Source organism: Paeniglutamicibacter sulfureus (assembly GCF_039535115.1).
GTDB classification, from domain to species: Bacteria; Actinomycetota; Actinomycetes; order Actinomycetales; family Micrococcaceae; genus Paeniglutamicibacter; species Paeniglutamicibacter sulfureus.
Genome location: NZ_BAAAWO010000001.1, coordinates 344754 through 402075, shown reverse-complemented (window position 1 = coordinate 402075; position 57322 = coordinate 344754). Strand labels below are relative to the sequence as shown.

General features: G+C 65.8%; 53 protein-coding genes and 3 tRNA genes (2 of these 56 only partly in view). 26 read left to right on the top strand and 30 right to left on the bottom strand.

What is annotated here, in order from left to right; translation table 11 throughout:
- The 4 genes from ABD687_RS01805 to ABD687_RS01790 form a co-directional block, all read right to left on the bottom strand.
- Positions 1-322, bottom strand: partial view of a nitrite/sulfite reductase gene (locus tag ABD687_RS01805; protein WP_302266320.1) — the 5' portion only. 1403 nt of this gene lie to the left of the window's left edge; the window shows 322 of its 1725 coding nt (coding positions 1-322); its start codon is at positions 320-322; its stop codon lies off the left edge, out of view.
- A gap of 77 nt (positions 323-399) precedes the next feature.
- Positions 400-1140, bottom strand: coding sequence for a sirohydrochlorin chelatase (locus ABD687_RS01800; RefSeq protein ID WP_302266318.1), 741 nt, complete (start codon positions 1138-1140; stop codon positions 400-402).
- Positions 1137-1907 carry an SDR family oxidoreductase gene (locus ABD687_RS01795; protein ID WP_310287806.1) on the bottom strand — a complete coding sequence of 257 codons (771 nt, stop codon included), beginning with the start codon at positions 1905-1907 and terminating at the stop codon, positions 1137-1139. Before ABD687_RS01795 ends, ABD687_RS01800 begins: the two co-directional genes overlap by 4 nt.
- Positions 1908-1988: 81 nt before the next feature.
- The gene (locus ABD687_RS01790) at positions 1989-2378 is read right to left on the bottom strand and encodes a DUF488 domain-containing protein (protein WP_310287808.1); all 390 of its coding nucleotides are present in this window, start codon (positions 2376-2378) and stop codon (positions 1989-1991) included.
- Positions 2379-2543: 165 nt separating this feature from the next.
- On the opposite strand from ABD687_RS01790, the gene ABD687_RS01785 reads away from it, so the two are divergent.
- Positions 2544-4232: a glycoside hydrolase family 13 protein gene (locus tag ABD687_RS01785; protein WP_310287810.1), complete on the top strand. Its 1689-nt coding sequence runs from the start codon at positions 2544-2546 to the stop codon at positions 4230-4232.
- Positions 4233-4367: 135 nt separating this feature from the next.
- On the top strand, positions 4368-6995 hold the full coding sequence (gene valS, locus ABD687_RS01780; RefSeq protein WP_302266314.1) for a valine--tRNA ligase: 2628 nt from the start codon (positions 4368-4370) through the stop codon (positions 6993-6995).
- A 445-nt stretch (positions 6996-7440) separates the two neighbouring features.
- Here the strand turns inward: valS and ABD687_RS01775 are convergent, their stop codons facing one another.
- The 6 genes from ABD687_RS01775 to ABD687_RS01750 form a co-directional block, all read right to left on the bottom strand.
- On the bottom strand, positions 7441-8064 hold the full coding sequence (locus ABD687_RS01775) for a mycothiol-dependent nitroreductase Rv2466c family protein (RefSeq protein ID WP_302266312.1): 624 nt from the start codon (positions 8062-8064) through the stop codon (positions 7441-7443).
- Positions 8065-8148: 84 nt separating this feature from the next.
- A complete protein-coding gene (gene clpX, locus ABD687_RS01770; protein WP_302266310.1) occupies positions 8149-9441 on the bottom strand; it encodes an ATP-dependent Clp protease ATP-binding subunit ClpX in 1293 nt (430 codons plus the stop codon).
- A 164-nt stretch (positions 9442-9605) separates the two neighbouring features.
- Entirely contained in the window at positions 9606-10268 is a 663-nt protein-coding gene (locus tag ABD687_RS01765) for an ATP-dependent Clp protease proteolytic subunit (protein ID WP_264269092.1), read from the bottom strand.
- Positions 10269-10312: 44 nt separating this feature from the next.
- The gene (locus ABD687_RS01760) at positions 10313-10906 is read right to left on the bottom strand and encodes an ATP-dependent Clp protease proteolytic subunit (RefSeq protein WP_264269204.1); all 594 of its coding nucleotides are present in this window, start codon (positions 10904-10906) and stop codon (positions 10313-10315) included.
- A 276-nt stretch (positions 10907-11182) separates the two neighbouring features.
- On the bottom strand, positions 11183-12556 hold the full coding sequence (gene tig / locus ABD687_RS01755) for a trigger factor (RefSeq protein ID WP_264269093.1): 1374 nt from the start codon (positions 12554-12556) through the stop codon (positions 11183-11185).
- 86 nt (positions 12557-12642) lie between these two features.
- A tRNA-Pro gene (locus tag ABD687_RS01750) sits at positions 12643-12717 on the bottom strand.
- 490 nt (positions 12718-13207) lie between these two features.
- On the opposite strand from ABD687_RS01750, the gene ABD687_RS01745 reads away from it, so the two are divergent.
- Positions 13208-14422 carry an IS481 family transposase gene (locus ABD687_RS01745; RefSeq protein WP_302266470.1) on the top strand — a complete coding sequence of 405 codons (1215 nt, stop codon included), beginning with the start codon at positions 13208-13210 and terminating at the stop codon, positions 14420-14422.
- 117 nt (positions 14423-14539) lie between these two features.
- Here the strand turns inward: ABD687_RS01745 and ABD687_RS01740 are convergent.
- From ABD687_RS01740 to ABD687_RS01725, 4 genes are all read right to left on the bottom strand, one after another.
- A tRNA-Gly gene (locus tag ABD687_RS01740) sits at positions 14540-14613 on the bottom strand.
- A gap of 141 nt (positions 14614-14754) precedes the next feature.
- Positions 14755-15717, bottom strand: coding sequence for an Fpg/Nei family DNA glycosylase (locus ABD687_RS01735; RefSeq protein WP_302266306.1), 963 nt, complete (start codon positions 15715-15717; stop codon positions 14755-14757).
- Positions 15718-15737: 20 nt separating this feature from the next.
- Positions 15738-16211: a ribose-5-phosphate isomerase gene (locus tag ABD687_RS01730; RefSeq protein WP_264269095.1), complete on the bottom strand. Its 474-nt coding sequence runs from the start codon at positions 16209-16211 to the stop codon at positions 15738-15740.
- A 155-nt stretch (positions 16212-16366) separates the two neighbouring features.
- Positions 16367-17191, bottom strand: a complete 825-nt coding sequence (locus ABD687_RS01725) for an aspartate dehydrogenase domain-containing protein (protein ID WP_302266305.1) — start codon at positions 17189-17191, stop codon at positions 16367-16369.
- Between the two features lie 195 nt (positions 17192-17386).
- Between ABD687_RS01725 and pepN the strand changes: the two genes are divergently transcribed.
- The 4 genes from pepN to ABD687_RS01705 all read left to right on the top strand — a co-directional run bounded on the left by pepN (position 17387) and on the right by ABD687_RS01705 (position 21900).
- Positions 17387-19930 (top strand): aminopeptidase N, encoded by a 2544-nt coding sequence (gene pepN, locus ABD687_RS01720; protein ID WP_302266304.1) that lies wholly within the window; start codon positions 17387-17389, stop codon positions 19928-19930.
- 82 nt (positions 19931-20012) lie between these two features.
- A complete protein-coding gene (locus ABD687_RS01715) occupies positions 20013-20522 on the top strand; it encodes an OsmC family protein (protein ID WP_310287820.1) in 510 nt (169 codons plus the stop codon).
- Positions 20491-21189, top strand: a complete 699-nt coding sequence (locus tag ABD687_RS01710) for a DNA alkylation repair protein (RefSeq protein WP_310287823.1) — start codon at positions 20491-20493, stop codon at positions 21187-21189. The genes ABD687_RS01715 and ABD687_RS01710 overlap by 32 nt, the downstream gene beginning before the upstream one ends.
- Before the next feature lie 129 nt (positions 21190-21318).
- Positions 21319-21900, top strand: a complete 582-nt coding sequence (locus ABD687_RS01705; RefSeq protein ID WP_310287826.1) for a globin — start codon at positions 21319-21321, stop codon at positions 21898-21900.
- Here ABD687_RS01705 and ABD687_RS01700 read toward each other — a convergent pair.
- The gene (locus ABD687_RS01700) at positions 21897-22556 is read right to left on the bottom strand and encodes a DUF8185 domain-containing protein (RefSeq protein ID WP_310287828.1); all 660 of its coding nucleotides are present in this window, start codon (positions 22554-22556) and stop codon (positions 21897-21899) included. The genes ABD687_RS01705 and ABD687_RS01700 overlap by 4 nt on opposite strands.
- 163 nt (positions 22557-22719) lie before the next feature.
- On the opposite strand from ABD687_RS01700, the gene ABD687_RS01695 reads away from it, so the two are divergent.
- The gene (locus ABD687_RS01695) at positions 22720-23604 is read left to right on the top strand and encodes an acyl-CoA thioesterase (RefSeq protein ID WP_310287830.1); all 885 of its coding nucleotides are present in this window, start codon (positions 22720-22722) and stop codon (positions 23602-23604) included.
- Positions 23605-23718: 114 nt separating this feature from the next.
- On the opposite strand, the gene ettA is transcribed toward ABD687_RS01695, so the two are convergent.
- Together ettA and ABD687_RS01685 are read right to left on the bottom strand one after the other, a co-directional pair.
- A complete protein-coding gene (gene ettA / locus ABD687_RS01690; RefSeq protein ID WP_264269102.1) occupies positions 23719-25401 on the bottom strand; it encodes an energy-dependent translational throttle protein EttA in 1683 nt (560 codons plus the stop codon).
- Positions 25402-25550: 149 nt separating this feature from the next.
- Positions 25551-26045 carry a single-stranded DNA-binding protein gene (locus tag ABD687_RS01685; protein WP_264269103.1) on the bottom strand — a complete coding sequence of 165 codons (495 nt, stop codon included), beginning with the start codon at positions 26043-26045 and terminating at the stop codon, positions 25551-25553.
- Positions 26046-26432: 387 nt separating this feature from the next.
- Between ABD687_RS01685 and ABD687_RS01680 the strand changes: the two genes are divergently transcribed.
- A complete protein-coding gene (locus ABD687_RS01680) occupies positions 26433-27278 on the top strand; it encodes an aldo/keto reductase (protein ID WP_310287832.1) in 846 nt (281 codons plus the stop codon).
- Here the strand turns inward: ABD687_RS01680 and ABD687_RS01675 are convergent.
- The gene (locus ABD687_RS01675) at positions 27275-28495 is read right to left on the bottom strand and encodes an MFS transporter (RefSeq protein WP_310287835.1); all 1221 of its coding nucleotides are present in this window, start codon (positions 28493-28495) and stop codon (positions 27275-27277) included. The genes ABD687_RS01680 and ABD687_RS01675 overlap by 4 nt on opposite strands.
- Positions 28496-28714: 219 nt before the next feature.
- Here ABD687_RS01675 and ABD687_RS01670 point away from each other — a divergent pair.
- A tRNA-Arg gene (locus tag ABD687_RS01670) sits at positions 28715-28787 on the top strand.
- A gap of 596 nt (positions 28788-29383) precedes the next feature.
- On the opposite strand, the gene ABD687_RS01665 is transcribed toward ABD687_RS01670, so the two are convergent.
- Positions 29384-29830, bottom strand: coding sequence for an Lrp/AsnC family transcriptional regulator (locus tag ABD687_RS01665; protein WP_264269106.1), 447 nt, complete (start codon positions 29828-29830; stop codon positions 29384-29386).
- A gap of 185 nt (positions 29831-30015) precedes the next feature.
- On the opposite strand from ABD687_RS01665, the gene ABD687_RS01660 reads away from it, so the two are divergent.
- Positions 30016-30792, top strand: a complete 777-nt coding sequence (locus ABD687_RS01660; protein WP_264269107.1) for a LysE family translocator — start codon at positions 30016-30018, stop codon at positions 30790-30792.
- 91 nt (positions 30793-30883) lie between these two features.
- Positions 30884-32332 (top strand): DUF5129 domain-containing protein, encoded by a 1449-nt coding sequence (locus tag ABD687_RS01655; protein ID WP_264269108.1) that lies wholly within the window; start codon positions 30884-30886, stop codon positions 32330-32332.
- Between the two features lie 102 nt (positions 32333-32434).
- Here ABD687_RS01655 and ABD687_RS01650 read toward each other — a convergent pair whose 3' ends face one another.
- The 3 genes from ABD687_RS01650 to soxR all read right to left on the bottom strand — a co-directional run bounded on the left by ABD687_RS01650 (position 32435) and on the right by soxR (position 34204).
- Positions 32435-33064 carry a superoxide dismutase gene (locus ABD687_RS01650; RefSeq protein WP_264269137.1) on the bottom strand — a complete coding sequence of 210 codons (630 nt, stop codon included), beginning with the start codon at positions 33062-33064 and terminating at the stop codon, positions 32435-32437.
- A gap of 58 nt (positions 33065-33122) precedes the next feature.
- Complete coding sequence (locus tag ABD687_RS01645; protein ID WP_264269110.1) at positions 33123-33641, bottom strand: flavin reductase family protein; 519 nt, start codon at positions 33639-33641, stop codon at positions 33123-33125.
- Positions 33642-33724: 83 nt separating this feature from the next.
- Positions 33725-34204 (bottom strand): redox-sensitive transcriptional activator SoxR, encoded by a 480-nt coding sequence (gene soxR / locus ABD687_RS01640; protein ID WP_264269111.1) that lies wholly within the window; start codon positions 34202-34204, stop codon positions 33725-33727.
- Positions 34205-34494: 290 nt separating this feature from the next.
- Here soxR and ABD687_RS01635 point away from each other — a divergent pair, with 290 nt between their 5' ends.
- The 3 genes from ABD687_RS01635 to ABD687_RS01625 all read left to right on the top strand — a co-directional run bounded on the left by ABD687_RS01635 (position 34495) and on the right by ABD687_RS01625 (position 36504).
- On the top strand, positions 34495-35106 hold the full coding sequence (locus ABD687_RS01635; RefSeq protein ID WP_264269112.1) for a biotin transporter BioY: 612 nt from the start codon (positions 34495-34497) through the stop codon (positions 35104-35106).
- 61 nt (positions 35107-35167) lie between these two features.
- Complete coding sequence (locus ABD687_RS01630; RefSeq protein ID WP_310287843.1) at positions 35168-35881, top strand: energy-coupling factor ABC transporter ATP-binding protein; 714 nt, start codon at positions 35168-35170, stop codon at positions 35879-35881.
- Positions 35878-36504 (top strand): CbiQ family ECF transporter T component, encoded by a 627-nt coding sequence (locus ABD687_RS01625; RefSeq protein WP_310287845.1) that lies wholly within the window; start codon positions 35878-35880, stop codon positions 36502-36504. The genes ABD687_RS01630 and ABD687_RS01625 overlap by 4 nt, the downstream gene beginning before the upstream one ends.
- Positions 36505-36529: 25 nt before the next feature.
- On the opposite strand, the gene ABD687_RS01620 is transcribed toward ABD687_RS01625, so the two are convergent.
- Together ABD687_RS01620 and ABD687_RS01615 are read right to left on the bottom strand one after the other, a co-directional pair.
- Entirely contained in the window at positions 36530-37423 is an 894-nt protein-coding gene (locus ABD687_RS01620; RefSeq protein WP_310287848.1) for an SDR family oxidoreductase, read from the bottom strand.
- Complete coding sequence (locus ABD687_RS01615) at positions 37420-37872, bottom strand: nuclear transport factor 2 family protein (RefSeq protein WP_310287850.1); 453 nt, start codon at positions 37870-37872, stop codon at positions 37420-37422. Before ABD687_RS01615 ends, ABD687_RS01620 begins: the two co-directional genes overlap by 4 nt.
- Positions 37873-37927: 55 nt before the next feature.
- Here ABD687_RS01615 and ABD687_RS01610 point away from each other — a divergent pair, with 55 nt between their 5' ends.
- Entirely contained in the window at positions 37928-38584 is a 657-nt protein-coding gene (locus ABD687_RS01610; RefSeq protein ID WP_310287852.1) for a TetR/AcrR family transcriptional regulator, read from the top strand.
- A 93-nt stretch (positions 38585-38677) separates the two neighbouring features.
- Positions 38678-39592 (top strand): KPN_02809 family neutral zinc metallopeptidase, encoded by a 915-nt coding sequence (gene ypfJ, locus ABD687_RS01605; RefSeq protein WP_302266289.1) that lies wholly within the window; start codon positions 38678-38680, stop codon positions 39590-39592.
- A gap of 74 nt (positions 39593-39666) precedes the next feature.
- Here the strand turns inward: ypfJ and ABD687_RS01600 are convergent, their stop codons facing one another.
- The 5 genes from ABD687_RS01600 to ABD687_RS01580 form a co-directional block, all read right to left on the bottom strand.
- A complete protein-coding gene (locus ABD687_RS01600; RefSeq protein ID WP_264269119.1) occupies positions 39667-40011 on the bottom strand; it encodes a metal-sulfur cluster assembly factor in 345 nt (114 codons plus the stop codon).
- A gap of 2 nt (positions 40012-40013) precedes the next feature.
- Positions 40014-40772, bottom strand: a complete 759-nt coding sequence (gene sufC / locus ABD687_RS01595) for a Fe-S cluster assembly ATPase SufC (RefSeq protein ID WP_264269120.1) — start codon at positions 40770-40772, stop codon at positions 40014-40016.
- A gap of 77 nt (positions 40773-40849) precedes the next feature.
- Positions 40850-42136, bottom strand: a complete 1287-nt coding sequence (gene sufD, locus ABD687_RS01590) for a Fe-S cluster assembly protein SufD (protein ID WP_264269121.1) — start codon at positions 42134-42136, stop codon at positions 40850-40852.
- Positions 42137-42138: 2 nt separating this feature from the next.
- The gene (sufB, locus tag ABD687_RS01585; RefSeq protein ID WP_264269122.1) at positions 42139-43599 is read right to left on the bottom strand and encodes a Fe-S cluster assembly protein SufB; all 1461 of its coding nucleotides are present in this window, start codon (positions 43597-43599) and stop codon (positions 42139-42141) included.
- Entirely contained in the window at positions 43596-44384 is a 789-nt protein-coding gene (locus ABD687_RS01580) for a helix-turn-helix transcriptional regulator (RefSeq protein WP_372342872.1), read from the bottom strand. Before ABD687_RS01580 ends, sufB begins: the two co-directional genes overlap by 4 nt.
- A gap of 150 nt (positions 44385-44534) precedes the next feature.
- On the opposite strand from ABD687_RS01580, the gene ABD687_RS01575 reads away from it, so the two are divergent.
- The 4 genes from ABD687_RS01575 to ABD687_RS01560 all read left to right on the top strand — a co-directional run bounded on the left by ABD687_RS01575 (position 44535) and on the right by ABD687_RS01560 (position 48917).
- A complete protein-coding gene (locus ABD687_RS01575) occupies positions 44535-45491 on the top strand; it encodes an ABC transporter ATP-binding protein (RefSeq protein WP_302266288.1) in 957 nt (318 codons plus the stop codon).
- Positions 45481-46254, top strand: a complete 774-nt coding sequence (locus tag ABD687_RS01570; RefSeq protein WP_302266287.1) for an ABC transporter permease — start codon at positions 45481-45483, stop codon at positions 46252-46254. The genes ABD687_RS01575 and ABD687_RS01570 overlap by 11 nt, the downstream gene beginning before the upstream one ends.
- 19 nt (positions 46255-46273) lie before the next feature.
- A complete protein-coding gene (locus ABD687_RS01565; protein ID WP_302266285.1) occupies positions 46274-47206 on the top strand; it encodes a COX15/CtaA family protein in 933 nt (310 codons plus the stop codon).
- Between the two features lie 499 nt (positions 47207-47705).
- Entirely contained in the window at positions 47706-48917 is a 1212-nt protein-coding gene (locus ABD687_RS01560) for an IS30 family transposase (RefSeq protein ID WP_425566783.1), read from the top strand.
- A 315-nt stretch (positions 48918-49232) separates the two neighbouring features.
- Here ABD687_RS01560 and ABD687_RS01555 read toward each other — a convergent pair whose 3' ends face one another.
- Positions 49233-50213, bottom strand: coding sequence for a heme o synthase (locus tag ABD687_RS01555; protein ID WP_264269126.1), 981 nt, complete (start codon positions 50211-50213; stop codon positions 49233-49235).
- Positions 50214-50538: 325 nt separating this feature from the next.
- On the opposite strand from ABD687_RS01555, the gene tkt reads away from it, so the two are divergent.
- The 5 genes from tkt to ABD687_RS01530 all read left to right on the top strand — a co-directional run.
- Entirely contained in the window at positions 50539-52650 is a 2112-nt protein-coding gene (gene tkt, locus ABD687_RS01550; RefSeq protein WP_310287857.1) for a transketolase, read from the top strand.
- A 30-nt stretch (positions 52651-52680) separates the two neighbouring features.
- Positions 52681-53796 carry a transaldolase gene (tal, locus tag ABD687_RS01545; RefSeq protein ID WP_310287860.1) on the top strand — a complete coding sequence of 372 codons (1116 nt, stop codon included), beginning with the start codon at positions 52681-52683 and terminating at the stop codon, positions 53794-53796.
- A complete protein-coding gene (locus tag ABD687_RS01540) occupies positions 53793-55424 on the top strand; it encodes a glucose-6-phosphate isomerase (protein WP_310287863.1) in 1632 nt (543 codons plus the stop codon). Before tal ends, ABD687_RS01540 begins: the two co-directional genes overlap by 4 nt.
- Positions 55425-55526: 102 nt before the next feature.
- Positions 55527-57086: a glucose-6-phosphate dehydrogenase gene (gene zwf / locus ABD687_RS01535; protein WP_310287865.1), complete on the top strand. Its 1560-nt coding sequence runs from the start codon at positions 55527-55529 to the stop codon at positions 57084-57086.
- A protein-coding gene (locus ABD687_RS01530; RefSeq protein ID WP_264269131.1) for a glucose-6-phosphate dehydrogenase assembly protein OpcA crosses the window boundary here: on the top strand, positions 57083-57322 show its start. It continues 702 nt past the right edge of the window; only the first 240 of its 942 coding nucleotides appear in the window; its start codon is at positions 57083-57085; the stop codon falls past the right edge of the window. Before zwf ends, ABD687_RS01530 begins: the two co-directional genes overlap by 4 nt.

Here is a 57322-nt window from a genome sequence, read left to right as displayed (position 1 = left end):
GCATGAAGTAGCGGTCCTCGAGCTCGTGCGGCTCCAGGGTGGCGGTGCGCCCGCCATCGATGCCCGGCTTGCGCTGGGTGTAGAGGCCCCACCAGCGGAAGCGGCCGTGCAAGTCGGTGGCGTCGATGGAATCAAACCCGCCCCGGGCATACACGGTTTCGATGCGCTCGCGCACGTTCAGCCCGTTGTCGTCCGCCTTGAACGCCTCGTTGGCGTTCAGCGGCGTGGTGCCGTCGATCTTCCACTGTCCGTGCGGCTTGGCCGCCGGGCGGGCCGGCCGGGCGGGCCGGGTGCTTGCCTGGGTGTCGGTTGCCTGTGTCATGGCTTCGACACTAGGGCGGGCCGGCGGGGGCCCGCCAACGACCTCCTACCCGCAACGTCATGCCGTAACCCGGCGACCTATTCGGTGTGGGCGGGTCCCGCTGAGATGGCTTCAGCGAGTCTTCCGGCGACACATTTCGCGATTGTGACGCCCGGGAGCAACGCCGTTGACACATAGTCGGCGCCGGCTTCGGCCAGTCGGTCGTGGAAGAACCCGGGGGCCAGCAGGAAGGAGGCGACGCCCACCCGCGGCGCCCCCGCGGCCCGTGCCGCGCCCACCGCCTCGGTCACCGACGGCGTGGCGGCGGAGCCGAAGGCGACGGCCACCGGGTGGCCCAGTTCGGCGGCCAGCAGCTCCGCCATCCGCGCCGCCTGCCGCTGTCCTGCCTCGATGCGGGTGCCCGCCGCGGCAAGCACCACGGCGTCCCCGGGTTGGTGCCCGGCCTCGGCCAGCCGGCGGGCCAGCACCGCGGCCAGGCGCGGGTCGGGGCCCACCGGCGCGCTCACGCCCGTGTGCGGGCGCGCGGCCGCCGCATCGGCGATGTCAACGCGGCTGTGGAAGCCCTCGGAGAGCAGCAGGGGCGCCACGATGGCGTCCTCGCCGGGCGGCAGTGCGGCCAGGACCGCCTCGAGCCGGGGTTCCTGCACGTCGACGTAGGCCTCGTGGACGACAGCGTCGATGCCCTGGAGCGCGAGCTCGTCGGCCAAGTCCCCGCGCAGGCCGTTAATGAGCCGACGCCCGTCGGGGTTGTCGGTGCCGTGGGCACAAGCCACGATGTGCAGCCGCCGCGGCCCGGGGCCGCCGGCGGGGCCGATCACGCCTGGCCGCGGATCAGCTTGTGGGCTGCTGCCTGCGCCACCGGGCGGACGACGATCTCGTCGAGGTTCACATGGTGCGGGGCGTTGACGGCATAGGCGACGATGTCGGCGATGTCCTCCGCCAGCAACGGCTTGGCCACCCCGGCGTAGGGCTTTTGGGCCAGCTCGCGGTCCCCGCCCATCCGGCGCAACGCGAACTCCTCGGTGTGCACCAGGCCCGGCAGCACCTCGATGACGCGCACGTTGTGCTCGACTTCCTCCAGGCGCAGCGCCTGGGTCAGCGCGCGCTGGGCGGCCTTGGCGGCGTTGTAGCCGGAGCCGCCCTCGTAACTGACCATTCCGGCGGTCGAGGTCAGGTTGAGCACGGTGCCCTCGCCGTGGGCGCGGAGCATCGGCAGGAACGCGCGGGTGACCTTCATGGTGCCCATGACATTGGTCTGGAGCATGAAGTCCCAGTCCTCGTTCTTCGCCTCGGCCAGGTAGTCGGCGCCGCGGGCGCCGCCGGCGATGTTGATCAGCGTGTCAATGCCGCCGCCGGCCTCCACGGCTGCCAGCAGGCCGGCGACCTGGGCGTCGTTGGTCACGTCGGCGGGAACGGGCACCGCGCCGGTTTCCTCGGCGAGCGCCGCAAGCCGCTCCGCGCGGCGGGCCACGGCGAACACCTTCCATCCGGCGGCAGCTAGGGCGCGGACGGTTGCCTCGCCGATCCCGCTGGAGGCCCCGGTGACGACGGCTGCATGTTGGGTGACTTGATTCTGTGATGACATGAGCAAAGCCTATCCAGCACGGTGGCCCGGCCCCAACAGCGATGTCGCTTCGTGGCACCGGGGGGTGGGGGGACAAACGCCTCAGGCCCCGTCGCCCGGGACGTCCACGGTCCCCTGTTGGGCCTCGCGCAGGAAGTCCAGGAGCACCACCGCGTGGTTGTGCACGGTGTCGCGGGCGGCGTAGAGCAGCACCACGTCCTCGTGCTCGCGGGCGATCCCCAGCAGGCGGTGGGCACCCTCGGCGGCGGCCCCGGCCTCCAACTCGTGGCGGTAGTGGTCGGTGAACTCGGTGAACCGCTCGGCCTTGCGGCTGAAGGCGACGCGTAGCCCGGTTGAGGGTGCCGCGTCCTTGGCCCAGTCATCGAGCGCCGCCCGCTCCTTGCCCAACCCGCGGGGCCAGAGCCTGTCCACCAGAACCCGGTAGCCGCCGTCGGCGGGTTCGTAGGCGCGCAACAATCGAAAGTTACCCATGCCAACAGCGTAGGACCGCCGCAGCGCATCTTCCAGCCGTTCAAGACCCGGTCCGTGGCGGCAGGCAGGACCCGTGGGCCGCAATGACGGGACTTCCCCGCCCCGTCCAGACATACTGAAGGCACCGACCCGGCCCACCTGCAGTCCGAGAGGATCCACCCGCCCATGAACAGCCATGTTCCAGCTCCCGTGCCCGCCGCGCAATGGTGGCGCCAGGCCGCCGTCTACCAGATCTACCCGCGCAGTTTTGCCGATGCCACCGGTGACGGCCTGGGCGACCTGCCCGGCGTGACTTCGCGCATGGGCTACCTCGCCGAGCTGGGCATCGACGCCATCTGGCTGTCCCCGTTCTACCCCTCGGCCCTTGCCGACGGCGGGTACGACGTAGACGACTACCGGAACGTCGATGAACGACTGGGCACCTTGGAGGACTTCGACGCCATGATCGCCGCTGCCCATGCGGCAAACATCAAGGTCATCGCCGACGTGGTGCCCAACCACAGCTCCAACCGCCATCAATGGTTCACCGCCGCCCTCGCCTCGGCACCCGGCTCTCCCGAACGCGCCCGCTACCATTTCCGTGACGGGCTGGGCGAGAACGGCGAACTCCCGCCCTCGGACTGGCCATCGCACTTTGGCGGACCCGCCTGGACCCGGATCACCGAAACCACCGGGGAAAACGCCGGGGCGCCCGGCCAGTGGTACCTGCACCTCTTTGCTCCCGAGCAGCCGGACTTGAACTGGGACAACCCGGAGATCCGCGAGGACTTCCACACCACGCTGCGCTTCTGGGCGGACCGCGGCGTGGACGGGTTCCGCGTCGATGTTGCCCACGCCTTGGTCAAGGACATGGCCCATCCGCTGCGCTCCAAGCCCTCGCTGGAGATCCTGGTCGATGACGGCACCGACGTGCTCTTTGACCGCGACGAGGTCCACGAGATCTATGCGGGCTGGCGCTCGGTGCTCAACGAATACGACCCGCCGCGCATTGCGGTGGCGGAGGCATGGGTGCCCTTCACCAACCGGCGCCTGCGCTACGCCCGGCCCACCGGCCTCGGACAGGCCTTCAACTTCGACTTGCTGCAGGCCCCCTTCGCGGCCACGGAGTTCCGCGAGATCGTGGCGCGGTGCCTCGAGGAGGCCGAGGTCTCCGGGGCATCCTCCACCTGGGTGTTCTCCAACCACGACGTGGTGCGCCATGCCTCGCGCTATTCCCTGCCCGACGGCACCGACGCGGCGGCCCAGGACGCGTGGCTGCTCTCCGGCGGCAGGGAACCTGTCGCCGATCCGGCACGCGGGCTGCGCCGGGCCCGGGCGGCAACGCTGTTCATGCTGGGCCTGCCGGGTTCCGCCTACCTCTACCAGGGCGAGGAACTGGGTCTCTTTGAGGCGGCGGACCTGCCCCTGGACTCGTTGCAGGATCCCACGTGGTTCCGCACCGGGAAGACGCTCAAGGGCCGCGACGGCTGTCGCGTGCCGTTGCCCTGGAACGCGCAGGAGGAGCACCTGGGCTTCGGTGGCCCGCCGTGGCTGCCCCAGCCTGCCTGGTTTGCCGAGCATGCCGTCAGCGCCCAGGACGCGGCGGAGGGCTCCACCCTTCAGTTCTACCGCAGCGCCCTGGCGTGGCGCCGCAAGCTGCAAACCACCGAGTCCCTCCACTGGGTGTCTGCACCCGATGCCGCACTCGCGCACTACCGCCGGCCCAACGGCTGGGAGGTGCTGACCAACTTCGGCACCGCTCCGACGGACCTGCCCGATGGCCTGGACCCGGCCAGGATCGTCGTCACCAGCGGTGCGCTGCCCGTGCTGTCCGGGCTGGTCCCGGGGGAAACCACCCTCTGGTTCGCACCCTGAACCCCGCCCCGACGTCGCAGGTGGCGCACACCGCATCGCCGGGGGCGCCGCCCGGTGTGCCTGTGGTGTGCCTGTGGCGTGCATCAACCGCGGTCGACTGGGGGTAATGCCCGGGCTCATGGAAGAATGGGGCCCATGGCAGAAGACACCTTGGGCACAGACACGCCCGTCATCGTTTCCGTTCCGGACAAGCCCGCTCTTGAGGGCCTGGAGGAACGCCTTGGCGCCCGCTGGCGCGAGCAGGGCACCTACAAATTCAACGCAGAGACCACGCGCGAGCAGGTCTACTCGATCGACACTCCCCCGCCGACGGCCTCGGGCTCGCTGCACGTGGGGCACATGTTCTCCTACACGCAGACCGACGTGCTGGCCCGTTACCAGCGTATGCGCGGCAAGAACGTGTTCTACCCGATGGGCTGGGACGACAACGGCCTGCCCACCGAGCGCCGTGTGCAGAACTACTACGGTGTGCGCTGCGACCCGACGTACGCCCACGTGGAGGGCTACCGTCCCCCGGCGACCCCGGCGAAGAACCAGCGCGACTGGGACGTCGTGAGCCGCAAGAACTTCATCGAACTCTGCGAGGAACTCGCGGTCGAGGATGAGAAGGTCTTCGAGCACCTCTTCTCCACCCTGGGCCTGTCCGTGGACTGGGACCTGACCTACCGCACCATCGATGACGTGTCGCGTTCCGTCTCGCAGCGCGGCTTCCTGGCCAACTTGGCCAAGGGCGACGCCTACATGGCCGAGGCACCCACCCTGTGGGACGTCACCTTCCGCACCGCGGTGGCCCAGGCGGAACTGGAGGACCGGGAAGTGCCCGGCGCCTACTACCGCTACCCGTTCACCGCCGAGGACGGCACCCAGGTCTTCATCGAGACCACCCGTCCCGAGCTGCTGGCTGCCTGCGCCGGCCTGGTGGCAAACCCCGACGACGAGCGCTACAAGCCGCTCTTCGGCAAGACCGTCACCTCCCCGCTTTTCGACGTTCCGGTTACGGTTTTCCCGCACGCACTTGCCAAGATGGACAAGGGCTCGGGCATCGCGATGGTCTGCACCTTCGGCGACCTGAACGACGTGACCTGGTGGCGCGAACTGCAGCTGCCGACCCGGGCCATCATCGGCCGCGACGGCCGCGTCATCGCCGAGACCCCGGAGTGGATCACCACCGAGGCCGGACGTACGGCATACGCCGCGATCGCCGGCAAGACGGTGTTCTCCGCCAAGGAGGGCGTCGTCGAGCTGCTCATCGCCGCCAACCTGCTCGACGGCGAGCCGAAGAAGATCAGCCACCCGGTGAACTTCTTCGAAAAGGGCGACAAGCCCCTGGAAATCGTTTCCTCCCGCCAGTGGTACATCCGCAACGGCGGGCGCGACGAGGAACGCCGCGAGCGCCTCATCAAGCGCGGCGAGCAGATCGAGTTCCACCCAGCCTTCATGCGCTCGCGCTACGAGAACTGGATCTCGGGCCTGAACGGCGACTGGCTGGTCTCCCGCCAGCGCTTCTTCGGCGTGCCGGTGCCGGTCTGGTACCCGCTGGATGCGGCCGGGGAACCCGACTACGAGAACCCGATCCTGCCCACCGACGAAATGCTGCCGGTCGACCCGGCCGCGGACGTGGCACCGGGCTACGAGGAATCCCAGCGCAACGAAGCCGGCGGCTTCGTGGGAGACGCCGACGTGCTCGACACCTGGGCCACCAGCTCGCTGACCCCGCAGATCGTGGGCCGCTGGTCCCGCGATACGGACTTCTTCAACAAGGTCTTCCCGTTCGACCTGCGCCCGCAGGGCCACGACATCATCCGCACATGGCTCTTCTCCTCCGCAGTGCGCGCCGACGCGCTGCACGACGTGGCCCCGTGGAAGCACGCGGCGATCTCGGGCTGGATCCTGGATCCGGACCGCAAGAAGATGTCCAAGTCCAAGGGCAACGTGGTGGTCCCCACCGACGTGCTCAACGACTACGGCTCCGACGCCGTTCGCTACTGGGCGGCCAGCGCCAAGCTGGGCGCGGACACCGCGTACGAGATCAACCAGATGAAGATCGGCCGCCGCCTGGCGATCAAGATCCTCAACGCTTCCAAGTTCGTGCTGAACCTGGGCGCCACCGAAGCGAACGTCATCGCCGGCGACGCCTCGGTCATCACCAACGGGCTGGACAAGTCCCTGCTCGCCCGCCTGTCCCAGGTCATCGACGACGCCTCCCGCGCCTTCGATGCCTACGACTACGCGCGTGCACTGGACATCACCGAGTCGTTCTTCTGGTCGTTCACCGACGACTACGTGGAGCTGATCAAGGACCGTGCCTACGGTGCCCGCGGCGACGCGGAACAGGCATCGGTGCTTGCCACCCTGGCCACCACGCTGGATTCGGTGCTGCGCCTCTTTGCCCCGTTCTTGCCCTTCGCCACCGAAGAGGTCTGGGGTTGGTGGCGTGCCGGATCTGTCCACCGCGCCCCATGGCCCGGTTCCGCCCATCTGGTCGGCGCCGTCGAAGGCGCCAACACCGCAGTGCTGCCGATCGTCGGCGAGGCTCTCTCGGGCATCCGAAAGGCAAAGTCCGAGGCCAAGGTCAAGCAGCGCACCGAGGTGCTCTCCGGCGTGATTTCCGCGCCCGAGGCCACCCTGGAATTGTTGCGCAGCGGACTGGGCGACCTGTTGGCCGCCGGTAACGCCAAGGACATGACCTTGGTTGCCGCCGACGGGGACCTGACGGTCAGCGACGTGGTGCTGGCACCGGCCGAGGACACCGTGCAGGCCTAGCTTCCATGTGCCGGGGTCCCGGCAACGAGGGCGCCGTGCCCCACCCCGCGGGTGGGGCACGGCGCCCTCGTCCTTTCATCCGGGACCGTCCCCTCCTCCGACATCGCACCTGGCGGCAGACAGAGGGGAAGCCCCTTCGGCTGACAAACTAATGTCGGAGGGGCTTCGACTCGGTGTTGGTTCTCGTACAGCGTTGATTTAGAGAACCGAACAAAATCCTCGTTGCGTGGGTCTTGCTGCTTCGCTGCTGCAGCCGAGCTAGAAGAGATTCCAATAGCTCGTCACCGCGAATTCGGTTTTTGTTCAGCATCATTCCGGTAGTGATGCGTATTACTTTTATACGCCCTGCCCCGGAGACCGGCAAGGGACTGGGGCAAACTTTGAGGTTTGCTCCGGTCCCCTGCTGAAAACATTGGTCCTTGGGGCCATTGACAGGATTTTCAGGTCAGTTGGCTTCGACGTCGAACTGCGGGCTCTCGGTGCGGCTGCGCTTGATTTCGAAGAAGTACGGGTACGACGCCAGGCCGACGGCGGCATCGAAGATCTTGCCGGCCTCTTCGCCGGAGGGAACCCGCGTAATGACCGGACCGAAGAATGCGGTGCCGTTTAGCGCCATGACGGGCGTGCCGACGTCCTGGCCGACTCGGGAGATCCCGTCTTCGTGGCTCGACTTCAGTGCCTCGTCAAACTCGGTCCCGTTCGCCGCATCGGCCAATTCCGGTTCCAGCCCGGCCTTGGCCAGTGCGCGGGAAATGACCTCGCTGTAGTCCGCAACCTTTTCGTGGTGCAGCATCTCGCCCATGGCGGTGTAGAGATCGCCGAGCACCGCGTCGCCGTGCTTCTGGGCGGCGGCGATGAGCACGCGGACCGGGCCCCAGCCCTTGGCCACGAAATCGCGGTAATCGTCGCTCAGGCCCTCGCGACCGTCGTTGAGCACCGAAAGCGACATCACATGCCAAGCAACCTCGATGTCACGCACCTTCTCAACCTCGAGGACCCAGCGGGACGTCGCCCAGGCAAAGGGGCAGGCCGGGTCAAACCAAAAATCAACGTGAGTCTTCTCGGACAACGTGCATCTCCTTTAAATCAATGGCAAGGGTTCAAGGTCCGGGACATCGCGTTGGTGCGGAGCCCGGAGTGAACAAGTCAAGTACTAAGCGGACTTTTTGCCGCGTTTGTCGGCGACCTGCGCGGAAATCAGTGACGGATCCGCCCCGTTGAGCACCACGTCGCTGGTGATGACGACCTCGACGACATCGTCGCGGCTCGGCATTTCGAACATGGTGGCGCTGAGGGTTTCCTCCAGGATTGCGCGCAGCCCGCGGGCACCGGTGTCCCGGGCAAGCGCGAGGTCTGCGATGGCTTCCAAGGCGCCCAGCTCAAAGGTCAGCTCAACACCGTCCATGCGGAACATCTTTTGGTATTGCTTGATCAGCGCATTCTTGGGCTCCGACAGGATCTTGATAAGGGACTCCCGGTCCAGCTTTTCCACCGTGCTGATCACCGGCAGCCGGCCGATGAATTCCGGGATGAGGCCGAACTTCAACAAGTCTTCCGGGCGGACGTCGGCATATGACGCAGCCTCGGACTTCAACGCCGACAGCGGTGCGCCGAAGCCGATCCCCTTGCGTCCTGCGCGCGAGGAGATGATCTCCTCGAGACCTGCGAAGGCGCCCGCAACGATGAACAGCACGTTGGTGGTGTCCAGTTGGATGAATTCCTGGTGCGGATGCTTGCGGCCGCCTTGCGGCGGAACCGCCGCAACGGTGCCCTCGAGGATCTTCAGCAGTGCCTGCTGGACCCCTTCGCCCGAGACGTCCCGGGTGATTGAGGGATTTTCGCTCTTGCGGGAGATCTTATCGATCTCGTCGATGTAGATGATGCCCTGTTCGGCCTTCTTGACGTCATAGTCCGCTGCCTGGATAAGCTTGAGCAGGATGTTTTCGACGTCCTCGCCGACGTATCCGGCCTCGGTGAGCGAGGTGGCATCGGCGACGGCGAAGGGGACGTTTAGCCGGCGGGCCAGCGTCTGGGCCAGGTAGGTCTTGCCGCAGCCGGTGGGCCCGATCAGCAGGATGTTGGACTTGGCCACCTCGACCTCGTCGAGGGAGTTCGAGTCCGAAAGCGCCGCAACGGACTTGGCTGCAGCGCCGCCCTGGATGCGCTTGTAGTGGTTGTAGACGGCCACCGCCAACGAGCGCTTGGCGCCCTCTTGGCCGATGACGTATTCCTGCAGGGAGTCGAAGATTTCCTTCGGCTTGGGCAATTCGAAGTCGACGCCCTCTTCGACCTCGGCGAGCTCTTCCTCGATGATCTCGTTGCAGAGTTCAATGCACTCGGTGCAGATGTAGACGCCATGGCCGGCGATCAGCTTGCGAACCTGCTTCTGGCTCTTGCCACAGAAGGAACACTTGAGCAGATCAGACCCTTCACCCATGCGTGCCATCGATTTGGTCCCCTTATCTGGTACCGGTAAGACCGGCCCGAGAGAACCGGAAATGCTGAACTGCCTTAACTCTATGACAGAGTGCCGACAGAATGGGCGAACGGGCGGCCCGTGGTGCGCTTATTTCGCGCCCCGCAACAGCAGCCCGTTCGCCGTGTCCCGCCTTAGTGGGCGATGCTGCCCTGGGACTTGATCTTGCGCGGGGTCAGGACCTCGTCGATCAATCCGTAAACCTTGGCCTCGGCCGCGGTCATGTAGAGGTCGCGCTCGATGTCGTTGCCGACCTCTTCTGCGGTCTTGTTGCTGTGCCCGGCCAGGGTCGTCTCGAGCCAGGCGCGCATGCGCATGACTTCTTCGGCCTGGATCTGCAGGTCCGACGCGGTGCCGCGTTCGCCGCCGCCCATGGCGGGCTGGTGGATCAGCACCCGTGCGTTGGGAAGCGCCAGGCGCTTGCCCGGGGTGCCGCCGGCAAGCAGCACCGCAGCGGCACTGGCTGCCTGGCCCAGGCACACGGTCTGCACCTCGGGGCGCACGAACTGCATCGTGTCATAGATCGCCGTCATCGCCGTGAACGAGCCGCCGGGCGAGTTGATGTACAGGGTGATGTCGCGCTCGGGGTCCATGGACTCCAGGACGAGCAGCTGGGCCATGACGTCGTCGGCGGAAGCGTCGTCGACCTGGGCACCAAGGAAAATGATGCGGTCTTCGAACAGCTTCGCGTACGGGTCCTGGCGCTTGAACCCGTAGGGGGTCCGCTCCTCGAACTGCGGGAGGATGTAGCGTGCCGACGGCATTTCGCCGGAGGTGGCATTCGGGGTGAAATTCATCGTATCTCCTGGGAAATCAGTTAGGTCTGCCGGGTTCCGTCGCGTTACTTCGCGACCCCGCCGCCACCGGAGACGATGCCGGAGGACTGGGCGATGTGGTCAAAGAAGCCGTATTCGAGGCCGTCTGTGGCGGTGAACCACTTGTCGCGCTCGTTGTCCTTCAGAATGGTGTCGACGGTCTGGCCGGTCTGCGCAGCGGTCAGCTCGCTCATGATCTTCTTCATGTGAAGGATCAGCTCGGCCTGGATGCGGATGTCCGAAGCGGTGCCGCCAATGCCGCCGGACGGCTGGTGCATCAGGATGCGGGCATTCGGGGTGGCGTAGCGCTTGCCCGGGGTGCCCGAGGACAGCAGGAACTGGCCCATGGAAGCTGCCAGGCCGGTGGCCACGGTGACGACATCGTTGGGGATGTACTGCATGGTGTCGTAGATCGCCATGCCCGCGGTGATGGAACCACCCGGGGAGTTGATGTACAGGTAGATGTCCTTCTCCGGGTCTTCCGCGGAGAGCAGGAGCAACTGCGAGCAGATCGCATTGGCGTTGTCGTCTCGGACTTCCGAGCCGAGCCAGATGATCCGCTCCTTGAGGAGTCGATTGTAGATGTAGTCCTCGCGATTGGCCGGATCTACCGAAGCCATCGTGGGAGTGCGGGAGTCACTGGACATGTTCTGATACCTCTCCGTGATGCCGTGCCCCGATGTTCTGTCCGTCGGGCCACTGGCTCTTTACTTCCTTGAACATTACTGCCTTGGCCAGCGACTTTGGCGGCGCAGGGGCAGCTGTTCGCTGTCGGCGCATGGTGCGCGGGGCAGCCATCGCCGTGGGCTTAAAAGAGGGGTTAAAAGCAGGCGCGGAGCCACCTTTTGCAGGTGGCTCCGCGCCTGGGAATCCAATGCCGCGTCAGCGGCGCCGCGCTACTTGGCGGATGCTGCCGATGCCGAGGAGGCGGAGGAAGCCGAGGAGGCCGACGATGCGGAGCCCTCTTCTTCTTCGCCTGCCGGGCGCACGAAGTCGCTCAGGTCAACGACGCTGCCGTTGCTGTCGGTGACAACAGCCAGCTCCAGGACCTTGGCAAGGGCCTTGCGGCGGCGGACTTCGCCAACCAGCATCGGGACCTGGCCGGCGCCGTCGAGCATCTGGGCGAACTGGTTCGGGTCCATGCCGTACTGGCCGGCGGTCTGGACGATGTAGTCGATCAGTTCGGACTGGGCAACGCCAATCTTCTCTGCTTCGGCGACGGCGTCGAGCACGATCTCGTTCTTGAAGGCCTTGGCGGTGTTCTCGCGAACCTCGGTGCGGTGCTCTTCGGTGTCGTGCTCTTCACCCTCGTTGTGGGCGCCCTGCTCGAAGTGCTGCTCGACCTGCTCGGTGATGACGGATTCCGGAACCGGAACCTCGACGAGCTCCATGAGCTTGTCCAGGACGAGGTCGCGGGCAGCAACCCCCTGGTCCATGACCTTGGACTCGGCGGCATCCTTGGCGAGGGACTCGCGCAGCTCGGCCATGGTGTCGAATTCGGAAGCCAGCTGGGCAAAGTCGTCGTTGGCCTCGGGAAGCTCGCGCTCCTTGACGGCGGTGACGGTGACCTTGACCTGTGCGTCGGCACCTGCGTGCTCGCCACCGGCCAGCTTGGTGACGAACGTGGCGTCTTCGCCTGCGGACAGGCCGGTGACTGCCTCGTCCATGCCCTCGAGCATGGTGCCGGAGCCAACCTGGTAGGACAGGCCGGTGGCCGAGTCGACCTCTTCGCCCTCGACCGATGCGGTCAGGTCCAGTGTGATGAAGTCCTGGTCGGCTGCCGGGCGCTCGATGGTCTTGAGCGTGCCGAAGCGGCCGCGCAGGTCATCCAGTGCCTTCTCGATGTCGGCGTCACCGGCTTCGGCGGCTTCAACGGTGACTTCCAGGCCCTTGTAGTCCGGCAGTTCGATGCTCGGACGGATGTCGATCTCGACCTGGAAGGCCAGCTGGCCTTCGCCTGCAACCTCGGCGGAAGGCTGCTCGGTGATTTCGACCTCGGGGCGCGAGAGCGGAACGATTTCGTTCTCGGTGACGGCCTGCTGGTAGTAGGTGTTCATGCCTTCGTTGATGGCAGTTTCCAGGACGTAGCCACGGCCAACGCGCTGATCAATCAAGCGGGACGGGACTTTTCCGGCGCGGAAGCCGGGAACCTGGATCTGCTTGGCGATGGTCTTGTAGGCCTCAGCAATGCGCGGCTTCAGTTCATCATAGGGAACTTCAACGGTGAGCTTGACCCGGGTGGGGGTGAGGGTTTCGACGGCGCTCTTCACAGCGGTGTACTCCTGGTGTGTGATGTTTGGTCTGAGCTGGACTTCAACCCCGTAACGGTAACCGTTACGGGGTTGAAGGTACAGAGTCGGGGTGACAGGATTCGAACCTGCGACCTCACGCTCCCAAAGCGCGCGCTCTAGCCAAGCTGAGCTACACCCCGATAAGTGCTGAAACAGTCTATGCAAAATAAACAAGTTTTCACTAATCGGCCCGTCAACCAGAAGTTTGGATTTCGTCGACGGCGCGGAACAACCATACAAGCAAACGCGGGAAAACAAAATTCGTGCTTTCGCATGGGGAAAAGCCCCGGATCGCCACAGTTTTCGGGGGTCGCGATGCCTGGGGGGAAACCAAAAAACCTACGTGTCGCCGCCCCGCCGGGCGAAAAGGGACCGACGTCACAATTCGGCACTGGGGGCGGGACCCCATTGCTCGGGGAAAGAAAAAGAGCGACCTGGTTCCCGGGGAACCAAATCACTCTTTATTGGAGGGGATGACGGTGTCTGAAGCGAGGACATCGTTCCCACATGTCGCGGGACATCGTGCACAGTGACAGTGCAGCGGTGTCGCGGGACATGAAGCCCATTCTGGTGGTGGGCCGCTGTGGCGCGACATGGGTCTACCAATAATCCCCGCCCATCTCTCGCGACATCGTTCATACGCGGAGACGATGGACCATGGGAAAAAACAACCTCATCATCCAGTCCATCGTCCAGGGTCGCCTCACCCCCGCGCAGGCAGCCGAGCACTTCGGGGTCAGCCGGCGCTGGGTCTACGAATTGATGCGCCGGCACCGCGCTCAGGGGGACGAGGGGCTGGAACCACGATCCAGGCGCCCGCTCTCCAGCCCCCAAACCACCACTGGCGCCGTGCAGGAACGCATCCTGGCCCTGCGCCGCGAGCTGACGGCCAGGGGTCTTGACTCCGGGGCCCAGACCATCGCCTGGCACCTGCGCCGGGAAGGCCTCGCGGTGCCGGCGGCCTCCACCATCCACCGCATCCTGCGCGCCGAGTCCCTGGTGGCGGACCAGCCACGCAAGCGCCCGCGCGCTTCTTGGCACCGCTTCGAGGCCGAGCAACCCAACGAGACCTGGCAATCCGACTTCACCCACTGGACGCTGGCCGACGGCAGCGACGTGGAGATCCTGAACTTCCTGGACGACCACTCCCGCTTCCTGCTCTATTGCACGGCCCACCGGCCGGTGACCGGGCCCGTGGTGCTCGAAGCGTTCCTGCAGACCGCCGACACCCATGGATTCCCGGGTTCCACGCTGACCGACAACGGCCTGGTCTACACCGCCCGGTTCGCCGGGGGCCGGGGCGGGCTAAACGGCTTTGAGCGGACGCTGCGGGACCTGGGGATCGTGCAGAAGAACGGCATGCCCAACCACCCGCAAACCCAGGGGAAGATCGAGCGGTTCCACCAGACGCTCAAGCGCTGGCTGGCCACCCGGGACCCCGCGGGGACGCTGGAGCAGCTCAACACGGACCTGGAGCTCTTCGCCCGGATCTACAACACCGAGCGGCCCCACCGAGCGCTGGAGAGGCGAACCCCGGACCAGGCCTACACGGCCAGGCCAAAGGCCATCCCGCAGGGCCACCACGCGGGGCAGCACTACCGCGTGCGAACCGACAGGATCGATGCCACCGGCAAGGTCTCCCTGCGCCACCACGGCAGGCTGCTGCACCTGGGCCTGGGCCGGGAAGGCATCGGGAAGAGCGTCACGATTCTCGTGGCCGACAACGACGCCACCGTGTTCGAAACCGGCAGCGGAATAATTCTCGGCGAGTATGCCCTGGACGCCACCAAGGACTACCAAGGCAAAAAGAAAAAGCCCCCGGAAGAAACCGAAGACCAAACCTAAGGAACGATGTCGCGGGACATCCAAGGGAAAAAGAAAAAGTCCCCGGCAAAAACCGGAGACCCATCTTAACGAACGATGTCGCGGGACATATATGAACCATGTCCCGCGACATCACATTGGAGGGGATGACGGGAATCGAACCCGCATCATCAGTTTGGAAGACTGAGGCTTTACCACTAAGCTACATCCCCGCATTTGCCCACCTCGTCGGTGGCAACGGATAAAACCTTAGCACCACCATTCCACGCTGCGCAAATCAGGGTCCGAAACTGCACAGATCCTTGTCAATCCGCTTGTTCGCGAATCGGACGGGGCCATGTCCGCCGAGCCGTTCAGTTCCGGGACCGTGCCGGCGGCTGGCAGCCCGGGCACCAGTAGAGCTTGCGTGCCGCGACCTCGGCCAGCGAAATGGTGGCGCTGCAGATGCGGCACCCGCGTCCCTGCCGCTGGTAGGTGTAGTAGGCGTTCTCCGGCCACAGCGGTCCGGACTCGTCGCGGTGTTCGGCCCGGGTGGTGATGATTTTTCCGTCGCGGACCCCATCGCCCATGATCGAGACGATGTCGTCCCACAGGATCCCGGCCTTTCGTGAGGACAGCTCGTTGCTGGGCAGATACGGGTCGATCCGGGTGCGAAAGAGTGTTTCGGCGCGGTAGATGTTGCCCACCCCCGCCAGCACGCCTTGGTCCATCAGGGTGGTTCCGATCGGGGTTCTCTTGCGTGCCAGGCGCGCCACGAAGTCCTTGCGCGCCGCACGCGCAGCGGCTTCGTTCGCCTCCGTGGAGCCCCTGCCCTTGGCCAGGTTGAATTCGCCGGCGGCGGCCACCAGAGGGTCGGGCCCAAGTTTGGCACGCACCGCCAGCACCTGTTCCCGGGTGAGCACCTCGCAGGCGCTGGGCCCGCGCAGGTCCGCCCAGCCGTGCTCGGACACCAGACGAGCGCGCACCTGGCCCACCGGCTCGGGCGGGCCGGCATAGGGGCCCGCCTCTTCGTCGGGCCCCTGCTCGCTCTCCCCCACCTTGCGCGGGGCGCCGATCGAGGAGGCGCCGGAGAAGTGTTCGTCCCCGCCAAAACTCCAGGCGCCATAGAGTCCCAGGTGCACCCGCAGCACCAGGTCGTTTTCGAAACCCAGGAAAAGCTGCTTGCCGTGCGCGTGGGAGGAGATGAGTCGTTGGGCGTCGATCAGCCTGGCCGCTGGTGCGAAGCGGCCCTGCGGGGAGGAGACGGCAAGGACTTGCCCGCCAAAGACGTCGTCAAATTGGCGGGCGAGTCGGTGTACGGAGTGGCCTTCGGGCATGGTGGTGTTCCGTGGCGACGTTAGGCCACGACCTCGCCGGTGGTTTCGTAGGTGGCGATCTTGCCGATGCGGCGAATGTGGCGCTCGACATTGGAAAACGGCTCGGACAAGAAGGCCTCGATGATGCCGGTGGCTTCCACCAACGAGTGCTGGCGACCGCCGACCGCCACGACGTTGGCGTCGTTGTGTTCGCGGGCCAGGCGCGCAGTGTCGAGGTTCCAGGCCAGTGCGGCGCGGATGCCCACGACCTTGTTGGCGGCGATCTGCTCTCCGTTGCCCGAGCCGCCCAGCACGATGCCCAGCGAGTCCAGGCCGGCGGCCCGGTCGGCAACAACGGCAAGGGCAGCATTGATGCAGAAGGAGGGGTAGTCGTCCTCGGCGTCGTATGCGGTGGGACCGTGGTCGACCATCTCGTAGCCCTTGGCGCGGAGGTGTTCGATGAGGTGGGCGCTGAGCTCGAGGCCTGCGTGGTCGGTGGCAATGTGAACGCGCATGTGTTGTGTCCTTAGACCGTGGAGGGGGAAGATGCAGGCACAAGCCTAGCCCCGGGTGCAGCATGGCACTAAGTCGATGACCCGCCGGGCGCCGGCGATCCACCACGATGACGAAGCCGAAACCCGCAAGGCGAGCGAGTGCGGGGGTGCGGCCGCTAGATGAAGTGCGGCCCCCGCCCGCCCAACCGAAGCAGGCCGGAGACCATCGAGCGCGCGGTCAGGACGCTGGTGGCGGGGTTGGCAGGGTCCGGGAAATTCTCGATCGCGAACCTGTAATTCCCGCCGTGCCCGCGCATCTCGATCACATGGCTGGTCAGCGTCGCGCCCGGATCGGCAACGATGTCAACGCGGACCAGGCCCATGTCCCCGGCCGCCAGCCCCAGCGCCGCCGCAACGTTGATGTTGGAGGGAAAATGCCGGACGGCATCGGCCACGGAACCGCCAAAGACGTGGCGGGGCACGCCCGCGGCCCCCGCCGCGGCAATCGATTCCCGCAGTTCATCCGCCAGTCCCGGGTGCAACAGTGCCGCCGGCGCCTTGCGCGTGCCCAGGGCGATGCGCTCGATGGTCCCCGCCGAGGCCCGGACGAGGTCCAGCCCGCCGATGGCGCCGGTGGACAGGTGGCAGCGTCCGGGCCCTTCCTCCAGTAACGTGGCGCGCAGCCGGTCATCGACAAGCGCCCCCAGGGAGGCGACGAGCAGGTCGGTGCCCGCCCCGAGAATCCCGGGGCCATAGGTGCGCACCGCCGCCGGGGAGGCGCATTCAACAATGACATCGGCCCGTTCCGTGGCGGTTTCCAGATCCATCACCGGGACCAAGTGCCCGTCGGGCCCGGCCACGCGGGTCGCTCCGGTCCGGCCCTCCAGCGCGGCCCGGTCAAGCACCCCGAGCACCCGCACGTCCTGCGCATGAGGCGCCAGCATCCGGTGGACAGCCCGGCCGATTGCGCCATATCCCAGAAGAACCACATCAATTCCCATGTCATCCATCAAACCAGTCCCGCGCCACTTGCGGCACCGTGGGGTGTTGGTGAGACAATAGGCACACTGTTCAAGGCTTGTTTCACACTCCGGCGCCGCCCCGCAATCCACACCGCCGCGGCGCCGCGCCGGGTGGCAGGCCCGAAACACCAAGATTTTCGCCACCGGCAACCATCGAAAGGCGCGTCAGCGACCATGCCAGGAATGAACCTCACCCGCGAAGAGGCCCGCACCAGGGCCGCATTGATCACCGTCCACTCCTACGACGTCGAGCTGGACTTGACCGGGTCCGACACCGTCTACTCCTCGCGCACCACCGTCCGCTTCTCCGCCGTCGAGGGCGCGGAATCCTTCATCGACGCCGTCACCGATGCCGTCCGCTCGGTGAACCTCAACGGCACCGAGCTGGACCCGGCCGAGGTCTCCGACGGCGTGCGCATCGCTCTGCCGGGCCTCGCCGCGGAGAACACCCTGGTCATCGACGCCGATGCGCTCTACATGAACACCGGCGAGGGCCTGCACCGGTTCGTGGACCCGGTGGATGACGAGGTGTACCTGTACTCGCAGTTCGAGGTGCCCGATTCCCGGCGCATGTTCGCGGTCTTCGAGCAGCCCGACCTGAAGGCCACCTTCGCGTTCACGATCACCGCACCCGCGCACTGGGACGTCATCTCCAACGCCGCCACCCCGGTGCCGGTCGACGCCCACGACGGCGCCAAGACGTGGGCGTTCGCGCCGACGGCGCGCATCTCCTCGTACATCACGGCGCTCATCGCCGGCCCGTACCAATGCGTCCGCTCCGAGCTGACCAGCAGCGACGGACGGATGATCCCGCTGGGCGTCTTCGCCCGCGCCTCGCTCATGGAGCACCTGGACGCGGAGAACATCTTCACGCTCACCCGCCAGGGCTTCGAGTTTTTCGAGAAGCAGTTCGGCACCCCGTACCCGTTCGAAAAGTACGACCAGCTCTTCGTGCCGGAGTTCAACGCCGGGGCCATGGAGAACGCCGGGGCGGTGACGTTCCTGGAGTCCTATGTGTTCAGGTCCCGTCCCACCGATGCCATGGTCGAACGCCGTGCCATCACGGTGCTGCATGAACTGGCCCACATGTGGTTCGGCGACCTGGTGACCATGCGCTGGTGGAACGACCTCTGGCTCAACGAGTCCTTCGCCGAGTTCATGTCGACGCTCGCCGCCGCGCAGAACACCGAGTTCACCTCCTCGTGGACCACCTTCAACATCCTGGAGAAAAACTGGGCCTACCGCCAGGACCAGCTGCCCTCAACCCACCCGATCGTCGCCGAGATCCGCGACCTCGAGGACGTGCAGGTCAACTTCGACGGGATCACCTACGCCAAGGGCGCCTCGGTGCTGCGCCAGCTGGTCGCCTGGGTCGGCCAGGAGGAATTCATGGCCGGGGTGCGCAGCTACTTCGCCAAGCACGCCTGGTCCAACACCGAGCTGCCGGACTTGATGCGCGAGCTTGAGGCCTCTTCCGGCCGCGACCTGTCAGAATGGTCGAAGCTGTGGCTGGAAACCGCCGGAGTCAACACGCTGCGCGCGGTGATCTCCACCGACGATGCGGGACTGATCACCGATTTCTCCATCACCCAGACCGCAGTCGCCGAACACCCGGTGATCCGCCCGCACCGCCTGGCCGTGGGCTTCTACGACCTTGATGCCGCCGGGTCGCTCATCCGCGTGCACCGCGAGGAACTCGACGTGGCCGGCCCCACCACTGCCGTCCCGGCCCTGGTGGGGCGCAAGCGACCGGCGCTGGTGCTGGTCAATGACGACGACCTGGCCTATGCCAAGATCCGGCTGGACGGGCAGTCGCTGGCCACCGCCACCGCACACCTGAAGGACTTCGAACAATCCCTGCCGCGCACCTTGGTCTGGGGCGCTGCCTGGGACGCGGTCCGCGACGCCGAGACCCCTGCCCGCGCCTATCTGGAGCTGGTGCTGGGCAACATCGGGCACGAAACCGATTCCACCGTCATCATGGTGCTGCTGCGCCAGCTGAATACAGCCCTTGACTACTACGTCGACCGCATGGGAGCCCCGGCGGCGCGCCTTGCCGCCGCCGACCGGCTCTGGGAGCTGGCACGGGCGGCGGAAGCAGGCTCCGACGCACAGCTGCAATTTGTCGGCGCCTTCGCCCACCTGGCGCACACCGGCCCACAGCTCGACGCCGTGGCCGCGCTGCTCTCGGGCGAGCTTGTGCTGGAGGGGCTGGAGGTGGATGCGGAGATGCGCTGGGACCTGCTGACCTCCCTGTCCGCCGGCGGTCTCGCCGACGCCGGGGCCATCGCGGCGGAGCTGGAACGCGATGCCACCTCCACCGGGCAGCTGTCCGCCCACACGGCACGGGCCGCCATGCCCACCCCCGAGGCCAAGCGTGCGGCCTGGGATGCGGTGATCGGCGGAAAGCTCTCGAACCTCGAACAGCGCGCCGCCATCACCGGCTTCAACCACGTGCACGATCCCGCCCTGATCGCCGGCTACGTCGAGGAGTACTTCGACGTAGCCGGCACGGTGTGGGAAACGAAGAGTTACGAGATTGCCCAGCAGATCGTCACCGGGCTCTACCCTGCGGCGCAAACCACCCCGGAAACGCTGGCCAAGACCGACGCCTTCCTGCATTCGCTGGGCGAGGACTCCCCCGCCCTGCGACGGCTGGTCATCGAAAGCCGCGATGCGGTGGTCCGCGCGCTGGCAGCCCAGGCCGCCGACGCCTAGCGCCACCGAGGCCGCGGAAACTCGGGTGGATGTCGGTGCGTCATGTGCACCGGCATCCCCCGTCTGCGGCGAGAATGGAGTCATGAACCTGGCCCTGCACAACTATCGCGTTGACATTTCCTGGACCGGCAACCGCGGCCAAGGGACCTCCGGGTACCGCAGCTACGGACGCGACCACGTCATCCGCGCCGCCGGCCTGCCCGACCTGCCCGGCACCGCCGACCCGACCTTCCACGGGGACAAGGACCGCTGGAACCCGGAGCAGCTGCTGCTTGCCGCCCTGTCCCAGTGCCACATGCTTTCCTACCTGCACGTGGCGGTGAAGCACTCCGTGGTGGTGACCGGCTACACCGACGCTGCCGCCGGGGTGCTGCGACTGAACCGCGACGGCAGCGGGGAGTTCCTCGAGGCGACCCTGGCCCCGCGCGTGGCACTGCAGGACGAATCCCAGCGCGAACTTGCCGACTCGCTGCATGCGGCGGCCAACGCCGTCTGCTTCATCGCCCGCAGTGTGAATTTCCCGGTGCACCACGCCCCGGTGCCCCCCGGGCCCCTGAACCATGGACGGGAGGCAGGCGCATTCGGCCCTTGACCTGCTCACCGCCAGGCTGCTGCCGCATATTGTGGACGGCAAGGCAGCGGCGGCACAGGCCTACATGAAGACCACGCAGCCCTTCCTGGGCGTTCCGGTCCCCGAGGTGCGCCGCATCGCGCGCGACTTCGCCCGGGAGACGGGTGCCGCAAGTGCCGCGGACCGCCTGGCACTTGCCACCGAGCTCTTCTCCGAGGCCACGCACCGGGAACACTGGTACGCCGCCCAGGAGATCTGTGCCGCCGCATCCTGCCGAGGGCGCCTGGAATTCCTGCCGCTGTATGAGCGGATGGTCACCGAGGGCGCCTGGTGGGACATCGTCGACGGTTGTTCGCGGCGCTACGGGGAGCTGCTGCGCGCCCATCCGGAAACCATCGGCCCGATGATGCGCGAGTGGTCCCGGGACGCCAATGGGTGGAAGCGCCGCCAATCCATGATCTGCCAGCTGCACCTGGGTGAACACACCGACACCGACCTGCTCGATGACGCCCTGGCAGCCAACCTGGACGACACGTGGTTCTTCATTCGAAAGGCACTGGGCTGGGCGCTGCGGCAATACGGCAAGACCGACCCCGCCTGGGTAAGGTCCTGGGTCGACGCACACCGGGCCCGGATGAGCCCGCTGTCCATCCGCGAGGCGCTCAAGCACCTGGGCAAAACGCCGTAGCCTGCCCGTGGCCCGTCGGCGGCGTTCTCACGCCCTGCGCGAAAGCCCGGCGGACGGCACCGCTTCCACGGGATAATGGGCGTTGAAGGGTCCCGGGCCTCAGCCGGGAACTGAAAGGACACCACCGCCGTGAACGCGAACCACCCGGAACAAGATTCCACCCCCAAGCCGGTCCTGTTGCCGGCCGGCCAGAGCCTCGGCAAGCCCGTGGCGCAATTGCGCCCGGTGGGCGCCTCGCTCAGTGCCAGCCTGCCCGAGGGCCGCCTGACGCCAAACGACGACCACGACCCAAGCCAGTACGAGGGCACCTTCTACGCCCAGGTCGGCGGCCGGGAGACGTTCCGCAAGCTGGCGGAGAAGTTCTATGAATCGGTCGGCGAGGACGCGGAATTCCGTGCCATGTACCCGGAGACCGACCTGCGCCCGGCGACCATGCGCCTGCAATTGTTCCTGGAGCAGTACTGGGGCGGCCCCACGACCTATTCCGAGCGCCGTGGCCACCCGCGCCTGCGCATGCGGCACGTGCCGTACACCATCAATTCGCACAACCGCGACGTCTGGCTGCACCACATGCGCATCGCCGTGGATTCCCTTCAGCTGCCGCCGTTGCAGGCAGACACGCTCTGGGACTACTTCGACCGTGCTGCGCATTCGCTGATGAACGCGCCTGACGAGGCGCCGGGGTGCCCGGCCGGCGCCCAGTCCACCTAGCCCAGGACGCCGCCCTGGCGTGCCACCACGTGCCCGCCGCCGCTACTCAGGCGCAGCCACTGCCCGGAGGCAAAGAGCGTGGAGGTGGCCCCCGCACGCAGGAACCCCAGCGCATGCGCGCCGAAGGCCATGCCCAGCGGCATCGGCGTCTGGACACCTTCAACGGGTGAGGACCAGATGCGGGCGCGCACGGTCTTGAGCACCGGCTTGCCGGCATTCTCCGGCAGGGCCTGGGCCACCACGCCGATCCCCCGCATCGCCTCGGCCAGCAGCGCATCGTCCTCGAGCGTCTCGCGCTGTTCCCAGCCGCCGCGTGGAACCTGCTGGCCCGCCCACGATGCCTGGACCTCCGCGGGGGGAATCGACAGCTCCAGCGAGGCCCCGCCCATGCGGGCCAACCGGTCGGTCAACGCGGAGATGGCAAAGACCCCGCCGGCTTCGGCCGGGCGTCCCAGGCGCACCGCGCGCATCCCCAGCACGGTGGGTACCGAGTCCCCCAGGAACTCGGGATAGAGCACCGGGACGTAGAGCGCCAACGCGCTGCCGGCGGCCTGGATCAGCACCGCTCCGTCCTCGATCGAGCGTGCGCGGGAGAAAAACGTAGCCAGGTCCGCGACGGTTTCCTGGTCCTCGAGTACAACGGTTTCACTTGCCATGCCTTCATACTTTCATGTCCCGCACCGCTGGACTCAATGCCGTTGCCCGCGCCGACGCATGCCGGAACACGGCAGCGGCCACCCGCCGGAGGTTACGGCGAACCCGCCGCGGGGGCGATAGTGTCTTAGCAGATCAATATTCCTGGCCCCTAGGAGCAGACACGTGAGCACCAACGACACCACGACGCAGAAGCTGATTGAGCTGCTGGAGCTCAGCGGGGACCCCGAGGCCCGCACCGACGAGGACATCTTCGTGGGCCACACCCCGCCACAGGCGCGCAACCGGGTCTTTGGCGGCCAGGTGCTGGGGCAATCGGTCATGGCCGCGTCCAAGACCATCGCCGGGGACCGCCCGATCCATTCCATGCACGGTTACTTCCTGCGCGCCGGGGACGCAGCCCTGCCCATCACCTTCGGGGTGCAGCGGCTGCGTGACGGCAGGTCGTTCTCCGCCCGCCGGGTGCACGCGTACCAAAACGGCGTGCCGATCCTGTCGATGATCGCATCCTTCCAGGCCCCCTCGGAGGGGCTCGACCACCAGGACACCATGCCCGAAGGCATCCCGGATCCCGATTCTCTGCCCACCACCGCCGAGCTCATCGGAGACCTCGACCATCCGGTCGCGCAGGAGTACGCGTTCAACCGGCCCTTCGACATCCGATACATCAGCGAACCGCTGTACTTCAAGGGACCGCAGGACCGACGGGCGGTGAACGCCGTCTGGATGAAGACGACGGCCCCGATGCCCGACGACGATGCCATGCACCGCGCCGCGCTCGCCTATGCCAGCGACTACACGCTGCTGGAACCGGTGCTGCGCCGCCACGGGCTGACCTGGATCGCCCCGGGCATGTCGGTGGCGAGCCTGGACCACGCCATGTGGTGGCACCGCCCGTTCCGCGTGGATCAGTGGCTGCTCTATGTGCAGGAATCCCCCAGCGCCTCCGGTGCCCGCGGACTGGCCACGGGCAGGATCTTCAACCGCGAGGGCCAGCTGGTGGCCACCGTCGCCCAAGAGGGCATGGTGCGCATTCCGGAGGAAGGCTAGCGACGCGGCTACACCAAGAAGGGGCAGGCGGTGCGGATGAATTTTCATCCGCACCGCCTGCCCCTCTTTGCGGGCTGGGTCCCGGGATACCCCGGGCCGAAGCCCTGGCGACTGTTAGTCGCGGGTCAGTCGACGGTGCGTGACGCGGTGCGGCTTGGCAGCTTCCGGACCCAGGCGTTCGACCTTGTTTGCCTCGTAAGACTCGAAGTTGCCCTCGAACCAGTACCAGTTGGACGGGTTCTCGTCGGTGCCCTCGTAGGACAGGATGTGGGTGGCCACACGGTCCAGGAACCAACGGTCGTGTGACACGACCACTGCGCAACCCGGGAATTCGAGCAACGCGTTTTCCAGCGAGCCGAGGGTTTCGACGTCGAGGTCATTGGTCGGTTCGTCAAGGAGCAACAGGTTGCCGCCCTGCTTGAGGGTCAGTGCGAGGTTCAGGCGGTTGCGCTCACCACCGGAGAGCACGCCTGCCTTCTTCTGCTGATCCGGACCCTTGAAGCCGAAGGCCGAAACGTAGGCACGCGAGGGAACCTCGACCTGGCCGACCTGAATGTAGTCGTTTCCCTCGGAAACCACTTCCCACAGCGACTTTTCCGGGTCGATGCCGCCACGGTTCTGGTCAACGTAGGAGATCTTGACGGTGTCGCCGACCTTGAGTTCACCGGAGTCGATCGGTTCCATGCCCACGATGGTCTTGAACAGGGTGGACTTGCCCACGCCGTTGGGGCCGATGACACCCACGATGCCGTTGCGCGGCAACGAGAAAGTAAGGTTGTCGATCAACACACGGTCGTCGAAGCCCTTCTTCAGGTTATTGGCCTCGATGACAACCGAGCCCAATCGTGGGCCCGCCGGGATCTGAATCTCCTCGAAGTCGAGCTTTCGAGTGCGTTCGGCTTCCGAAGCCATTTCCTCGTACCTAGCCAGACGGGCCTTCGACTTGGTCTGGCGGCCCTTGGCATTGGAGCGAACCCATTCGAGTTCCTCGCTCAGTCGTTTGGCAAGCTTCTGGTCCTTCTTGCCCTGGACCTCGAGGCGCTCGCGCTTCTTTTCCAGGTAGGCCGAGTAGTTGCCTTCGTAGGCGTGCAGGCGACCGCGGTCGACTTCACAGATCCACTGGGCCACGTGGTCCAGGAAGTACCGGTCGTGGGTCACGGCCAGAACGGCACCGTGGTACGCGGACAAATGCTGCTCGAGCCACAACACGGACTCGGCGTCAAGGTGGTTGGTGGGCTCATCGAGGAGCAACAGGTCTGGCTTCTGCAGCAACAGCTTGCACAGCGCCACGCGGCGTCGTTCACCACCGGAAAGGTGGGACACCTCGGAGTCTCCCGGCGGGCACTGCAAGGCATCCATGGCCTGCTCGAGCTGGGAGTCAATATCCCAGGCATCGGCACTGTCAATGGCTTCTTGCAGGTGGCCCATTTCTTCGAGCAACGCGTCGAAGTCGGCACCGTCCTGGGCCATCTCCTCAGAGATCTCGTTGTACCGGGTGATCTTTTCGTAGATCTCCCCAACGCCCTCCTGGACGTTGCCCAGGACCGTCTTTTCCTCATTCAGCGGCGGTTCCTGCAACAGGATTCCTACGCTGTATCCCGGGCTGAGGCGTGCCTCGCCGTTGGAAGGTATATCCAGCCCTGCCATGATCTTAAGGATCGTCGACTTGCCAGCACCGTTCGGTCCAACCACGCCAATTTTTGCGCCTGGGTAGAAGGACATGCTGACATCGTCGAGGATGACTTTGTCGCCAACGGCCTTGCGAGCCTTGGTCATCGTGTAAATGAATTCCGCCATGCCATCAAGGCTAGTGCCTCGGAGAGTCTTACTCCCAATTATCGCGCCCGGTTTAAGCCGAGGGGGCATGTTCCTGCCCACATCCGGCGGCCACGGCGCCAATGCGCCGTGGCCGCCCACACGTTCGACGACTTTTGTGCCCGGGGACGCTAGGCAGCCTCCGTGTCCGCGCCCTGCCCCGAGTCCGGCCAGCCGGTCACCGGGAACTCGCTGTTCGACTCCTCGGGCTCCCTCTCCGCCTTGCCGTGACGGAGGTGCTGCTCGGTGTTGTCGTCTCCCCCTGCGCGCCTGACTCTTTCAAAGCGGCTGACCCCGAACCGCAGGTCGTGGCCAAGCGCCATGGCGTCGATGTCCACGCTGAATCCACGCGTTCCGTCCTGACGGTCGTATTCGCGGACCTGCATCTTGCCGTAGACCACCACGTGGTCGCCCATGTGAATGCTGGCAAGCATGTTGGTGGCCATGGCACGAAAGCAGGAGACGGTGTACCAATTGCTGTGCACGTCGTTCCATTGCCCCGTCTCGGGGTCCTGCCTCCGCTCGTTGCTGACCAGGCGAAACTTTGCAATGAGCGTGCCGCTGCTCCCCCCGCTCGGGCGGGGTTCGGTTCCCACCACCCCGCGCAACGTAATGTGGTCCGTCATGGTGCACTCCAATGTTCGGCTCTGGGCAAGTACTTCTTGCCCCGTCACCCAAGCTTGGTGTCGCTATCGCGCCGCCAGGCAGCGAGGGGTCGGTGCTGTGGACAAGTGGCTGGAGGGATTGAAATGGTTTCCCGCCTTCGATGTTTGTGTGGGGAACTGAGCGGGTGACCTCGCAACCCGATGGACAGGGGCATAGCGATGAGCCACCGGCGACCGCATCGCTTTCGCACTGTGCCCCGAGGCGGCTTCGTTGAATCGCACAGGTCGCGGAAGACCGGCCTTCACCTCCCCGGAGCAGACCCTGCGCCGTCTAGAGTCCTCGACTCACTAGGCCGTTAGCGTGTCCTGCCCCTATCGGTATTCCAGCTGGTGCCATAGCATGGCCAAATGCCAGACAACTATGCATCGGTCCCGTTACGTGAACTCAATAATGGCGCCTTCATGCCATCCATCGGCTTGGGCACGTGGCCGCTGGATGACATCCAGGCCGGAGCAGCAGTAGCCCACGCGTTGGATGCCGGATACCGGCTCATTGACACCGCGGAAAACTACGGCAACGAGGAAGGAATCGGCGAGGGCATCGGCTCGACGTCGGTTCCCCGTGAGGAATTGTTCATCACTTCCAAGTTCAATGTGCAGTGGCATTCGGTCCAGGGCGTGCAGGACGCCTGGGAGAACAGCTGCAAGCGGCTGGGCATGGAATACCTTGACTTGTTCCTGATCCACTGGCCCAATCCGCAGGAGGGAAATTACGTCCAGGCCTGGGAGGGCTTGGTCAAGCTGCTGAAGCGCGGCAGGGTCCGGGCCATCGGCACGTCGAACTTCACGGTCGGGCAGCTACAGGAACTGATGGACGCCACCGGCGTGGTTCCGGACGTCAACCAGGTACAGCACTCGCCGTTTTGGCTCAACGACGAACGGCTGGCCTTCCACGCCAAACACGGGATACTCACCGAAGGCTGGGCTCCGCTTGGCCGTGGAAAGCACGACCTTCTCAGCTCTGCACCGGTGCTCGCTGCGGCCGAGGATCACCGTGTCACTCCGGCGCAGGCAGTGTTGCGCTGGCAAATCGAGCGGGGCGTCGTGCCCATTCCGAAGACCTCAAGCCCCGAGCGACTGGCCGAAAACCTCGATGTCTTTACGTTCAACCTCTCCCCCGAGGAGATCAAGGCCATTGACGCGTTGGACGGCACCGCCGATGAGCCGGCCGATCCAATGAGTTTCGGGCACTAGTCCACTCGCTGCGGCCTCGGGGTCAGCCCCGGGACCGCAGTGGCCTTTGGCGTGATCAGCAACGTCACGAACAGGATTCCCGCCACGAGGATGAAGGCATTGAGCACCCCGTAGTGTTCGCCGAGGAAGCCCAGCACCGGCGGCCCCACAAGCATGGATGAGTAGCCGAAGACTGCAACAATGCCCACGCGACGCGGCCCATCGGTTGGGTGGGCCGCGGCCACGCTCATGCCAACAGGGAAACCGAGGGATCCGCCCAAGCCCCACAGGACTGCGCCGGTGAAAACGGCCCAGGGGGCCGGGGCCAGGATGAACAGCACGATGCCGGCCAGCCCAAGCAGGCCCATGAACACCAGAACCCTTTTGTGGCCGATCCGGTCGATCAGCGGTCCGCCGAAAATGCGTCCTGCGGTCATGGCGGCGACGAACGCGCCGAAGACCAGCGCCCCGGAGGCCTCGCTGAATCCGTGGTCGTCGACGGAGGCAATGGTGAGCCAGTCGTTGGCCGTGCCTTCGGCAAAGGCCAGCCCGGCGACCATGAGCCCGATCAGCATCAGGTGTCCATCGCGGAAGATGCCGGTGAAGCGCTGCCACCGCGTCGCGGCGCGGACAACAACTTCGCCGCCGCGGGCTGCTGGCGGTTCAAGCCCCGACACGTTGCGGACGAAGTAGAGGCCCAGACCCATGATCAGAACGCCGACGATGGTGAAGTTCCACATTACGTTGATCCCTATGCCTGCCGCACCGGCGCCCAAGACCGCTCCGATGATGGTTCCGAAACTGAAGAACGCGTGCATCAGCGGCAAGAGTGTCTTGCCCTGGGAACGTTCGACCGCCGCTCCGTCGACGTTCATCATCACGTCGGTGGTGCTAAAAACGAAGCCGTAGAGGACGAGGATCGTCATGGCGCCCACGGTACTGCCGAGCATTTCGGTCACTGTTCCCAGGACTGCCAGCGCCGCGCCCAGAATGAGCAGGCCCAGCATGATGCCGCGGCGGATACCCAGTCGTGCCAGGATACCTGGAGCGAAGGCCAACCCGCCGATGGATCCAATGGCCAGGGCAAACAGCAGGATACCAACGTCAGAGGTTGAAAGATCGAGCTCCATCCGGACCGCCGGAAGCCGGGCAACCCACGTCGCAAACGCGAAACCGCACAAGAAGAAGATGCCAAAGATGGAGTTGCGCCAGGCGGTGTGGCTTGGCGTTGGGTCCACTTCGACGGTTGCTTCGGATTGGCGCGGCAATGGCATTCTTTCGGCTTTGAAACTGTGGCTTCGGACGGTGTCGGTCTTTTATCGCCCGCAGAGGTTGACTGCTATTTCATCATACGTCCGGAGTAATTGTTTTTCACGGCCCCACGCTCGTTCAAAACGCAGTATCGCCATCGGTGAAATATCGGCCCGGGCCGTGTTTGGGCTATGATTCTTGTGCCCGCCTCCGTAGCTCAGTGGATAGAGCAACAGCCTTCTAATCTGTCGGTCGCGCGTTCGAATCGCGCCGGGGGCACACATACGAGGCGGTCTTGACTAGGTACTTACCGAGTCAAGACCGTTCTTCGTTCCAGGAGAATTGATTCGATCTGCGGGATTCCGCTTGGGCCAACTGGACGTTGACCGGTCTTACGGGCCCTCGGCCGAATCTCCCCGACGCTTACTTGGCCGGCTTCTCAGGCATGGTGGATTCCCCCGACCCGGTGGGCGCCGTCCCATATCATCACCCGCGGCCCGGTCACCGGTTCGTCCGCAGTTATGGCAACATACCGGGCGCGGACCCTGGCTTCCGCGTGCAGGTCCTCGGGCAAGGATTCCACCGTCAACGGGTCCGGCCAATTCGAGAAAGTCAGCTGGCGGCCGTCGAATGGACCGCCGCGCAACACAACCTGAACAGTTGTCATCGTCGACCCCCGGCCCTTGGTGCTGCTGCGTCGGAACCGCAGGTCGCCAGCCAATGCGACCCCGCGACCTGGCCAACGTCGACCTGAACGGGCTCGCGGATTTTCATCGTCCTGTCCTCATTCGCTTGTTGGCTACCACGCAGGCGGTTGCCGCGGCCACCCCAGCTTCACGCAGCCGGTTGAATTCCGCAAGAGGCAGCTTCGTCGCCTAGATCGGAAGCCGCCCGCCGGATTTGAGGTTCTTCATGACAATGGTGCTCGTGAGCTTTTCCACGCCGGGCAATGTCACCAGTACATCATCATAAAAGCGTTGGTACGCCGGCAAGTCTACGGCCATGACCCGCAACAAGAAGTCCGGTTCCCCAAAGAGCCGCTGGGCGTCGATGATTTGGCCGATCTTGCCGACCTCGTATTCGAAGTCCTTCATGGTCAGCCGGTCCTTCAGCGTGACAAAAACCAGCGCCTCGAACGCGAGGTTCACCTTCGCGGGATCCACGTCGGCCCGATAGCCGCGGATGACGCCACTGTTTTCCAATTCTCGCAACCTCCGGTGGCAGGGAGCCAAGGTGAGACCCACCTCCTCCGCCAAGGCAGTGGCGGTCATGCGCCCGTCGTCCTGCAGGCGCCGCAGGATTGCCCGGTCGATTCCGTCCATGTGACAGCTCCATTCGCTTGTTTTCTCGATCAACCGTGATGGTCGCGCTATATTCTTGCGCTCAACCAAACATAGCAGGAGATTTCTTGTTCATTCGTGATGAATTGCGCGAGAACTGGCAAGCACATTTCGTCGTTTTCTTCCTAAGCTTGCCGGTAGATTCCCAGCAGGAAAGAGATTCGGTCATGGACCTTCAAGTCATCTACGGCTTTATCGCAGTGTCCTTCGCCCTGGCCATGACGCCAGGTGCCGACTGGGCGTACGCCATTTCCGCGGGTCTCGGCCGCCACCGGGTCTCGTCCGCGGTTGCCGGCTTGTGCAGCGGATACGTCTTTCACACACTGCTCATTGTTGGCGGAATGGCAGCCCTGATCGCCGGTCTGCCGCAGCTGCTTTCCTGGCTCACGCTCATCGGCGCCGCCTACCTTCTCTGGCTGGGCATCAGCACCTGCCGCTCTTGGCGAAAGGCCGGCTTCACCGCCGAAGAAAGCCCCGCTCGGGAGCCACTCGGCGCGGACCTCGATCCGTCGGAGCCAGCGGGTACGCACAGCGGAGCAGGCACGCTCTTGCAGGTAAAGGTCTCCGCGGCAAGCACGACCACGAGCGGGCAACGCTTCTTCGGCCCTGCCTTCTTCCGTGGACTGGGAACCAGCGGCACCAACCCCAAGGCGCTGCTGCTCTACCTGGCGCTGATCCCACAGTTCATCCACGCGGATGCCGCATTGCCGGTCCCGGCGCAAACCGCCATCCTGGGCACCAGCCATATGGTGCTTTCGCTGTTCATCTACACTGGTGTCGCCCTGGGTGCCAGGGCGTTGTTGCGCCAGCGCCCCACCGCGGCACGATTTATCACCTTGGCCAGCGGACTGGTCATGATCGCGCTGGGTCTGGTGCTGCTCATCGAGCAAGTTCCCACTTTGTGGGGCTCGATCCAGATGCTGGTGGTACTGCTCGGGGGCTGACCCCATTCGACGCACAAGCTCGAAGTCGAACGATTTGCGTAACCCGGATAGGGTTCATAGGGACGACCGCAATCGACGAACGGCAAAACGCATGCGAAAGCTTCTGACCGTCCTGGCACTGGGTGCCATGCTGCTGATCGGCGGCGCACCCGCTGCCCAAGCCGCCGCGGCGACCGACATCGTTGTCGAGGACACCGCCGGGACGCTGGATTTGGACACGCTGTTCCCGGCCATCGAAGAGATCGATTTCAACGAACCGACCAAGGTCGCCATTTACACCCGCAACGGTGAATTCAGCGACAACCTCAACGAGGAAGTGCTGCGCTTCGCGCGCGAGAACCACCCCGAATGGCTCAGCCCGGATAAGCAAAAATGGGCCGACTCGCTGTTCCTTTTCGCCCTCGATCCGATGGGTAGGCAGGTGGGAACCTACTTCGGCGAAGATCGCAAGGTCTCCCCCGGCCAGCGCGACGACATCCAGGCAGCCACCAAGGACTTGTTCAGCGAGGCCCAGTGGACCGAGGGAACGGTGGCCGGGATCGAGCGTGCCGCTCAAATGATGAACCGGCCATGGTACGAATCACCAAGGCTGTATGCCTGGAGCGGCGTCATACTCGTCGTTGGCGGCATCAGCACTGGCAGCACCCTGTACGTGCGCAGGACCTACCGGAAACGTTCCGCAAAGGCTCTGGGCGCGGGCAATGCGAGTTACGCGAATGTGAGCATGGACCTCGAAGTCACCGAACTGAACGCCAAGACCATCGGCAGCGACTCCCGGTACGGAAGTCTGGTGCTGGAGAAATACCGCGGCTTTTCCTCCGCCTACAACCAGCTCGCCGAACAAAGCAACAAGGCCAATGGCCTGGAGACAAAATTACACGTTCGCAAGCAGACGGCGCAGTTCCTGGAAAAGTACGCGGCGAACGCCTCGGAGCTGGACCGGATGGATGACGTGATCGCCGATACCAACATGCTCTTGAACATGGGCTCGGGCTGGGCGGGAGCCTGGGAGCGGCAGCTCGCACCGCTTCGGGAGGACCTTGCCGAAATCGAAGAACTGCTCAGCCACAAGGATGCCGCCCCGGAGGCCCCGTCGGCGATGGCATTGCGCCGATTCAAGTCCATGACAGCGGCCGAGGCGGAAAAGTGGGCGGCGGGGCTCCAAGCGGGCAACCTGGACCCGGAGGACGCCCTGGACAAGATCGCCGCTGCCCGGCAGGAGCTGACCGGGCTGCTCAAGGATCACTCCGAGGCCGTGATCGCCAAGTACGCGAAAACCACCAAGGAAGCCAAGCTCATGCGCGAGGCGATGCGAACTCCGAAGGCACCCGACACCAGGAGATCCTCGAGCCACAGCATCCTTGGAACCGTGTACCCGTCCAACAGGTTCTGGTCGGTCGTCGGATTCACCTCGGGTTTCCGCTCCGGCCAGTCCAGCGTCCAGGAATCCCGCAGCGCAAGTTCGTCCTCAGGCGGAAGCACCGGCTACGGATCCAGCGGCGGCAGTTTCTCCGGGTCGGGTTCCTCGTCGCGTTTCTAGTCTTTGGCCCCTCGAGGGCCCTCAGATAACAAGCGGGCTGCCGGCCGGAATGTTTCCGATCGGCAGCCCGCTTGCTTGGCCCGCAAAGGCCGGGACGGTGAGTTACTTGCCGGGGACGACAAGCTTCGGGGCACCGGCACGCGCCGCCTCGAAGCGGGCCGAAACATCGGCCCAGTTCACGATGTTCCAGAAAGCCTTCACGTAATCGGCCTTCACATTCACGTAATCCAGGTAGAACGCGTGCTCCCACATGTCCAACATCAACAACGGAGTCGTCGCCACCGGCACGTTGCCCTGCTGGTCATACAACTGCTCGATGACCAACTGGCCACCCAGGCCCTCAAAGCCCAGCAACGCCCAACCCGAACCCTGCAGGCTCATCGCCGCGGCCGTGAAGTGCGCACGGAAAGCGTCAAAGGAACCAAACGCGTCGTCAATCGCCGCAGCCAACTCGCCCTCGGGCTTGTCCCCGCCCTCCGGGGAAAGGTTGTTCCAGAAGATCGAGTGGTTCGTGTGACCACCCAAGTGGAACGCCAGGTCCTTGGACAACTTCGGAACGTTCCCGAACTCGCCCTTCTCCCGCGCCTCGGCCAGCTGCTCCAACGCCGTGTTCGCACCGGCCACATAGGCAGCATGGTGCTTCGAGTGGTGCAGCTCCATGATCCGCGCCGAAATGTTCGGCTCCAAGGCCGCGTAATCGTACTGCAGCTCAGGCAAGGTATAAATAGCCAAAATGACTCCTCAACTCATGTTTCGGTGAAAAACCGGACCCGGGTTTTCCCGGGGACGGTCAAGCGATGAGCCTGGTGTGCTCACCGATGCTGTGGTAGCCGCGCCGGTGGTACACCAGCGGGGCAGCGGTGGATTGGCCGGGGATGACCTCGAGCACCGAAGCGACGACGACCGTGGCCGGTCCGGCGGCAACCCGCGATTCGATGGTGCACCGCATCGCGACACCCACCCCGTGGATCAGGGGTTCCCCGGTGGGCAGCTGTTCCCACCCTGCCAGTTTCGAGAAGCGCTCCTCGCCGGGTGTGGCGAACAAGGTTGCCACATCGGCGTTGGGCTCCGTCAAGAAGTGGACCACGATGTGCTCGGCGTCCAGGATCACTTCGGCGGAGCCCGATCGCTGCGCAATGTTGAACGCCAGGTAGGCCGGTTCGGCCGAAACGGAGATCAAGGATGAGGCAGTGATTCCAACAGGTCCGCAGTGGCCGGTGGCCGTCACCACGGCAACGCCCGCCGGATGGTTTCCAAAGGCGAGGCGAAATTGATCCGCGATCGTGGCGGCTGGAATGTGGGTTTGCACGGCGGGTCCAGGTTCCTCTCGTCATGCGGGGCGCCCGCACGGGTGCGGCGGGCTTGGTCCAACTACTCCCCAACGCTAGAACCTCAACCTTGGTTGAGGTCAAATTCCGTGTCCTCCCGGAACAACGTCGCGCCTCCAAGACCGTCGGCCAATCGGTCATTGGGGTTGACGAATCCGCATTCGGCCAGCGACAGGCAACCACAGCCGATGCAGCCACCCAACCCGTCCCGCAACGACTGCAACTGGTGGATCCGCTCCTGCAAGTCGTCCCTCCAGGCCGCGGAAACAGCTTGCCAGTCCTCCTTGCGTGGCGTTCCGTCAGCGGGCAGCCCGGCGAAGAGTTCGGCGATTGACCGAAGCGGGATGCCGGCGCGCTGGGCGGCACGAATCACTGCCACGCGGCGCAGCACGCTTCGGTCGAACCGCCGCTGGTTACCCGTGGTTCGCCAGGAAGAAATCAGCCCTTCGCGCTCGTAGTAGTGCAGCGCCGAAACTGCAACGCCTGACCTGTCAGCCAGCTGCCCCACGGACAGATCCTGCGACGTTCCATCACCCGTATCCATGCCACCATTCTGCCTGCCGTCCACCGTTCGCGACCACATCGGCTGAGGCGCGGCAGTCGAAGGCTTCAGGCGTTGAAGCGATGCATGGTTGATGAATCGGGCCAAACGGTACGCTCGAGCCCGATGCCGCGGCGACGGTTTTTGGCCAGGCGTCGGGTGGTGGCCAACACTTTTGTGACCGGCGACCAAGACTTTTGAACAGTGTTCAAGTATTGTCATTCGTAACGCAACCGCGACGCGAATCCACGCACCGCAGCGCCACCATCTCGAATCGACAGGAACACCCAACCATGACGACCTCCAGCCCGCGCATCGACGCGCACACCCCTGCCCGGATCGGCGCCCGCGATCTCGCCCTGGTCTCGGTCTTTGCCGCGCTCATCGCCGTGCTCACCCTGGTTCCGGCCGTCCCGGTGGGAGCCCTTGGCGTGCCGATCACCTTGCAGACCATGGGCGTGGCACTCACCGCATTGATCCTCGGCTCGCTGCGCGGCGGCTCGGCCGTGGGCCTGTACCTGCTGGTGGGGCTGGCCGGAGTGCCGATCTTTGCCAAGTTCTCCGGCGGCTTGGGTTCGCTCGCCGCACCCAGCGCCGGATACCTGCTCGCCTTCCCCCTTGCCGCCCTGGTCACCGGCGCGCTCGCCACGCTGGTGCTGCGCAGGGTCACCCGCCGGCGCTTCGTCTGGCTGTTCCTCTCGGCCATGTGCGGCTCGATCCTGGTGATCCACCCGCTGGGCATCCTGGGCATGAGCTTGAACGCGCAGATCCCGCTGGGCCAGGCCTTCATCCTGGACATGGCCTACTGGCCCGGAGACGTCGTGAAGAACCTGCTGGCCGCTGCCATCGCGGTCAGCGTCTTCAAGGCCTTCCCGTCCTTCGCCCGCCGCCGCTTCAACGCATAGAGTGCCGGCTGCGCCAGCAGCGCAATTCGATCCACACCACCAGCAGGGAATACCGTTAAGCGTGATCCGATTCAACAATGCCGGCCTGTCAGTGCCCGCCGACGACCCGGCGCAGGCCCCGCGCACCGTCCTGGCCCCGTGCACCCTCGAACTCAACGAACGGCGCATCGCCGTGATCGGCGCAAATGGGTCAGGCAAGTCAACGCTGCTGCGCATGCTCAACGGGTTGGTGACCCCTTCGACCGGGGCAGTGGAGGTCCACGGCTTCGACACGGTCCGCCAGGCCAAGTCCGTGCGCAGGCGCGTGGGCTTCCTGTTCACCGATCCGCTCTCGCAGCTGGTCATGCCCATCGTCACAGAGGACGTCGAGCTCTCCCTCAAGGCCTTGCACAAGGACCGGGCCAAGCGCAGCGCCTCCGCATTGCGCGCGCTGGCAGCGCTCGGCCTGGAACACCTGGCCCACCGCAGCATCTACGACATCTCCGGGGGCGAGCGCCAGCTGGTGGCCTTGTGCAGCGTGCTGGCCGCGGGCCAGGACATCCTGGTGGCGGACGAACCGACCACGCTGCTGGATCTGGCCAACAACGAACTGCTCAAGAAAACGCTGGGTGCACTGGACCAGCAGGTCATCTACGCGACCCACGACCTGGACTTCGCCGCGGCCGCCGACCGGGCGCTGCTGGTGGCCGGCGGCAAGATCGTCTTTGACGGCCCGGCGCCCGAGGCCGTGGACACCTACCGCCGGCTGGTCCGCCATGGAAGCCCGGCCGCGTGAGCGCCTCGCACCAGATGCTGCTCGGGCACTACCTGCCCGGTGCCAGCCCGGTGCACCGCGCACCGCTGCTGGCCAAGTACCTGCTGGTCCTGGCGGTGGGTGCCGCGGTGCTCCTCTGGCGGATTCCCGCCGTCGGGCTCGGCACCCTGTTGTTGGGTGTGGGTCTCTTCGCCCTGGCCGGTCCACGGGTGCTGCGCGCGTGGGCCGCTCCGCTGCGCCAGCTGTGGTGGATCTTCGCGATCCTGGGCATCTACCAGTCGATCCTCAACACGCCGCTCTTCGCCCTGACGCTGGTCAGCGGGATGCTCGCTGTCATCCAGTGCGGGCGCCTCGTCCTGTTGACCACCACCCAGGCCGCGCTGCTCGACGGGTTGGAACGCGCCGCCGCGCCGGTCCGCCTGATCGGCGGGAACCCCGCCACCATCGCGCTGGCAGTGGCCCTGATGCTGCGCAGCATCCCGGCGATAGCAAGTTCGGTGCAGGACCTCGCGGACGCAGCCAAGGCCCGCGGAATCGGGCGCAACCCCGCGACGCTGGCAGCACCGGTGGTCATCAACACCGTGGCCTATGCCCAGCGCACCGCGGACGCGCTGGCCGCCCGCGGCATCATGGAACGCAACTAACGTTTCCCTCTCCCTGACCGCGGATTCAGGCCTTGCGCATCTGCGCGCCTCCGCGGGCCGCCGCCACCACGGCGTGCACAAAGGCATCCAGCGACGTCGGCACCACCCCGAAGCGCTTGGCCAACCGGCCGGTGTCCAGCGGGGAGTCGTAGGTTTCCAGCGCGGCCAACAGTCCGCAGAGCATCCCGGACATCCCGTCGATTGGCTGCCCGGGGGCAACGAAGCTCACCGGAATCTCCCGTCCCAGGTGCCGTTCGAACGCTGCGAGCACATCGCGCCATGCCACCGGTTCGGGGCCGCCGATCTGCAGGGCCTGGCCGACGGCGTCGTCGCTGTCGAAGGCCGCGAGCGCATAGTCCGCGACGTCGGAGATCGCCACCATCGAATGCCTGCGCCGACCCTCGCCGACCAGCGTGACGGCACCTCCGGCCAGCGCCGGTGCGCCGACGACGGCCATCGGCAGCATGTCCATGTAGAAGTCCGGCTGCAGCACCGTCCAGTCCGTGCCGCTCTCCCGCAGGCGCTGCTCGGTTTCGCCTTTGGCCTGCAGCAGCGGCATCGGGTGGTGCGCGTCGGCCCCGAGCGCGGAGATGAAGACAAAGCGCCGCACTCCCTGCTCGACGGCCGCATCGACGAGGTTGGCATTGCCGCGTCGATCAACCGATTCAATGGTGTCCGGATCGCCGCGGGACATCGAGTTCGCGGTGGTGATGATTCCCCGCACCGATTCACAGGCGGTCCGCAGGGAAGCGGCGTCAGTCATGTCCCCAAGAACAAGGTGGGCGCCGGCGTCGGCCAGGTCGCGGGCAGCAGCGGAGGCCGGGTCCCGCACCAACGCCCGCACGGCATCGCCGCGGAGCAGTAGCAGCCGCGCGATGAGTCCGCCGAGCTGGCCGGTGGCTCCGATGACGAGAATCATGGCAAGTCCTCTTCCGGTGCCGGTCCTGCGGCACCTGCTGTTCGTGCGATGGCGGCGTCGACATCGCCGCCGGTTTCATCGACCGGTTCCAGGTAGAGACGCACCCCGGTCAGGAGCCCGTCACCGGCGGTGAAGATCATGACGCCGCGCAAGAGTTGGCTTGCGCCGTCAACCCTGGTGCCGCGCATTTCCCACTCGGTCCAGGCCCTCTGGCCGTCGATGGTCGAGCCGAGCAGCTGTGCCCGGAAGTCCGGGATGCCGGCGAACATCCGGCTCCAGTTGCGCCGGACTTGCCCGGTGCCGGTGAAGCCGCGCGCGGGATGGGCGGGCGTTTCGTTTCGATAGCCGGGGGCGAAACAGGCGACGAGGGAGTCCAGGTCGTGGGCGTTGACGGCGTCCACCAGACGGATCAGCAACGCCTCAAGGCCCGGGCTTGAAGGGTCGACCATGACAACTCCTATTTGATACAGTACGGTGTATCCAATACGAAGTATGGAACCAATGATGCCCACAGTCAATAGCCGCCGCGGATACGATTCCCGGAGCCGGCGCGCGGCCGCAGAGAAAACGCGGGAAGCGATTCTCGACGCAGCCCGGGAACGGCTCCTGGCCCAGGGATACCCGGCGACAACGGTCGCCCTGATCGCCGCCGACGCCCAGGTCTCGGTCGAGACCATCTACAAGTCGTTCGGCGGAAAACCCGGGCTGGTCAGGGCCATCTACGATCGCGGGCTTCGCGGCAGCGGTCCCGAAGCGGCATTCGACCGCTCGGATGCGCTGCGGCAGCACGCCGCCGACGCCCAGTCCCTGATGCTCATGTGGGGACGCCTCACGGCGGAGGTTGCGGCCACGCTGACTCCCATCCTGCTGCTGGTGCGCTCGGCTGCGGCAAGCGACGCGAACATGGCCGAACTCCAGGAACAATCCAACGCCGAGCGCCTGGAGAGGATGCAACACAACGCACGTTTCCTGCAGGAGCGCGGGTACCTTCGCGAGGACGTCAGCTTCGACGAGGCCGTCGATGTCATGTGGCTGCACAGCTCGCCCGAGCTTTATGAGCTGCTGGTGCTGCAGCGCGGCTGGAGCGCCGAGCGATTCGCACGCTACGTGGCCGAATCCATGGCAGGCGCTCTCGTGCACCGGGCACCTCCGCGCCCCTGACCCGCCCGGTTCCTGCGTAGGGTCCCGGGGCAACAGCGGGGCGATCGCCCGATAAACCTCCCAAATCGGCTACGCGCACGTATTGTATGAACCATGAGTTTCAATGACGACGCACAACTCGATTCCGGACGCATCAGGGACTCGCGCGGCCGGGGCCGCGGCGGCAAGATCGCCGCCGGCGGTGGCGGCATCATCGTGGTGCTGCTTGCCGCCTTGCTGGGTGTCAACCCCGACATGCTCACGCAGCTGGGACTCGGCGGGGATCCCGGCATCGAGCAGGGAGCCAACGAGAACGGGCCGGCGGGCATCACCGAATGCCAGACCGGGGCCGACGCCAATGCGCGCACCGACTGCCGGATCCTGGCAACCACGCAATCGCTTGACAGCTTCTGGCTCAGCTACCTGCCGCAGTACGACGTGCAGGTGCGGCAGCCCGGGGTCGAGGTCTTCGACGGGCAGGTGAGCACGGAATGCGGGACCGCGACCAGCGCGGTGGGCCCGTTCTATTGCCCCGCTGACCAGGTCGCATACTTCGACACCGGGTTCTTTGCCGACTTGAGCACCAACTACGGTTCGGATGGCGGGGCGCTGGCCGAGGAATACGTGGTGGCCCACGAGTATGGGCACCACATCCAAAACACCATCGGCACCCTCGCAGCCTCCCAGCAGGGGGCCAAGGGTGCGACCTCCGGCTCGGTGCGCGTGGAACTGCAGGCCGACTGCTTTGCCGGCATGTGGGCCGCGCATGCGGCGAACACCAAGGACGCCGAGGGCAACACCTTCATGAAGCCGTTCACCGAGGCCGACCTGCGCTCGGCACTGTCGGCGGCCTCGGCCGTGGGCGATGACAGGATCCAGGAGGCAGCCACCGGGCGGGTGAATCCCGAGGGCTGGACCCACGGTTCCTCGGCGCAGCGCCAGTCCTGGTTCCTGCAGGGATATGCGACCGGGGACATCAACCAGTGTGACACGCTCTCGGCGCGGAACCTGGACAAGCCCGGCGGCTGAATCCAAAAGACGAAAAGCGAGGTGCGATCCCCCCTGAAGGGGAAACGCACCTCGCTTTTGTCTTGTCCGCAGGACTAGATGTTGAAGCCCAGGGCCCGCATCTGGTCGCGGCCGTCATCGGTGATCCGCTCCGGACCCCACGGCGGCATCCAGACCCAGTTCAGCCGGTAGGAATCGACAACCGACTCCAGTGCCTGGCTGACCTGCTCTTCGATGACATCGGTCAAAGGGCAGGCGGCGGTGGTCAGGGTCATGTCGATGAGCAGTGCGCCGTCTTCGGCGTACTTCAGCCCATAGAGCAGGCCCAGGTCAACGATGTTGACGCCGAGCTCCGGGTCGATGACATCCTTGAGCGCTTCTTCGACGTCCTCGAGTTCGGTTTCTGCCGACCCGCTGGTCGTTTCGTTCGATACGCTCATGACTAGGCCGGAACGTTCAGGAAGCGGTCGTAGCCCTCGTCCTCGAGGCGGTCGGCCAGCTCGGCGCCACCCTGCTCGGCGATCTTGCCGTCAACGAAGACGTGCACGAAGTCGGGCTTGATGTAGCGCAGGATGCGGGTGTAGTGCGTGATGAGCAGGGTGCCCATCTCGTTCTCTTCCTGGGCGCGGTTGACACCTTCGGAGACGACCTTCAGCGCGTCGACGTCCAAGCCGGAGTCGGTCTCGTCCAGGATGGCGAACTTCGGCTTGAAGAGCTCCAGCTGGAGGATCTCCACGCGCTTCTTCTCGCCGCCGGAGAAGCCTTCGTTGACGTTGCGCGAGGCGAACTCGGCATCGATCTTCAGCTTTTCCATGGCACTCTTGACGTCCTTGGTCCAGGTCCGCAGCTTCGGGGCTTCCCCGTCGATGGCGGTCTTGGCGGTGCGCAGGAAGTTCGTCATCGAGACGCCCGGAACCTCGACCGGGTACTGCATGGCCAGGAACAGGCCGGCGCGTGCGCGCTCGTCAACGCCCATCTCCAGGACGTCGGCACCGTCGAGGGTGATCGAGCCGGAGGTGACGGTGTAGCGCGGGTGTCCGGCGATGGTCGAGGCCAGGGTGGACTTGCCCGAGCCGTTGGGGCCCATGATGGCGTGGGTTTCGCCGGTCTTGATGGTGAGGGAAACACCCTTGAGGATTTCCTTGTTGCCCTGCTCGGTCTCGATGGAGACGTGCAGGTCCTTGATTTCCAGAGTAGACATGCCTTGAGTCCGTTCTCTTTCCGTGAAGTCGATGTGGATCGACGAAGTTTTGGTGTTGGTGGGGGGAAAAGCCTGGACTAGCTGTCCGTGGCGGCGAGCTCGCGCTCGATCGTCTCGGCCAGGCGTTCCTCGATCTCCGGTACCCGGATCTGCTGCACGATCTCGTTCAGGAAGCCGCGCACCACCAGGCGGCGTGCGGTCTTCTCGTCGATGCCGCGGCTCATCAGGTAGAAGAGGTGCTCGTCGTCGAAACGTCCGGTCGTGGAGGCGTGTCCGGCTCCGTCGATCAAACCGGTCTCGATCTCCAGGTTCGGCACCGAGTCGGCGCGTGCGCCCTCGGTGAGCACCAGGTTGCGGTTGGCCTCGTAGGAGTTGGTCCCCTTGGCTTCCTTGCGGATCAAGACGTCGCCGACCCACACGGTGTGTGCGTCCTTGCCCTGCAGGGCACCCTTGTACAACACGTTGGACTTGCAGTTCTCGGTGGCGTGGTCCACGAACAAGCGGTGTTCCAGGTGCTGTCCGGCATCCGCGAAGTACAGTCCAAAGAGCTCCACCTCGCCGCCCTGGCCATCAAAGTGCGCCGAGGGGGTCAGACGCACCAAGTCGCCGCCGTAGGTTACGGCGATGTGCTTCAGGTGGCCGTCCTTGCGGACCTTCGCCAAGTGCGAGGAAGCGTGGATCGCGTCGTCGGCCCAGGCCTGCAGCGAGATCACGGTCAGCTTGGCGCCTTCGCGGACATCGATTTCGATGTTCTGCGCCAGCACTGCGGACCCGACGTGGTCGATGACCACGACGGACTCGGAGTTGGCCTCGGCGACGACCACAAGGTGGCTGGCGGCCGCTTCGGTGGAGGTGCCCGTGTAGGTCAGCGTGACCTGTTCGCCGCTGGAGTTCGCGGGAATGGTCAGCACCTTGGCCTCGGCCGCATGCTTCCAGGCGTTGGCCGAGATGCGGTCCTCCGGGATGCCGGCGGAACCGACGCGTGCATCGGTCATCGCAACGGTTTCCAGGGTGGAGACGTTGGCACCGGCCACGGTCAGCTCGGGGGCAACCCCGGCCAACGCGTTCTTGTGCAGGCCGCCCATGCGCTTGAGCGGGGTGAAGCGGAAGTCCTCTTCACGTCCGGTCAGCGCCGGGAAGTCCTCGACGTTGTAGCTGGTCTTGCGACCGGCGCGGGAGGAATCAGGGATTCCTGCCCCGCCGCCGTGGCTGTGTGCCTTGGCTGCGTCGCCGCCCAACGGCGAGGCTGCTACTTCTGCTTCGTTCAACGGCGAGAGGTTCTCGCCCTCTTCGGTGAAACCGGAAATGCTGGGTGCACCGATACGGGCCTTTTCGCCCGTTGAGTGAGTTGCGGTATCAGTCATGATTAACCGACGGATCCTTCCATCTGCAGTTCAATGAGGCGGTTCAGTTCCATGGCGTACTCCATCGGGAGCTCGCGGGCGATCGGCTCGACGAAGCCGCGCACGATCATGCCCATGGCTTCCTCTTCGGTCATGCCGCGGCTCATCAGGTAGAAGAGCTGCTCCTCGGACACGCGCGAAACGGTGGCCTCGTGGCCCATGGTCACGTCGTCCTCGCGGACGTCGATGTACGGGTAGGTATCCGAACGCGAGATCTGGTCGACCAGCAGCGCGTCGCACTCGACCGAGTTGCGAGCGCCCTTGGCACCCTCGCGGACCTGGACCAGGCCGCGGTAGGCGGCGCGGCCGCCGTTGCGGGCCACCGACTTGGACACGATCTTGGAGGAGGTGTTCGGTGCGATGTGGACCATCTTGGAACCGGTGTCCTGGTGCTGGCCCTCGCCGGCGAAGGCGATCGACAGGGTCTCGCCCCGGGCGTGCTCGCCAACCAGGTAGACGGCCGGGTACTTCATGGTGACCTTGGAACCGATGTTGCCATCGACCCACTCCATGGTTGCGCCCTCTTCACAGACGGCGCGCTTGGTCACCAGGTTGTACACGTTGTTCGACCAGTTCTGGATCGTGGTGTAGCGGACGCGGGCGCCCTTCTTCACGATGATTTCCACAACTGCCGAGTGCAGCGAGTCCGAGGTGTAGATCGGGGCGGTGCAGCCCTCGATGTAGTGGACGTAGGAATCCTCGTCGGCGATGATCAAGGTGCGCTCGAACTGGCCCATGTTTTCCGTGTTGATGCGGAAGTATGCCTGCAGCGGGATTTCCACGTGGACGCCCTTGGGGACGTAGACGAAGGATCCGCCGGACCAGGTCGCGGTGTTCAGCGAGGCGAACTTGTTGTCGCCCACCGGGATGATCGTGCCAAAGTATTCCTTGAAGATGTCCTCGTGCTCGCGCAGCGCGGTATCGGTGTCAAGGAAGATGACACCCTGCTTTTCCAGGTCCTCGCGGAGCTGGTGGTAAACAACCTCGGACTCGTACTGGGCGGCGACACCGGAAACCAGGCGCTGCTTTTCAGCCTCGGGGATGCCGAGCTTGTCGTACGTGTTCTTGATGTCCTCGGGCAGATCCTCCCAGCTGGTGGCCTGCTTCTCGGTGGAACGCACGAAGTACTTGATGTTGTCGAAGTCGATGCCCGAGAGGTCTGCGCCCCAAGTGGGCATGGGCTTGCGATCGAAGTACTTCAGGCCCTTGAGGCGCATGTCCAGCATCCACTGGGGCTCGGACTTGAGCTCCGAAATGTTGCGGACAACATCCTCGCTGATGCCGCGGCGCGCATTGGCGCCCGCGTCGTTCTTGTCGCTCCATCCGTACTCGTAATTGCCGATTCCTTGGAGTTCGGGGTTCTTCTCCAGGATCTCGGAAATTACGCCGGCGTCGGGGGACTCCTGTGCAATCTGATCCGTCATCGCGGCCTCTCCTGCTTCGTAATCTTGATTCGAGTTCTCTTCTCAGCGCGCTGAGGAGTTTGGTTCCGGCCCACGGGAACGTGGGTCGTACACACATGCCCGCCGCTGGCAAGTGTCGAGAGCCTTCGCACATCGACACCCAGCAGACGGGAAAAGGCCTGGGTTTCCATCTCGCAAAAGACGGGGAATTCCCGAGCCAAATCTTGGATGGGGCAGTGCCCCTGGCACAGCTGGACGCTGAGCATGGTGGCGGTCGGCGAATCTGCGCCGACCTTGCGGGTGGAGGCAACGAAGCCATCCGCACTCAAGGCCTCGCTCAGCGCCTCGGCGCGTTCCTCGAGGCCCTCGATCTCGGCGACCACGGGACGGTAGCGCCGTTCCATGCTCGCAAAGCGACGGGCGGCAAAGGCCTCGACGGCTGCCGGTCCGGCGGCCCGGCCAAGTTCGGCCAGTGCATCGGTGGCGATATCCAGGTAGTCGTTGCCCATTTTGGTTTGGCCGCGGTGTGACAGCACATAGCGGCGTGAAGGCCGACCGGCGCCGGTGCGCTGGTTGGCCACGAGCTTGACCTCGACGAGCCCCTGCTTGGAGAGCGCATCGAGGTGGCGACGGACGGCTGCAGGGGTAAAGCCCAGGCGCTCGCCCAGTTCGGCGGCGCTGACCGGGCCGTCTTCCAACACGGAATACAGGACTCGGTCGCGGGTGCGTTCTTCGGCTTCCCCTGTCGCGGGAATGTTGTGTGCCGGGGCGTCGCCGACCGGCACTGTCTGATTCGATGAATACACAACACAAGCATGCGCTAATCCAGCCAGCCCGTCTAGTAAGGCATTGCTTACCTCGCCACCGGCGTAACGCGGCGGCGCCGGGACCGTGCGCCGTGGAGACCGGGGCCACATCCGGCTCCGCCTCAGTTCTACCTGGCCTAGAATAACTGGGTGTCCAATGTGTCTCCAAGTCTCGTCATCGAGGACTTGCTCAAAGATTTCGGTCCCGTCCCCGCCCTGGATGGCCGCATGATGCGCGTCTTGTACGGCATCAGCCTCAAGGCCGACCCCGGAACCGTCACCACGCTGCTGGGTTCCAACGGAGCCGGGAAGTCCACCACCCTTGGCTGTGCGCAGGGCCTGCTGCGCCCCAACGGGGGCACAGTCCGGTTGTTGGGCGAGGATCCCTACGGCGCCAGCCCGGCATTGCGTTCGCGCGTGGGCGTCATGCTGCAGGACGGCGGGCTGCCGCCGTCGCTGCGCCCGATCCCGCTGCTGCGCCACGTCGCCTCGTTCTACCGCCACCCGGCGGACCTTGACGCCCTCATCGAGCGCCTGGGCATCAACGAGTTTGCCACTACCTCCATCCGCCGGCTCTCTGGCGGCCAGAAGCAGCGGGTGGCCCTGGCCGCCGCCCTGGCCGGGGATCCGGAAGTTGTCTTCCTCGACGAGCCGAGCGCCGGGCTGGACCCGCAATCGCGCCACGTGGTCTTCGACCTGATCGGCGAGCTGCGCGAGGCAGGCAAATGCATCGTGCTGACCACCCATCTCATGGAAGACGCGCAGAAGCTTTCCGACTACGTCTACATCATTCACGAGGGACGCAACGTGGCCCAGGGAACTGTCGCGGAACTCACCGCCCATGCCGACCAGGAGACCGCGACCCAGGCCGTTGACTTCACCGCCGCGGCAGCCATGGTCCCGCCTCCGCTGCCGCCGCACCTCACCCTCACCGAGGCCTCCCCCGGGCACTACCGCCTCGACGGCGTGCGCTCCCCCGGGGACCTGGCGGAACTGACGACGTGGTGGTCCCGCGAGGGCGTCCTGCCCCACGCACTGACAATGCAACCGCGAACTCTTGAAGACGTGTTCCTGGAGATTGCCGACAAGGGAAACAATGCCAACTAGCATGCAGGCCGCGCCGGCGGCCGCCAACGCCCAGGGAACCCTCAAGCGCATCCTGCTCCAGGGGCGCTACGAGACCATGGGCATGATCAGCAACGGGGAACAACTCGTCGTTGCCGTGGTCTTGCCGCTCATGGCGCTCTTCGGCCTGGTCTTCACCGACCTGCTCAAGGACGTCGCCGCCAAGCCCATCGACGCCGCAGCCCCCGGGGTTCTGGCCCTGTGCGTGGTGTCCACCGCGTTCACCGGGCAGGGCATCGCCACCGGTTTCGACCGCCGCTACGGGGTGCTGCGCTTCCTTTCAACGACTCCGCTGGGCCGCGCCGGTCTGATTTACGGCAAGGTCATAGCGGTCCTGGTGGTCCTGTTCCTCCAGGTCGTCGTCATCGGCGGCACCGCCCTGCTGCTGGGGTGGCGGCCGGCGCCGGCTGGCATCGGCTGGGCCATTGCCCTGCTGGTGCTGGGCGCCGCGGCGTTTACCGCCCTCGGGTTGCTGGTCGCCGGCACCGTGCGCCCCGAGGCCACCCTGGCCATCACCAACCTTGCCTGGGTATTGCTGGCCGCGGTCGGGGGGATCCTGTTCCCCAGCAACCGGGCACCTGCATACCTGCAGCCGATCGTCGACCTACTGCCCTCCGCCGCCCTGGGTGATTCCCTGCGGGCGGCCCTGATCGCCGGAACCACCTCGGTCGCCGGAATCCTCATCCTGCTGGCATGGACAATCATTGCCGGTTTCGCCGCAACACGCTGGTTCAAGTGGAACTAGAATCCTGGAGCACAACACCATGAGCACCACCTCCCCCGCCGCCAACCGCTGGACGGACAAGTTGCCCGCCACCGTGAACTCCACGGTGCACCGCCTGGCCATTGCGTCCCTCGCATCCCAGATCGGCATCATCGTCACCGGCGGCGCCGTGCGCCTGACCAAGTCGGGGCTGGGCTGCTCGCAGTGGCCCAACTGCGTGCCCGGATCCATGACCCCGGTTGCGGAAATGGGCATCCACGGACTCATCGAGTTCGGCAACCGCCTGCTCACCTTCATCCTCGCGGCCATCGCGGTGGCCATGATCGTGTCGATCTGGCGCATGCGCTCCACCCACAGGACCATCTACCGCCTGTCGATCGCGCTGCTCGCGGTCATCCCCGCCCAGGCGGTCATCGGCGGCATCACCGTCTGGTCCAACCTGAACCCGTGGGTGGTGTCCCTGCACTTCCTGGTCTCGGCTGCCCTGGTCATGGCCGCCACCCTGCTGGTCAACCGCACCGGCGCCCTGCGCCGCGGCGAATCCTCGCTGGGGACGCCCGCCGGATCCACGCAGCGTTTCCTTGCCTGGACCATCTTCGCCACCTCGGCGCTGGCTCTGGTGCTGGGCACCATCGTCACCGGGACCGGCCCGCACGCCGGGGACGCGGATGCCCCGCGCCACATGTTCGACCCGTACATCGTCACGCGGATCCACGTGGTTCCGGTCTACCTGCTGGTCGCAGCGAACGTCGTTGCCCTGGTGCTGGCATTCCGCCGGGCCACGGACGTGAAGCTGCGCAATCCGCTGTTGCTGATGGCCGGAGTCGTGCTGCTGCAGGGCGTTATCGGCTACGTCCAGCACTTCACCGGCCTGCCGATCCTCCTGGTGCTGGCCCACATGCTCGGGGCATCGCTGCTGGCAGCGGCAGCCGCCAACGTCTGGGACCGGACCACCGGGAAGTTCCCCTTCTAGGACCTCCCCCCCCTTCGTTCAGCAAACGCCCGCCTGCATCGCGGGCGAGTTCTAGCGGTCGTTGCAACACCCCAGATCTTTGGGAGTTGCAACGACCGTGTCGTCTTTAACGAAGAAATCACCAACCGATAAGAATCCTTCAACGCCCCGGAAGTACTCGGCCGAGGACCACGACCGATTCCTGAGTGTCTTGGACCGGACCCGGAACGTATCTGCTGCAGCCGCGGAGCTCGGGTTCAATCCAAATAAGTGCTACCAGTGGGCCCGCGAACTCACCCCAGGCATCAAATCCTCAGTCCATGGCGCCCGCGGCAAGAAGAAGGCCAAATACACCCAGGAGCAGAAAGACCAGTTCTTCACCGCGCTGGCGCGACTTGGCAACGTTTCGGTTGCCGCCCGCGAGGTCGGTATCCCCGCAGGCACCTGTTTCCAATGGGCATACAAGTCCGGAGCGGCCGTGAAGGGGACCCATGCCGGCAAACGGGAAGAGTTCCTGCGACTGCGCGGCACCGGTCTATCTCGCCGGGAGGCTGCCACGTCCGTTGGGGTTCACGTAACCACGTCAAAGGAATGGGACGCCGGCATTCGCAAGACCGGCGACCGACGCTATTACCCGGACGGTCGGGTTGTCGACTACAAACAAGGGGTGACTACTTATAATCCAGTCGAGGGTTCGTCCTTCATGGCTCCGTTTCCAGGGCTTGCCGCGCTGGAGAAACCAATCAGCGACCGCTACCTCTCCCTTTCCGAACGCGAGCAGATCCGAGACCTGCTCGCGGTCGACTCCTCGATGCGTGCCATCGCCAGGGCGCTAGGACGGCCGGTCTCGACGGTGAGCCGGGAGATCCGCCGCAACACCGGTCCCAACGGCTACCAGCCCTATGCTGCGCACCGTGCAGCGGCCAAACGCCGACCACGACCCAAGACCAGCAAGCTCTCTTGCGAGGGAACCTTACGAAAATACGTGGGGGCCAAGTTGCTTCTAGGCTGGTCACCGGAGCAAATCAGTAACAGGCTGAGGAAGATGCTCCCCGACAGGTTGGAGTTTCACGTGTGCGCTGAAACGATCTATCAGGCTCTCTACTTCCAGGCCCGTGGCGGTCTCAAGCGAGAGGTGGCCACAGCGTTAAGGACCGGCCGAACTCGCCGCAAGCCACGCACCGATCCGGAGAAGCGCACCAGCCGGTTCCGGGACCCGATGATCAACATCTCCGAGCGTCCCGCCGAAATTGAGGACCGTGCCGTGCCAGGGCACTGGGAAGGGGACCTGATCACGGGGACGCTGAATCAGTCCGCGATTGCGACTCTGGTCGAGCGAACTACCCGTTTTGTCATGCTCGTTCACCTCGACGGTGATCACACCGCCGCAACCGTTCGCGACGGCCTGATCAAGAGCATGGGTGGGCTGCCCGAGCTGCTGAGAGGGTCCCTGACCTGGGACCAGGGCGCCGAGATGGCGACGCACAAGGCTTTCTCCATGGCCACGGACATGGATGTCTACTTCTGCGATCCAGCCAGCCCCTGGCAGCGCGGATCCAACGAGAACACGAACGGGTTGCTGCGCCAATACTTCCCTAAAGGAACTGACCTCGGCGTCCATGGTCCCGAGGAACTCGAGCGGGTCGCTCGCCTGCTCAATGGACGTCCACGCAAAACGCTCGGCTGGGATACCCCGACCGAGCGCCTGCGTGAACTACTGTTGGCAGCCTAGCCACCTGGTGTTGCAACGATCCCTAGAATTCAAGGCGCAGGCGGGCGTTTTGCGTTGCACCGCATGTCGCCGCCAGGTCTCCCTGCCGGAGCTCCCTGCCGGCGTTTTCGCGGTCGCGCAATATCCGGAAGTCAGTTCCACGCCGATCGCCCGTGGACCAGGCAGCGGGAACGAGCGCGGCAAGCCACGCCGGTCAGACGGGGAACCGCCCCGCAAGGCCCGTGGAAGAAACTGCCGGGCAACGAGAAGGCGGCCCGCCCGGGTTTCCCCGTGCGAGCCGCCATCGGTGCTTCGGCCTTGTCCCTGGCGTGTTTCCTAGAAGAGCGGGCCGCCCACGAACGGGTCGATGGCCAGGGCGACGAAGACGAGCGTCAGGTACGTGATGGAGATGTGGAAGACCTTCATGGCCTTCTTGTTCATGTCCGCCGGCTCATGGTCGCGCTGGGCCTCGCGGTAGAGCACGTGGCACTCGTAGACGAACCACAGGCCCGAGACGCCGGCCAGCACGGTGTAGACGATGCCTGCGTAGCCCATCGGGACCAACAGCAGCGAGCAGACCAGCGTGGCCCAGGCGTACAGGACAACCTGCACCGAGACCCGGCGGGCACTGGAAATCGCACCGAGCATCGGCACCCGTGCGGCGTTGTAGTCGTCGGCGTACTTCATGGACAGCGGCCAGTAGTGCGGCGGGGTCCACAGGAAGATGATCAGGAACAAGATGATGGCGGGCCATTCGATCTTGTTGGTGACCGCTGCCCAGGCAATGAGCACGGGCATGCAGCCGGCGATCCCGCCCCATACGATGTTCTGTGCGGTCCGGCGCTTGAGGATCAGCGTGTACAGCACCACGTAGAAGAGGATTGCAGCCAGGCCGAGTGCGGTGGTCAGCGGGTTCGTTCCGAACCAGAGCACCGCCAGCGACGCGAAGCCAAGTGCGTAGGAGAAGATCAACGCCTCGCGCGGGGTGACCTCGCCGGTGACCAGCGGGCGCCCCTTGGTGCGCTTCATGACCTTGTCCATGTCGCGGTCGATGTAGCAGTTGAAGGAGCCAGATGCCCCGGCAGCCATGGCCCCACCCAGCAAGGTGGCCAGCACCAGCGAAATCGAGGGGAAACCGCGTTCGGCGAACATCATGGTCGGCAGCGTGGTCACGAGCAGGAGTTCAATGACGCGAGGCTTGGTCAGGGCCACATAGGCCTTGGCCTTTCGCGACACGAAGTCGCCAACCGATTCATTCGGCTGACGAGCTGCACGGGCCCTCGTTGCGGAGTCAACGGACACGGTCTTCACAGACATCTACTCAGTTCTACGGGGGTCAATAAGGACAATCACCCTCTAGCATACCCTTTTACAGCACGTAGAAATGGGCCGCGATCTTTCCGCGCGGGCGACACGCGGGCGCGCCCGCCCGCAATCTCCGGCAACAATAGTTTTCGCCATGCCTCAACAAGCGGTCTCAAACGGGCATATTTGAGGCGAATGGCGCTAAGCTGGAACCGTTGCGCCGCCGCCGAAACCGTCCCGTGAATCATTGGATGGACGGCGGCGTTGTGCTTACAGGGCGGGATGCCCCGCAACCACATGACTTTGAAATGCACACCGTACAGGGAGGACCCACAACGTGGCGCCACTAGCAGAAAACAGCGAATTCGCTTGGACCGATCTTGACCAGCGAGCCGTCGACACGGCCCGCGTGCTCGCCGCGGATGCGGTCGAGAAGGTTGGAAACGGCCACCCCGGAACGGCGATCTCGCTGGCCCCGGCCGCGTACCTGCTCTTCCAGCAGCACCTGCGCCACGACCCGTCCGATCCGGCCTGGATCGGCCGCGACCGCTTCGTGCTCTCCCCCGGGCACACCTCGCTGACCCTGTACCTGCAGCTCTTCCTCTCCGGCTACGGCCTGGAGCTCGAAGACCTCGAGGCACTGCGCACCTGGGGCGCCAAGACCCCCGGGCACCCGGAATTCGGCCACACCGCCGGCGTGGAAATCACCACCGGTCCGCTCGGCCAGGGCCTGGCCTCGGCCGTGGGCTTCGCCTACGCCCAGCGCCGCATGCGCGGCCTGCTTGACGCCGACGCGCCCGCCGGCACCAGCCCCTTCGACCACACCGTGTGGGTCATCGCCTCCGACGGCGACCTGCAGGAGGGCGTCACCTCCGAGGCCTCCTCGCTGGCCGGCCACCAGGAACTCGGCAATCTCGTCGTGGTCTATGACGAGAACCACATCTCCATCGAAGACGACACCGACGTGGCGTTCACCGAAAACGTGCTCGGCCGCTACGAGGCCTACGGCTGGCACACCCAGCGCGTGGACTGGACCAAGACCGGGAACTACGTCGAGGACCTGGCCGAGCTCGACGCCGCCCTGCGCGCCGCCAAGGCCGAGAGCAACCGTCCCTCGATCATTTCCCTGCGCACCGTCATTGGCTGGCCCTCGCCGACCAAGGCCGACACCGGCGGCATCCACGGTTCCAAGCTCGGCGGCACCGAGGTTGCAGGCTTGAAGACCGCCCTGGGCTTCGACCCGGAAGCCAACTTCGCGATCGCGGACGAAGTCCTGGCCCACGCCCGCTCCGTGCAGGAGCGCGGCACCGCCGCCCGCGCCACCTGGCAGGAAGGCTTCGACGCCTGGTCGAACGCCAACCCGGAAAACGCCGCCCTGCTGGCGCGCCTGGAATCCGGCGAGCTGCCGGCCGGCTGGGACGAGAACCTGCCGGTCTTCGAGCCCGGCAAGGACGTCGCCACCCGTTCGGCCTCCGGCAAGGTCATCAACGCCGTCGCCGGCGTACTGCCCGAGCTCTGGGGTGGCTCGGCCGACCTGGCCGGCTCGAACAACACCACCATCGAGGGCGCACCGTCCTTCATCCCGGAATCGCGTTCCACCGATTCCTGGAAGGGCAACCCCTACGGCCGGGTGCTGCACTTCGGCATCCGCGAGCACGCTGCCGCCTCGATCGTCAACGGCATCACGCTGGCTTCCCCGACCCGCGCCTACTCGGGCACCTTCCTGATCTTCTCCGACTACCAGCGCCCGGCCATCCGCCTCTCCGCGCTGATGGGCGTGCCATCCATCTACGTGTGGACGCACGACTCCATCGGCCTGGGCGAGGACGGACCGACGCACCAGCCGGTCGAGCAGCTGGCTTCCCTGCGCGCCATCCCGAACCTTGACGTGGTCCGCCCGGCGGATGCCAACGAGGTCTCCTACGCGTGGAAGAAGATCCTGGAAACCACGTCCAATCCCGCCGGCATCGTCCTCTCTCGCCAGAACCTCCCGGTCTACGACCGTGCACAGCTGGGCTTCGGCTCGGCCGAGGGTGTCGAAAAGGGCGCCTATGTGCTCGCCGACGCCACCGCCAACGGCGAGGTCGTCGCCCCCGAGGTGCTGCTGCTGGGAACCGGCTCCGAGGTCTCCCTGGCCATCGAGGCCCGCGAGGCCCTGCAGGCCCAGGGCGTTGCCGCCCGCGTGGTCTCCATCCCGTGCCTGGAATGGTTCAACCAACAGGATGCCGCCTACCGCGAATCCGTGCTGCCCGCCGCCGTCAAGGCCCGCGTCTCGGTCGAGGCCGGCGTGGCCCAGGGCTGGCGCGAGCTGGTGGGCGATGCCGGACGCATCATCTCCCTTGACCACTACGGCGCCTCGGCAGACTACAAGCGCCTCTTCACCGAGTTCGGGATCACCGCGGAGGCCATCACCGCCGCCGCCCTCGATTCCATCTCGGCCGCCAAGTAACACCCCCCCAACACGCAAAGGATTTTTACCGTGAGCAACGCAAACACCCAGGCCCTTTCGGACGCCGGCGTCTCGATCTGGCTCGATGACCTCTCCCGCGAACGCCTGACCTCCGGTTCGCTCGAGGCCCTGATCAAGGAAAAGAACGTCGTCGGGGTCACCACCAACCCCTCGATCTTCCACGCTGCCCTGTCCGACGGCGAGTCCTACGCGGCGCAGGTCGCCGAGCTGGCGGCAGCCGGCATGGACGCCGAGGAAGCCGTCTTCAAGATCACCAGCGACGACGTCGCCGCGGCCTGCGACCTGTTCGCACCGATCAATGCCGCCACCAACGGCGTCGACGGACGCGTTTCCATCGAGGTCGACCCGCGCCTGGCCCGCAAGACCGCCGAGACCATCGCCGAGGCCAAGGTCCTGCACGAGATGGTCGGCCGCGAGAACGTGCTGGTCAAGATCCCGGGAACCGTCGAGGGCCTGGAGGCCATCGCCGAGACCCTGGCGGCAGGCATCTCCGTGAACGTCACGCTGATCTTCTCGCTGGAGCGCTACCGCGCTGTCATCAACGCCTTCCTCATCGGCCTGGAGGCAGCCAAGGCCAACGGGCATGACCTGTCCAAGCTGCACTCGGTCGCTTCCTTCTTCGTCTCCCGCGTGGACACCGAGATCGATGCGCGCCTGAATGCCATCGGCACCGACGAAGCCCTGGCCCTGCGCGGCAAGGCCGGCGTCGCCAACGCCCGCCTGGCCTACCAGGTCTACGAGGAGACCTTCACCTCCGAGCGCTGGAACGTCCTGGCCGCGGCCGGCGCCAACGCCCAGCGCCCGCTGTGGGCCTCCACCGGCGTGAAGGACCCGGCCCTGCCGGACACCCTCTACGTCACCGAGCTGTGCGCCCCGAACACCGTCAACACCATGCCGGAAAAGACCCTCGAGGCCACCGCCGACCACGCAGAAATCAGCGGGAACACTGTGTCCGGCAGCTACGCCGAGGCCAACGCGGTGCTTGACGCGCTGGCGGCCCTGGGCGTGAGCTACAACGACGTCGTGGCCAAGCTCGAGGTCGAGGGCCTTCAGAAGTTCGAGGCCGCCTGGAACGAACTGCTGACCGACCTCGATGCCTCGCTCAAGAACGCGAACGTGAAATGAGTTCCCTGGGGTTCATAGCCACGGGGGCCGCGCAGGCGGCCATCGAGGCCCATGTGCCGTCGCTGGTGGCCGAGAAGGTCGCCAGCCGCATCGCCGCCAAGGACGCCACGGTGTGGGTCGAGTCGGCCCGCGCCGAGGCCTCCGTCCGCCTGGGCTGGGTCGACGCGCCGGAAAACTCCCGCGCCCTGGTACCCGGCATCCTGGCACTGCGCGACGAGCTGCGCGCCGAAGGGGTGAACCGCATCGTGCTTGCCGGCATGGGCGGATCCTCCCTGGCGCCCGAGGTCATTTGCGCGACCAACGACGTCGAGCTGGTCGTCTGCGACTCCACCGACCCGGAAATGGTCGCCGGCATCCTCGCCGACCGCCTGGCCACCACCGCCCTGGTGGTTGCCTCCAAGTCCGGCTCCACGGTGGAGACCGACTCGCAGCGCCGGGTCTTCGAGCAGGCGTTCAACGACGCCGGCCTCGATGCCGCCTCGCGCATCATCGTGGTCACCGACCCGGGCTCGCCGATGGACGAGGCAAGCCGCAAGGCGGGCTACCGCGCGGTGTTCAACGCCGACCCGTCCGTGGGCGGGCGCTACTCGGCGCTGACCGCCTTCGGGCTGGTTCCCGCCGGCCTGGCGGGCGTCGACATCGAGGCCTTCCTGGACGAGGCCGCGGCCGCGGCCGAGTTCCTGGCCGAGGACGACGAGGACAACATCGCCCTGGCCCTGGGCGCCGCAATGGCCGGCACGAGCCCCCTGCGCGACAAGCTCATCTTCGCCGACGAGGGCTCGGGACTGGCAGGTTTCGCCGACTGGGCGGAACAGCTCATCTCAGAATCCACCGGCAAGGAGCAGACCGGCATGCTGCCGGTTGTCGTGGAGGACCGGGCACCGGAAACGATCAGCGCGGCTGCCGACTTCCTGCAGATCCGCCTGGTCGCCGACACCGGCCTGCTCACCGACGAGGACATCGACGCCGAGGCCGCCTCGGTCGCGCTCTCCGGCGCCTTGGGCGCGCAGATGCTGCTGTGGGAGTACGCGACCGCCGTGGCCGGGCACCTGCTGGGCATCGACCCGTTCGACCAGCCCGACGTGGAGGCAGCCAAGGTTGCCGCCCGCTCGCTGTTGGAAGGAACCCCGGAATCCGTTCCGGCCGCGTTCACCGACGGCGCCATCGAGGTCCGTGCTTCCGCGGGCTTGCTCGATGGCGTCGATTCGCTCGCCGGCGCCCTGGCGGCCCTGGTTGCCGCGATGCCGTCCAACGGCTACCTCGGCATCCACGCCTACCTGGACCGCCGGTCGGACATCGAGCTGGAAAACATCCGTCCGTTGCTTGCCGCCGCCGCCAACCGCCCGGTGACCTTCGGCTGGGGGCCGCGCTTCCTGCACTCCACCGGACAGTTCCACAAGGGCGGACCGCGCGTGGGCGCCTACCTTCAGCTCACCGCGGAGTCCTCGATGGACCTGTCCATTCCCGAGCGGGCCTTCACCTTCGGCGAGCTGATTGCCGCCCAGGCCAGCGGCGATGCGCAGGTACTGGCCGACCTGGGTCGCCCGGTGCTGCGCCTGCACCTGACGGACAAGGAAGCCGGCATCCGGCAATTGGACAAGCTGGCGCGGGAGATGGCCCAGGCCTGATCCTCCGTTCCTTCCGCCGCACACCGGGTGCATCCCCCGCACCCGGTGTGCGCACCCCCTGTTTAAGTTCCCCCCTCCCAACATCCGAAGGTCCCGATCTTGATGCTTGAGTCCGCTCGGCGCCCCGCGCGCAACCACCACAATCCCCTGCGTGACCGCCGGGACCGGCGGCTTGACCGCATCGCCGGGCCCTCCGCCCTGGTGTTCTTCGGCATCACCGGCGACCTGGCCCGCAAGAAGCTCATGCCCGCCGTCTACGACCTGGCCAACCGCGGCCTGCTGCCGCCGAACTTCGCCGTCGTCGGCTTCGGGCGCCGGGACTGGAGCGCGGAGCAGTTCGCCGCCGAGGCCAGGGCCTGGGTCAAGGACCACGCACGCACCCCCTTCAACGAGACCGTGTGGGAGCAGCTGGCCAGCGGGTTCCGGTTCATCTCCGGCGGGTTCGACGACGACGAAGCGTTCATCGCGCTGCGCGAGACCCTCGACGACCTGGCAAAAAGCCGCAGCACCGGCAAGAACCACGCCTTCTACCTCTCGATCCCGCCGAATTCCTTCGAGACCGTCTGCGAGCAGCTCTCGCGGCACGGTCTGGCCAACGACGACTCCGCCGACGCCGGCTGGTCACGGGTGGTCATCGAAAAGCCCTTCGGCCACGACCTGGCGTCCGCCCGCGAGCTGAACGAAATCGTCGAGTCGGTCTTCCCGCCCGACGCTGTCTTCCGCATCGACCACTACCTGGGCAAGGAGACGGTGCAGAACCTGCTGGCCATGCGCTTCGCCAACCAGCTCTTCGAGCCGCTGTGGAACGCCAACCACGTGGACCACGTGCAGATCACCATGGCCGAGGACATCGGCATCGGCGGGCGCGCGGGTTACTACGACGGGGTGGGTGCGGCCCGCGACGTCATCCAGAACCACCTGCTGCAGCTGCTGGCGCTGACGGCCATGGAGGAACCGATCTCCTTCGACGCCGAGCACCTGCGCAGCGAGAAGGAAAAGATCCTGGCCGCCGTGCGGCTGCCCGAAGACCTTGCGCAGGCAAGTGCCCGCGGCCAGTACACCTCCGGCTGGCAGGGCGGGGAGAAGGTCACCGGCTTCCTGGACGAGGAGGGCTTCAACCCCGCGTCCAAGACCGAGACCTACGCGGCCATCAAGCTGGAGATCAACACCCGCCGCTGGGCAGGGGTGCCGTTCTACCTGCGCGCCGGCAAGCGCCTGGGCCGCCGGGTCACCGAGATCGCCGTGGCGTTCAAGCGCGCCCCGAACCTGCTCTTCACCGACCACAAGGACGACGTGTTCGGGCAGAACGCCATCGTCATCCGGGTCCAGCCCGACGAAGGCGTGACCATCCGCTTCGGCTCCAAGGTCCCCGGGACCTCGATGGAGGTGCGCGACGTGACCATGGACTTTGGCTACGGACACGCGTTCACCGAGTCCTCCCCGGAGGCCTACGAGCGGCTGATCCTCGACGTGCTGCTGGGCGAGCCCCCGCTGTTCCCCCGCCACGAGGAGGTCGAGCAGTCCTGGCGCATCCTTGACCCGTTCGAGGAGCACTGGGCGTCGCTGCCCGAACAGCCCGAACCCTACGCCCCCGGCTCCTGGGGCCCGGCCTCGGCCGACGAATTGATGGCCCGCGACGGAAGGACATGGCGCCGCCCATGATAGTGCAGATGCAAGACACCACGACCTCGAAGATCTCCAAGGAACTGGTCACCATGCGCCGGGCCGGGGGATCCTCAGCGCTCTCCCGCGTGCTGACCCTGTTGGTGATCACCAGTGCCGGGTACGAGGAAGACGCCATTGCAGCTGCCTCCCTGGCCAGCCGCGAACACCCCTGCCGCATCGTGGTGGTGGTCCAGGGCGCTGCCGACGGCAGGACCCGGCTGGACGCCCAGATC

What these genes read in the sequence shown, in the direction of transcription:
- ABD687_RS01795 (WP_310287806.1), bottom strand. Translation starts at nt 1,907, where the DNA reads ATGTCATCACAGAATCAAGTCACCCAACATGCAGCCGTCGTCACCGGG.
- ABD687_RS01790 (WP_310287808.1), bottom strand. Translation starts at nt 2,378, where the DNA reads ATGGGTAACTTTCGATTGTTGCGCGCCTACGAACCCGCCGACGGCGGC.
- ABD687_RS01785 (WP_310287810.1), top strand. Translation starts at nt 2,544, where the DNA reads ATGAACAGCCATGTTCCAGCTCCCGTGCCCGCCGCGCAATGGTGGCGC.
- valS (WP_302266314.1), top strand. Translation starts at nt 4,368, where the DNA reads ATGGCAGAAGACACCTTGGGCACAGACACGCCCGTCATCGTTTCCGTT.
- clpX (WP_302266310.1), bottom strand. Translation starts at nt 9,441, where the DNA reads ATGGCACGCATGGGTGAAGGGTCTGATCTGCTCAAGTGTTCCTTCTGT.
- ABD687_RS01765 (WP_264269092.1), bottom strand. Translation starts at nt 10,268, where the DNA reads ATGAATTTCACCCCGAATGCCACCTCCGGCGAAATGCCGTCGGCACGC.
- ABD687_RS01760 (WP_264269204.1), bottom strand. Translation starts at nt 10,906, where the DNA reads ATGGCTTCGGTAGATCCGGCCAATCGCGAGGACTACATCTACAATCGA.
- ABD687_RS01735 (WP_302266306.1), bottom strand. Translation starts at nt 15,717, where the DNA reads ATGCCCGAAGGCCACTCCGTACACCGACTCGCCCGCCAATTTGACGAC.
- ABD687_RS01730 (WP_264269095.1), bottom strand. Translation starts at nt 16,211, where the DNA reads ATGCGCGTTCACATTGCCACCGACCACGCAGGCCTCGAGCTCAGCGCC.
- ABD687_RS01725 (WP_302266305.1), bottom strand. Translation starts at nt 17,191, where the DNA reads ATGGGAATTGATGTGGTTCTTCTGGGATATGGCGCAATCGGCCGGGCT.
- pepN (WP_302266304.1), top strand. Translation starts at nt 17,387, where the DNA reads ATGCCAGGAATGAACCTCACCCGCGAAGAGGCCCGCACCAGGGCCGCA.
- ABD687_RS01715 (WP_310287820.1), top strand. Translation starts at nt 20,013, where the DNA reads ATGAACCTGGCCCTGCACAACTATCGCGTTGACATTTCCTGGACCGGC.
- ABD687_RS01710 (WP_310287823.1), top strand. Translation starts at nt 20,491, where the DNA reads ATGGACGGGAGGCAGGCGCATTCGGCCCTTGACCTGCTCACCGCCAGG.
- ABD687_RS01700 (WP_310287828.1), bottom strand. Translation starts at nt 22,556, where the DNA reads ATGGCAAGTGAAACCGTTGTACTCGAGGACCAGGAAACCGTCGCGGAC.
- ettA (WP_264269102.1), bottom strand. Translation starts at nt 25,401, where the DNA reads ATGGCGGAATTCATTTACACGATGACCAAGGCTCGCAAGGCCGTTGGC.
- ABD687_RS01685 (WP_264269103.1), bottom strand. Translation starts at nt 26,045, where the DNA reads ATGACGGACCACATTACGTTGCGCGGGGTGGTGGGAACCGAACCCCGC.
- ABD687_RS01680 (WP_310287832.1), top strand. Translation starts at nt 26,433, where the DNA reads ATGCCAGACAACTATGCATCGGTCCCGTTACGTGAACTCAATAATGGC.
- ABD687_RS01665 (WP_264269106.1), bottom strand. Translation starts at nt 29,830, where the DNA reads ATGGACGGAATCGACCGGGCAATCCTGCGGCGCCTGCAGGACGACGGG.
- ABD687_RS01660 (WP_264269107.1), top strand. Translation starts at nt 30,016, where the DNA reads ATGGACCTTCAAGTCATCTACGGCTTTATCGCAGTGTCCTTCGCCCTG.
- ABD687_RS01655 (WP_264269108.1), top strand. Translation starts at nt 30,884, where the DNA reads ATGCGAAAGCTTCTGACCGTCCTGGCACTGGGTGCCATGCTGCTGATC.
- soxR (WP_264269111.1), bottom strand. Translation starts at nt 34,204, where the DNA reads ATGGATACGGGTGATGGAACGTCGCAGGATCTGTCCGTGGGGCAGCTG.
- ABD687_RS01635 (WP_264269112.1), top strand. Translation starts at nt 34,495, where the DNA reads ATGACGACCTCCAGCCCGCGCATCGACGCGCACACCCCTGCCCGGATC.
- ABD687_RS01620 (WP_310287848.1), bottom strand. Translation starts at nt 37,423, where the DNA reads ATGATTCTCGTCATCGGAGCCACCGGCCAGCTCGGCGGACTCATCGCG.
- ABD687_RS01615 (WP_310287850.1), bottom strand. Translation starts at nt 37,872, where the DNA reads ATGGTCGACCCTTCAAGCCCGGGCCTTGAGGCGTTGCTGATCCGTCTG.
- ABD687_RS01610 (WP_310287852.1), top strand. Translation starts at nt 37,928, where the DNA reads ATGCCCACAGTCAATAGCCGCCGCGGATACGATTCCCGGAGCCGGCGC.
- ypfJ (WP_302266289.1), top strand. Translation starts at nt 38,678, where the DNA reads ATGAGTTTCAATGACGACGCACAACTCGATTCCGGACGCATCAGGGAC.
- ABD687_RS01600 (WP_264269119.1), bottom strand. Translation starts at nt 40,011, where the DNA reads ATGAGCGTATCGAACGAAACGACCAGCGGGTCGGCAGAAACCGAACTC.
- sufC (WP_264269120.1), bottom strand. Translation starts at nt 40,772, where the DNA reads ATGTCTACTCTGGAAATCAAGGACCTGCACGTCTCCATCGAGACCGAG.
- sufD (WP_264269121.1), bottom strand. Translation starts at nt 42,136, where the DNA reads ATGACTGATACCGCAACTCACTCAACGGGCGAAAAGGCCCGTATCGGT.
- sufB (WP_264269122.1), bottom strand. Translation starts at nt 43,599, where the DNA reads ATGACGGATCAGATTGCACAGGAGTCCCCCGACGCCGGCGTAATTTCC.
- ABD687_RS01570 (WP_302266287.1), top strand. Translation starts at nt 45,481, where the DNA reads ATGCCAACTAGCATGCAGGCCGCGCCGGCGGCCGCCAACGCCCAGGGA.
- ABD687_RS01565 (WP_302266285.1), top strand. Translation starts at nt 46,274, where the DNA reads ATGAGCACCACCTCCCCCGCCGCCAACCGCTGGACGGACAAGTTGCCC.
- ABD687_RS01555 (WP_264269126.1), bottom strand. Translation starts at nt 50,213, where the DNA reads ATGTCTGTGAAGACCGTGTCCGTTGACTCCGCAACGAGGGCCCGTGCA.
- ABD687_RS01540 (WP_310287863.1), top strand. Translation starts at nt 53,793, where the DNA reads ATGAGTTCCCTGGGGTTCATAGCCACGGGGGCCGCGCAGGCGGCCATC.
- zwf (WP_310287865.1), top strand. Translation starts at nt 55,527, where the DNA reads ATGCTTGAGTCCGCTCGGCGCCCCGCGCGCAACCACCACAATCCCCTG.